General features: G+C 30.9%; 34 protein-coding genes, 6 tRNA genes and 2 pseudogenes. 5 read left to right on the top strand and 37 right to left on the bottom strand.

From position 1 onward, the window contains the following. Positions 1-1,030: 1,030 nt before the first annotated feature. The 6 genes from glyA to BMY79_RS09435 all read right to left on the bottom strand — a co-directional run bounded on the left by glyA (position 1,031) and on the right by BMY79_RS09435 (position 9,625). The gene (gene glyA / locus BMY79_RS09460; RefSeq protein ID WP_074730815.1) at positions 1,031-2,272 is read right to left on the bottom strand and encodes a serine hydroxymethyltransferase; all 1,242 of its coding nucleotides are present in this window, start codon (positions 2,270-2,272) and stop codon (positions 1,031-1,033) included. Positions 2,273-2,753: 481 nt separating this feature from the next. Further along, positions 2,754-5,123, bottom strand: coding sequence for a protein translocase subunit SecD (gene secD, locus BMY79_RS09455; RefSeq protein WP_083383536.1), 2,370 nt, complete (start codon positions 5,121-5,123; stop codon positions 2,754-2,756). Positions 5,124-5,260: 137 nt separating this feature from the next. Beyond that, complete coding sequence (scfB, locus tag BMY79_RS09450; protein WP_074730813.1) at positions 5,261-6,634, bottom strand: thioether cross-link-forming SCIFF peptide maturase; 1,374 nt, start codon at positions 6,632-6,634, stop codon at positions 5,261-5,263. 148 nt (positions 6,635-6,782) lie between these two features. Beyond that, complete coding sequence (gene scfA / locus BMY79_RS09445; RefSeq protein ID WP_022749491.1) at positions 6,783-6,926, bottom strand: six-cysteine ranthipeptide SCIFF; 144 nt, start codon at positions 6,924-6,926, stop codon at positions 6,783-6,785. A gap of 95 nt (positions 6,927-7,021) precedes the next feature. Further along, complete coding sequence (gene asnS / locus BMY79_RS09440; protein ID WP_022749492.1) at positions 7,022-8,413, bottom strand: asparagine--tRNA ligase; 1,392 nt, start codon at positions 8,411-8,413, stop codon at positions 7,022-7,024. Between the two features lie 57 nt (positions 8,414-8,470). Next, entirely contained in the window at positions 8,471-9,625 is a 1,155-nt protein-coding gene (locus BMY79_RS09435; RefSeq protein ID WP_022749493.1) for an FKBP-type peptidyl-prolyl cis-trans isomerase, read from the bottom strand. A 190-nt stretch (positions 9,626-9,815) separates the two neighbouring features. On the opposite strand from BMY79_RS09435, the gene BMY79_RS09430 reads away from it, so the two are divergent. Beyond that, a complete protein-coding gene (locus tag BMY79_RS09430) occupies positions 9,816-10,304 on the top strand; it encodes a hypothetical protein (protein ID WP_022749495.1) in 489 nt (162 codons plus the stop codon). A 44-nt stretch (positions 10,305-10,348) separates the two neighbouring features. Here the strand turns inward: BMY79_RS09430 and BMY79_RS09425 are convergent, their stop codons facing one another. From BMY79_RS09425 to ispE, 3 genes are all read right to left on the bottom strand, one after another. Next, a complete protein-coding gene (locus BMY79_RS09425) occupies positions 10,349-10,774 on the bottom strand; it encodes a YwiB family protein (protein WP_027421556.1) in 426 nt (141 codons plus the stop codon). Between the two features lie 10 nt (positions 10,775-10,784). After that, positions 10,785-11,468, bottom strand: coding sequence for a GntR family transcriptional regulator (locus BMY79_RS09420; RefSeq protein WP_022749497.1), 684 nt, complete (start codon positions 11,466-11,468; stop codon positions 10,785-10,787). 84 nt (positions 11,469-11,552) lie between these two features. Further along, a complete protein-coding gene (gene ispE / locus BMY79_RS09415) occupies positions 11,553-12,425 on the bottom strand; it encodes a 4-(cytidine 5'-diphospho)-2-C-methyl-D-erythritol kinase (protein WP_074730812.1) in 873 nt (290 codons plus the stop codon). A gap of 214 nt (positions 12,426-12,639) precedes the next feature. Between ispE and BMY79_RS09410 the strand changes: the two genes are divergently transcribed. After that, the gene (locus BMY79_RS09410) at positions 12,640-13,260 is read left to right on the top strand and encodes a hypothetical protein (protein ID WP_022749501.1); all 621 of its coding nucleotides are present in this window, start codon (positions 12,640-12,642) and stop codon (positions 13,258-13,260) included. A 167-nt stretch (positions 13,261-13,427) separates the two neighbouring features. On the opposite strand, the gene BMY79_RS09405 is transcribed toward BMY79_RS09410, so the two are convergent. The 9 genes and pseudogenes from BMY79_RS09405 to BMY79_RS09365 form a co-directional block, all read right to left on the bottom strand. Beyond that, complete coding sequence (locus BMY79_RS09405; RefSeq protein ID WP_022749502.1) at positions 13,428-14,234, bottom strand: metal ABC transporter permease; 807 nt, start codon at positions 14,232-14,234, stop codon at positions 13,428-13,430. A 6-nt stretch (positions 14,235-14,240) separates the two neighbouring features. Then, on the bottom strand, positions 14,241-15,062 hold the full coding sequence (locus BMY79_RS09400) for a metal ABC transporter ATP-binding protein (RefSeq protein ID WP_022749504.1): 822 nt from the start codon (positions 15,060-15,062) through the stop codon (positions 14,241-14,243). Positions 15,063-15,083: 21 nt separating this feature from the next. Further along, positions 15,084-15,995, bottom strand: a complete 912-nt coding sequence (locus BMY79_RS09395) for a metal ABC transporter substrate-binding protein (protein WP_022749505.1) — start codon at positions 15,993-15,995, stop codon at positions 15,084-15,086. Between the two features lie 268 nt (positions 15,996-16,263). Continuing rightward, positions 16,264-16,845, bottom strand: a pseudogene (gene yihA / locus BMY79_RS09390) (ribosome biogenesis GTP-binding protein YihA/YsxC); the annotation flags it as partial. Positions 16,846-16,940: 95 nt separating this feature from the next. Next, complete coding sequence (gene lon, locus BMY79_RS09385; RefSeq protein ID WP_022749508.1) at positions 16,941-19,283, bottom strand: endopeptidase La; 2,343 nt, start codon at positions 19,281-19,283, stop codon at positions 16,941-16,943. A 137-nt stretch (positions 19,284-19,420) separates the two neighbouring features. Next, entirely contained in the window at positions 19,421-20,683 is a 1,263-nt protein-coding gene (gene clpX / locus BMY79_RS09380; RefSeq protein WP_022749509.1) for an ATP-dependent Clp protease ATP-binding subunit ClpX, read from the bottom strand. 110 nt (positions 20,684-20,793) lie between these two features. Continuing rightward, entirely contained in the window at positions 20,794-21,378 is a 585-nt protein-coding gene (gene clpP / locus BMY79_RS09375) for an ATP-dependent Clp endopeptidase proteolytic subunit ClpP (RefSeq protein WP_022749510.1), read from the bottom strand. Positions 21,379-21,455: 77 nt separating this feature from the next. After that, positions 21,456-22,805, bottom strand: a complete 1,350-nt coding sequence (tig, locus tag BMY79_RS09370; protein WP_022749512.1) for a trigger factor — start codon at positions 22,803-22,805, stop codon at positions 21,456-21,458. Positions 22,806-22,999: 194 nt separating this feature from the next. Next, positions 23,000-23,554: a DJ-1 family glyoxalase III gene (locus tag BMY79_RS09365; RefSeq protein WP_022749513.1), complete on the bottom strand. Its 555-nt coding sequence runs from the start codon at positions 23,552-23,554 to the stop codon at positions 23,000-23,002. Positions 23,555-23,628: 74 nt separating this feature from the next. Between BMY79_RS09365 and BMY79_RS09360 the strand changes: the two genes are divergently transcribed. Continuing rightward, entirely contained in the window at positions 23,629-24,078 is a 450-nt protein-coding gene (locus BMY79_RS09360; protein WP_022749514.1) for a CYTH domain-containing protein, read from the top strand. 613 nt (positions 24,079-24,691) lie between these two features. On the opposite strand, the pseudogene BMY79_RS12645 reads toward BMY79_RS09360, so the two are convergent. Beyond that, a pseudogene (locus BMY79_RS12645) lies at positions 24,692-24,865 on the bottom strand (DUF1653 domain-containing protein); the annotation flags it as partial. 67 nt (positions 24,866-24,932) lie between these two features. Further along, positions 24,933-25,622: a hypothetical protein gene (locus BMY79_RS09350; RefSeq protein ID WP_074730811.1), complete on the bottom strand. Its 690-nt coding sequence runs from the start codon at positions 25,620-25,622 to the stop codon at positions 24,933-24,935. 119 nt (positions 25,623-25,741) lie between these two features. Between BMY79_RS09350 and BMY79_RS09345 the strand changes: the two genes are divergently transcribed. Next, positions 25,742-26,032 carry a hypothetical protein gene (locus BMY79_RS09345; RefSeq protein WP_022749519.1) on the top strand — a complete coding sequence of 97 codons (291 nt, stop codon included), beginning with the start codon at positions 25,742-25,744 and terminating at the stop codon, positions 26,030-26,032. A gap of 125 nt (positions 26,033-26,157) precedes the next feature. On the opposite strand, the gene BMY79_RS09340 is transcribed toward BMY79_RS09345, so the two are convergent. The 11 genes from BMY79_RS09340 to BMY79_RS09290 all read right to left on the bottom strand — a co-directional run bounded on the left by BMY79_RS09340 (position 26,158) and on the right by BMY79_RS09290 (position 37,943). Beyond that, complete coding sequence (locus BMY79_RS09340) at positions 26,158-27,012, bottom strand: PRD domain-containing protein (protein ID WP_022749520.1); 855 nt, start codon at positions 27,010-27,012, stop codon at positions 26,158-26,160. Between the two features lie 20 nt (positions 27,013-27,032). Next, the gene (locus BMY79_RS09335) at positions 27,033-29,174 is read right to left on the bottom strand and encodes a PTS sugar transporter subunit IIABC (protein WP_022749521.1); all 2,142 of its coding nucleotides are present in this window, start codon (positions 29,172-29,174) and stop codon (positions 27,033-27,035) included. 243 nt (positions 29,175-29,417) lie between these two features. Next, positions 29,418-29,693: a cell division topological specificity factor MinE gene (gene minE, locus BMY79_RS09330; protein WP_022749523.1), complete on the bottom strand. Its 276-nt coding sequence runs from the start codon at positions 29,691-29,693 to the stop codon at positions 29,418-29,420. Between the two features lie 16 nt (positions 29,694-29,709). Continuing rightward, positions 29,710-30,498, bottom strand: coding sequence for a septum site-determining protein MinD (minD, locus tag BMY79_RS09325; protein WP_022749524.1), 789 nt, complete (start codon positions 30,496-30,498; stop codon positions 29,710-29,712). 53 nt (positions 30,499-30,551) lie between these two features. Continuing rightward, positions 30,552-31,361 (bottom strand): septum site-determining protein MinC, encoded by an 810-nt coding sequence (gene minC, locus BMY79_RS09320; protein WP_022749525.1) that lies wholly within the window; start codon positions 31,359-31,361, stop codon positions 30,552-30,554. A 333-nt stretch (positions 31,362-31,694) separates the two neighbouring features. Beyond that, positions 31,695-31,774, bottom strand: a tRNA-Leu gene (locus BMY79_RS09315). 241 nt (positions 31,775-32,015) lie between these two features. Beyond that, positions 32,016-33,731 (bottom strand): peptide ABC transporter substrate-binding protein, encoded by a 1,716-nt coding sequence (locus tag BMY79_RS09310; protein WP_022749528.1) that lies wholly within the window; start codon positions 33,729-33,731, stop codon positions 32,016-32,018. 124 nt (positions 33,732-33,855) lie between these two features. Next, complete coding sequence (locus BMY79_RS09305) at positions 33,856-34,899, bottom strand: ABC transporter ATP-binding protein (protein ID WP_022749529.1); 1,044 nt, start codon at positions 34,897-34,899, stop codon at positions 33,856-33,858. Further along, positions 34,889-35,905, bottom strand: coding sequence for an ABC transporter ATP-binding protein (locus BMY79_RS09300; RefSeq protein WP_022749531.1), 1,017 nt, complete (start codon positions 35,903-35,905; stop codon positions 34,889-34,891). Before BMY79_RS09300 ends, BMY79_RS09305 begins: the two co-directional genes overlap by 11 nt. 14 nt (positions 35,906-35,919) lie before the next feature. Next, positions 35,920-36,999: an ABC transporter permease gene (locus BMY79_RS09295; protein WP_022749532.1), complete on the bottom strand. Its 1,080-nt coding sequence runs from the start codon at positions 36,997-36,999 to the stop codon at positions 35,920-35,922. A gap of 35 nt (positions 37,000-37,034) precedes the next feature. Next, positions 37,035-37,943 (bottom strand): ABC transporter permease, encoded by a 909-nt coding sequence (locus BMY79_RS09290; RefSeq protein ID WP_074730810.1) that lies wholly within the window; start codon positions 37,941-37,943, stop codon positions 37,035-37,037. Between the two features lie 678 nt (positions 37,944-38,621). Here BMY79_RS09290 and BMY79_RS12200 point away from each other — a divergent pair. Next, entirely contained in the window at positions 38,622-39,482 is an 861-nt protein-coding gene (locus BMY79_RS12200; protein WP_074730809.1) for a YARHG domain-containing protein, read from the top strand. A gap of 131 nt (positions 39,483-39,613) precedes the next feature. Here BMY79_RS12200 and BMY79_RS09280 read toward each other — a convergent pair whose 3' ends face one another. The 6 genes from BMY79_RS09280 to BMY79_RS09255 form a co-directional block, all read right to left on the bottom strand. Beyond that, complete coding sequence (locus BMY79_RS09280) at positions 39,614-40,555, bottom strand: N-acetyltransferase (protein WP_022749536.1); 942 nt, start codon at positions 40,553-40,555, stop codon at positions 39,614-39,616. A gap of 87 nt (positions 40,556-40,642) precedes the next feature. Next, a tRNA-Lys gene (locus BMY79_RS09275) sits at positions 40,643-40,715 on the bottom strand. Positions 40,716-40,721: 6 nt separating this feature from the next. Continuing rightward, positions 40,722-40,793, bottom strand: a tRNA-Gln gene (locus BMY79_RS09270). A gap of 26 nt (positions 40,794-40,819) precedes the next feature. Beyond that, positions 40,820-40,895: transfer RNA gene (locus BMY79_RS09265), tRNA-His, on the bottom strand. 19 nt (positions 40,896-40,914) lie between these two features. Beyond that, a tRNA-Arg gene (locus BMY79_RS09260) sits at positions 40,915-40,988 on the bottom strand. A gap of 24 nt (positions 40,989-41,012) precedes the next feature. Next, positions 41,013-41,083, bottom strand: a tRNA-Gly gene (locus BMY79_RS09255). Positions 41,084-41,120: the final 37 nt, after the last annotated feature.

Genomic DNA, 41,120 nt, shown 5'->3' with positions numbered 1-41,120 from the left:
TCTCTTTAGAATCTTTCAAGGTTTTTCACTATTTAGTTATCAAAGTTTTTGTTTCGCTTATCAGCGACAACTTCTATATCTTATCATCTTTCTTAGTGTTTGTCAACACTTTTTTGTTTTTATTTTTTCAATTCATTGCTACCAATCAAGGTGCTTTATATCGAATCGTTTCTAAATAAAAACTTGCCATCATCTGGCGAAAGATGTCTGATCGAGGTCTTTCTCACTTACTAGTTTCCTTTGCTTGTGAGCTCTTCGCTGTCAGCTAGATTATAATAGCACTTTTTCTTCCGCTCGTCAACTGCTTAAGCGGATTTTTTTATAAAAAGTTTATTTTTTGTTTTGGGTGGTTTTTTCTGAATTTTCTTTCATTATCAACAATGTAATTTAAATCTATCTCTGTTTTACACCAACGTTTTATAACATTTTTTATATTATATATTATTTTTTTATGTTTAATCACAGAACCATCGATATGCTTTTTATTTATTGGGATTTCAGGGAAATTTTTTTTTTCTTTTTCTGTATTTTATACTTATTTGTTTTTTCTTTTTCTGTATTTATACTTATTTGTTTTTTCTTATCCTGTTTTTACGCTTATTTTTTTCGTTTTTTATTATGTAGTAAATTCGATGCTTAATTTTTATACATATTTTAGAATCGAGATATTTTAGATAATATTTTATAATAAAACCTACACGATATCATAATTAAACAATTTGTCCAATATAAAATACCTTGTAGGTTCTATACTTCTGTATTCTTGTTATTTTATATATATTTTATTCTTAATATATATTTTTATTCTTAATATATATTTTTTTTCTTAATATATATTTTTATTCTTAATATATATTTTTTTTCTTAATATATATTTTTTTTCTTAATATATATTTTTTTTCTTAATATATATTTTTTAGCAGTTATCAATTTATCACTATACTACTGTCATATTATATATTTAACGTTTTATCTAGTTTTCTGTAGTAATGAAGGATTCCCTCCTTTAAATACTTTATTGTGACTTATATTAAAACTGTAATGGATATTTATCCGTTAATTTTTTTACAATTTCTTTTACTTTTGTAACTGCTTCTTCTCCATTATTGATCAATAATGCTATTGCTTCGGCAACTTGATCAAAATCATCTTCTTTTAATCCTCTACTTGTTGCGGCAGGTGTTCCTAATCTTACACCACTTGTAACAAATGGTGACTGTGGATCATTTGGAATTGTATTTTTATTTGCAGTGATGTTTGCACTATCTAATAATTTTTCTATTTCTTTTCCTGTTAAGCCTTTTTTAGTTAAGTCTATTAACATCAAATGATTATCTGTTCCTCCTGAAACAATATCGATTCCTCGTTTCTGTAAGCCTTTACACAAACTTTGCGCATTTTTTATCACTTGCTGCTGATATTCTTTAAATTCTGGCTGTAGTGCCTCTTTAAAACACACTGCTTTAGCCGCAATTACATGCATCAATGGTCCACCTTGAACACCTGGGAATACAGCTTTATTAAAATTATATTTGTCTGCTACTTCTTTTTTAGCCATTATCATTCCGCCACGTGGACCTCTTAATGTTTTGTGGGTTGTTGTAGTAACAATATCTGCATATGGTATTGGACTAGGATGTAACCCTGCTGCTACTAATCCCGCAATGTGTGCCATATCTACAAATAATACAGCCCCTACCTTATCAGCTATTTCTCTAAATCTTTTAAAATCAATTGTTCTTGCATATGCTGAAGCACCAGCTATTATCATTTTAGGTTTACATTCAAGTGCTATTTTTTCTACTTCATCGTAGTCGATAAAGCCTTCGCTATTTACTCCATAGGGAACAACATTAAAATATTTTCCTGAAAAATTGACAGGTGATCCATGTGTCAAATGGCCGCCATGATCTAGATTCATTCCCATTATTGTATCATTTAAATTTAACACTGCAAATTGAACTGCCATATTGGCTTGTGCTCCTGAATGTGGTTGTACATTTACATATTCGCAACCAAATAATTCTTTTGCTCTTTCTCGTGCCAATTCTTCTATTATGTCTACTTTTTCGCAACCGCCATAGTATCTTCTATTTGGATAACCTTCAGCATATTTATTTGTTAAAATTGATCCCATAGCAGACATTACTGCTGGGCTAACCCAGTTTTCAGATGCAATTAATTCGATATGTGAATTTTGACGTTCAAATTCCGCTTTTATTGTATCCGCAACTTCTGTATCTACTTTTTTAATATCATCTAATGAGTACATAACTTATCTCCTTTTTATTTTATTTCAACTCTAATTTAGAGTTTTTTACTGTGCTATTTTTTTTAATCTTCTAAAATGTAGGCATTTGAAACTACCTACACCTATGAGTTTTTACTGTGCTATTTTTTTAATCTTCTAAAATGTAGGCATTTGAAACTGCCTACACCTATGAATTTTTACGTACTATTTTTAATTTCCTAAAAGTGAATTTTATACTTCTAGTTTGTTAGTTCGTTTTTACTATTTTTATTTTATTGCTCCCTGTCAAAATAAAACATTTACTAAATTATATATTACATTTTTTTATTTTTCAACAAAAAAGAGAATCTCATTATTGTTCGGTTTTTCCAAACAACGTATTTCTTCTGTTAGTATATGATTCATATATAACAAATTAAATACTTTTTATAACGAGATTCTCTCTTATTTTATAATATTAAATTATAATTAGCATAATGTTTTATAAACACATTTTACTTTTCTAGTTATTAAATACCGCATTTTTATTCTTGCTGCTTTTTTTAGTCTTTTTTGAAGAATTTGTTTTATTTTTCTTTTCAGCATCTTTTGGCAATTTTCTTGATTTAAGTTCATACCAAATTTCAGTTGCAATGAAAATTGATGAATATGATCCTGCAATCAAACCAACCATCAATGGTAATGCAAAGTCTCTAATTGATTGTACTCCAAAAACATATAAAGAACATACCATTATAAACGTTGTAATTGATGTATTAATTGATCTTGCTAATGTTTGTGATAATGAAACATCTGCAACTTCTCTTAATTTTTCTTTTGATTTAACTTCTGTTGCTTTTAGGTTTTCACGAATTCTATCAAAAATAACAATAGTATCGTTTACTGAATAACCTACGATTGTCAACATTACTGCTATAAATGTTGTACCAGCTGTGATTCTTGATAATGCATATAATGTAATTACAACTAATACATCATGAACTAATGCTATAATAGCACTTGCTCCCATTCTTGAATCTTTAAATCTTATGCAGATATAAATCAACATACATATACATGATACAATTACTGCTTTAAGAGCATTTGCTCTCATTTCGCCACTAATTGTTGAACTGATACTCTGTGTTTGTATACTATTTTCTTTTATACCAAATTCTTTTGCATATGCACTTGCTAATGCTTTACGTTCATTTAATGATAATGTACGAGTTTTTACTACGACATTATTATTACCTTCTACTGCAGTAGCTTGAATATCTGTTTTCTTTATTGTTTTTCTTACAACTGGAACAATATCTTTTTCAATCTGCTCAATTGAATATTTTTTTCCAAAATCTGCTGTTGTTGATGTACCACCCATAAACTCTAAGCTGTAATTTAATGCTTTACCTGAGTTTGTTGAATAATAAATCATACCAAAAATACCAGCCACAATAACACATAACGATACTGCATAATATTTAACTCTATGCTCAACGAACTTGAACACTTTCTTTTCTTTTGCTCTACCGTAGAATTTTTCATCTCTTACGCCTAATGCATGAATTGCCTTAAGAATAAATTTCGAAACAACTACAGCAGTAAATACTGATGCTAAAATTGAAATTGCTAATGTATAAGCAAATCCTTTTACTGTACCGCTACCTAAGAACATCAAAATGATGGCTGCAATCATTGTAGTTACGTTACCATCCATAATTGCAGAAAAAGCTTTTTTATAACCTTCTGTAATAGCATTTCCAGAAGATTTTCCTGCAGCTATTTCCTCTTTTATACGTGCAAAGGTAATTACATTCGCATCTACAGCCATACCAATACCTAAAACAATACCTGCAATACCTGGTAATGTTAATGTTATCTCATACAACTGCACAATAGAAATTACTAATCCTGTATAAATAATCAACGCTAAACTAGCTGCACAACCTGGCACTTTATATCCAATTATCATAAAGATGATAACCAATACCAAACCAACAGCACCTGCAATTAAACTATTTTCAAGAGCTTTTCCACCAAGTGAAGCTCCAACAACATTTGATTCAATCTCCTTTAGTTTAAGATTAATTGCACCTGCACGAATGAATGTAGCAAGTTTTTTAGCTTCTTGGAAATTTTCATCTTTTGAACGTCCTGCTTTTGTAAAACCATTGATTTCACAACGTCCATCTTTAATTGTTGCTGATACAGTTGGTACACTTAAGAATTTACCATCATAAAAAATTGCAATTGACTGACCAGATGCATGAGCTTTAGCTGTTTCTTCAGCGAAAATCTTAGTTGCTTTAGATTTTAATTCAAGATTTACAACTGGAGCCTTACCTTCTACAGACTCTCCTCCTGAATAACCTGCTGCTACTTCTGCAACATCTGTACCTGTCATAATAATAGAGCCATCTTTTTTTAATTCGTCAATGCTCTTAGTTAATTTATAATCTTTTTCACTGTCGCCAGTTTGATTAATTCTAGTATAATTTTGTTTTCCATCAGTTCCAGTTTGTCTGATAAAATACAATGTACCCGGATTACCTAATTCTTCTAATATTTTATTAGCATCTTTAAGGCCAGGAATTTCAACTGCTATTCTGTCCGAACCGCTCTTATATACTGAATATTCAGTACTATAATTTTCGATTCTTCGTTCTAATTTAGCTATTGTGTCATCTACATCTTCTTTAGAAGGATTCTTATCTTGAATCTCATATGTGATTGACACACCACCAGCCAAATCAAGTCCTAACTTAATTGGATAATTACTACCCTTTTTATTCTTTGCCCCTGTATCCCTAATAACAACTCCAGAAAATGCTCCCAACGCAAGAATTGCTACAAAAACTAGAGCAAGAACAGTAACCGCTCTTTTCTTTTTCATCTTCTTTACCTTCCTATCTCCTTTTAATATGTTTTTAAACATGTAAAACCCTATACTTAATTAATCCATTACTTAAATAATAAAACTAATTAATTTCTAATGAACACATTATATCTTGTTTGGAATCAATATTCCAATTACACTTCTTCTGCTTCCATGTCTGCTTCTGCTGCCTTAATCATGATTGAACATTCAACACGTTTTCTTTGAAGTTCACATCCTAAATCATATGTATCATTAATTGTTCCTTTGCAATTGTATGAGTTAGCTGCGCAACCACCGCTACAATAGAATCTTGCAAAACAATCTCTACATTTTTCTCTAGAATATACATTACATTTCTTAAATTTATTTACAAGATCTGTTTTTTGAACACCTTTCCAAATATCACCAAGTAAGAAATCTTCATTACCTACAAACTGATGACATGGATACAAGTCTCCCCAAGGAGTTACTGCTAAATATTCTGTACCAGAACCACATCCTGATAATCTCTTAGCAACACATGGTCCTCCCTCTAAGTCTATCATAAAATGGAAAAAGTTAAAATCTTTTCCTTCTCTTTTTCTTTTAACCATTTCAGCTGCAAGCTTATCATATTGTTCAAATAATTTTGGTAAATCTTCTTCTGTTAAACAATATTCTTCTTTTGGATCAGTTACTACTGGTTCAACAGATACCTGTTTAAATCCAAGATCTGCTAAATGTAAAACATCCTCTGAAAAATCAGTGTTAAAATGAGTATATGTTCCTCTAACGTAATAGTTATTTTGATCTCTACTATCAGCTAATTTCTGGAATTTTGGTACAATCAAATCATAACTTCCTGCACCTTTTCTAAATGGTCTCATTCTGTCATGTACTTCTTTTCTACCATCAATACTTAATACAACATTGCTCATCTCTTTATTAGCAAATTCCATAACGTCATCATTTAGTAATACACCGTTTGTTGTAAGTGTAAATCTAAATTTCTTATTATGAATTTTTTCCTGTGAACGTCCATAAGCAACTAATTGTTTAACAACATCAAAATTCATAAGAGGCTCACCACCAAAGAAATCAACCTCTAGGTTTACTCTATTGCCTGAATTTGCAATAAGGAAATCTAATGCTTGCTTACCTGTCTCATATGACATTAAAGCTCTTCTTCCGTGATATTCTCCTTCTTCTGCAAAACAATATTTACATGCTAAATTACAATCATGTGCAATATGTAAGCATAATGCTTTAACAACTGTAGGTCTCTTATCTATTAAGTCTGTAATATATCCTTCATAATTATCTGGAGTAAATAATTCGCCATTATCTTTTAGCTCTTGAACTTCTTCAATTGCCTCTTTTAATTCTTCTTTTGAATATTTGTTTCCTAATTCTTCGATAATCTGTTCAGATGTTTTATCTTCAAATAACGCAATTACATCATAAGTCATATCATCGACAACATGGATTGCTCCACTATTAACATCTAAAACAATATCATAGCCATTGTTCTTAAATTGATGAACCACTATAATATTCCTCTCTTTCTTTTGTAACTTAATTTTTATATAAATCTATATGTTATTTATAGATTACTAACGTGTAGATTTCTATTCATAGAAAAAAACCGCACGTATACTATTTCGTGCGGTCTTTTCTGTCATCTAACAGTAGCAACTATTTGCTCTGTTCGCAAGTCTGGTTACCTACTGTACATGATGTTTTGCAAGCAGACTGGCATGATGTTTGGCACTCACCACAGCCACCTTTTTTAATTGTATTCTGTAATCTTCTTGTTTTAAGAGTTTTTACGTGTTTCATATTAATTATCTCCTTTTCTTTGTATTGACAAACAAAAGACAATTCGCCTATCTTCCATAATTATACCATAGGCTTATAAATATGAAAAGAACTTTTTATAGTTCACAGTTATTAACTGTACGTGGGAATGGTATTACGTCACGAATATTACCCATACCTGTTAAATACATTACGCAACGCTCAAATCCAAGTCCAAATCCTGCATGTCTTGCAGATCCATATTTACGTAAATCAAGATAGAATTTATATGTTTCTTCATTTAATCCTAACTCTTTCATTCTAGCCATTAATTTATCATAATCGTCTTCTCTTTGGCTTCCTCCGATGATTTCACCAATACCAGGAACTAAACAGTCAACCGCTGCAACTGTTTTATTATCATCATTTAATTTCATGTAGAATGCTTTAATTTCTTTTGGATAATCTGTTACAAAAACAGGACGTTTGTAGATTTGTTCTGTTAAAAATCTTTCGTGTTCTGTCTGTAAATCACAACCCCATTCTACTTTATATTCAAATTTATCGTTGTGTTTTTTAAGAATTTCTACTGCTTCTGTGTATGTAACTCTTGCAAAATCATTGCTTACTACGTTATTTAATCTCTCAAGTAATCCTTTATCAATAAATTTATTAAAGAATTGCATTTCTTCAGGTGCATTTTCTAATACATAATTAATAACATATTTTAACATGCTTTCTGCAAGAATCATATCATCCTCTAAATCTGCAAATGCAATTTCTGGCTCTATCATCCAGAACTCTGCTGCATGTCTTGTTGTATTTGAATCTTCAGCTCTAAATGTTGGTCCAAAAGTATAAATATTTTTAAATGCCATTGCATATGTCTCACCATTTAACTGACCTGATACTGTTAAGTTAGCTGGTTTACCGAAGAAATCTTTTGAAAAATCAACATTTCCTTCTTCAGTTTTTGGAACATTATTTAAATCAAAAGTTGTTACCTGGAACATTTCTCCTGCACCCTCAGCGTCACTACCTGTGATTAATGGAGTGTGCACATATACAAATCCTCTTTCTTGGAAAAATTTATGAATGGCATATGCACATAATGAACGTACTCTAAATACGGCTTCAAATGTATTTGTTCTAGGTCTTAAGTGAGAAATTGTTCTCAAATATTCCATTGTATGTCTTTTTTTCTGCAAAGGATAATCTGGAGTAGATGCACCTTCTATTTCAATTGTTTCAGCTTGTAATTCAAATGGCTGTTTAGCTTCTGGAGTTGGAACCAATACACCTGTAACTACAAGTGCTGCTCCTACGTTTACTTTTTCAACTTCTGAATAGTTTTCTATTCCATTACCATAAACAACTTGGATTGGTTCAAAAAATGTTCCATCATTTAATACAATGAATCCAAAATTTTTTAAATTACGGTTACTTCTAACCCAACCACCGATTGTAATTTTTTGGTTATAATATTCTTCCTTATTTCTGAAAATGTCTCTGATATTTGTTAAATTCATAATATCTCCCTTCTAAAAATATCTCTATTTGAATTTAGATATTTAATATGCCTTTTTCTATTTTTCTGTAACTTCAGCGTATGAAACCACTTTATCTGCTGCAACTTGAGCTCTAAGAAGCATATTTATATATTTTTTGCCTTCTTTAACATTGCCTGCACCAAAGTATTTATATAAATCGTTTTCTTTTTTGAAAAGACCATTTGAACCAGACATTAAATTTTGTATATATCTGCTACGTTCATCTGACTTAACTTTAATTTTTTCCTTATTAGCAATCTTTGTAAATGCTAATTCAAATGAAATCTGTTCCTTTTCAAATTTAACCCATTGTTTTTTTACATCTTTCAAAGATGTATTATTCTTTTTAAAGAATTTTTCTAATGTTGTTCCCTTACAATTTTCTTTTTTAAATGCCTCTTGGTATTCTCTAACCCTTGCATTTAAATAATCTTTAGGTATTTTTATATCACTATTTTTCACTACGTAATCTTTAACTGTATTCATTTTTTCTTGATACTTTGATTGCTTTATATTACTTTCAAGTTGATCTGAAATTGTTTTTTTCAATTCTGCAACTGAATTTACTCCATATGTAGATCCAAATTTTTCTTTTATCATTTCATCTGTTACTTGATCTTTATTTATAATGTTATATATACCTTTTACCTTAAACTTAAAAGTTGTCTCTTTTCCAGCTAACGTTTTTTGAGAATAATTTGCTGGGAAAGTAACTTTACTACTAACTGTTGAACCAACTTTAGCTCCTTTTAAACCATTTGTAAAACCTTCGATATAACCTGTTCCACTTGTTGCATCTGAATTTTTTGCAACATCGATTAATACGTCTGTAGCTTCCCCACCTTGGAATTTTTTATTATTTAAATAACCTGTATAATCAACTTTTACGATGTCATTATCTCTTACCACATCATGATCTTTTACTTCAACTTTATCTAAGCCTTGATTCTTTATAACTGTCTCAAATTGTTGATCAACATATCCTTCTGGCATTTGATATTTTGAATTGTCTATTGTTACAGGTATTTTTTTATATTTTGCAAGCTTCTTAACCTGCTTATTTGCATCTATTTCATACTGTCCACTTCTAAGCTGTGTACTTTCTGCACTTTTTGTTAAATTGACAGAACATGCTGTTGTTTGACTTGCAAGCATTGATGCTAATAATACTAAAATTATTTTCTTCTTCATCACTTTATCCCTTTCTTAATTCCTATTAGGAATTTCATTAACCTATTAAACATAACACATTTGTTGGAAAAAAAAAAGATTTTACGAAAAAAAGTCATAAATTGTTAACATCTAACTATATGTATCTGATTGATTTTTATTAAAATCAATGATAAAATTAACGTATTGAAATAAAGGAGGAATTTCCAAGGTGAACATTATTACAATTATCTTATGGGTTGTCGTAGCTGTTCTTCTAGCACTTTCAGTAGGTTTATTTTTTCTCGAAAAAAAATATCGTAAAGCTAAAGAGCAACAAGATGACATCCTTGCTAAAAACTCTCAATGGATGACATTATTAATCATTGACAAAAAAAGATGTAAAGCAGACGATTCTGGATTACCTAACAGCATTAAAGAGACACTTCCAAAAGCTTTCCGCCGAATGAAAAAATTGGCAATTGTTAAAGCTAAGGTTGGTCCAAAAATCATATCTTTTATCGCTGATGAGAGTATCTTTGACGATATTCCAGTAGGAAAAGAAATTAGTGCATTTGTTGGAGGTTTATATATTTCTGAAATTCGTGGTATTAGAGGCCCAATCGAAAGATCGACAACAAAAAAAGGCTTCCGTGCAAGAATGGCAGAAAAATACAATCAAGCTTCTAAAGAGCTTAAAGAACAGAAAAAAAAGAAATAATTACATATAAAAAACTGTGCAAAAACATTTGCACAGTTTTCTTTTTATAAAAATTTTATTTTAATATTTATCTTACTATCGTATGCGTAATTTTCAGCAAATTCTAAAACGTAATCTAAATCTAGCGTTACATGCTCTGTTGATTCATTTATATTAATATTCTTAGTTATAACACCTAGTTCTAATGTACCATACATAGTCGTATATTTTGTTACATTTTTTTTGCCTACTTCAAAGACCATATTTGAATTCAATGAGCCTTTTTTTACGACTTCTATTTTATTACCTGTAACTTTTATAAGATTATTAGTTACACTTTTATCTTCTTCTATTGTATTGTAACTTATAAAATAATTATCGTCTTTTGAATGAAATTTTCCTTGAGTTACAACTTCAGATGTATTAGTATCTTCTGGGTCTTTTCTATTAACTTGCTTTCCCTTAACAGCCACTAATATATCTCTTGCCATCGGTTCACCTCTAATCTTCTTGATTTCTAATAACTTCTTTAACAGCTAATGCTTGATTTTTGATATGCTTTTGCATTGCAGATGTAAGTACTGATTCATCTCTAGCTTCTAAACCTTGTACAATCGCATTATGCTCTTTGACAAGTGTTGGATAATTCTCTGGTTTTTTTATATATTCAACTCTATACCTATACATTTGCTCTCTTAAATTACTTAACAAAACAACTAATTTAGGATTTTCTGTTGCTTCATAAATTGTATCATGGAATTCTACATCTTTTTCTGCAATTGTTCTTATATCACTTGTTTCAAGACTGTTTTCAAATTCTTTTCCGATTGCTTTTAAATTGGATATTTGTTCTTCAGTCATCTTTTTACAAGCTATTTTCGCTGCTAATTCATCAAGTGCTTCTCTTATTTCTAAAACGTCTTCCATATCTTTTTCCGTCATTTTAGCAACTTCAGCACCTTTTCTAGGAATAGTTACTGCTAATCCTTCTTGTTCAAGCATTCTTATTGCTTCACGTATTGGAGTTCTACTTACACCTAATTTGGTAGCCAATTGTGCTTCCATTAATCTTTCCCCCGGGTGTAACTTACCTCTAAGAATTGCCTCTCTTAAAGTATTAAAAACAATATCTCTTAGTGGCAAATACTCATTAGTATTTAATTTTAAGTCTAATTCCTCTGTCATATTTTCACTTCTCCTATTCTAAACCATCCTATCAAAAGGACCCCACCATTACTTTGTCCTTTTATTTTCCTTGTAAAATTACCCTTATCTTTTAGAACTATATGTGCTAGTTTTAGCAACATATGGTGCTAATTTTGTTTCTTTTAATAATCCATATGCCCTTTCAAGAGTTTTTTCATCTTCGAAAATGCCAAAAACCGTAGGACCACTTCCACTCATTAGTGAATTTAATGCGCCATATTCTACCATTTTGTCCTTTATCTCTTGAATAACCGGATGCATTGGAATTGTAACTGTTTCTAATACATTTCCTAACTTAGATGCTATACCATGCAAGTCATTATTAGACATTGCTTCCATTATTCCATCTATATCTGGATGTAATGTGTTTTTATCTAATTTTAAATTTTGATAAATAACCTTGGTTGGAACAATAATTTTGGGTTTTGCAACTAATAAATTACATCTCATCAAAGGAGCTAATTCTGTTAACTCTTCACCTATTCCTTCTGCTAAAGCTGTTCCTCTTTGCACGCAAAATGGAACATCAGCCCCTAATTTAACAGATAATTCTTTTAATCTTTCATTAGATACATCACAATTAAATAATTTTTTCATACCAATTAACACTGCTGCTGCATCTGCACTTCCCCCTGCAAGACCAGCCGATACCGGTATTCTTTTTTCAATTTTAATTGATACACCTTCAGAAATGTTAAATTCATCTTTCATTAACTGCGCTGCTTTATATGCCAAATTATTTTCGTTAACCGGTAAAAAAGATAATGATGTCTGTAACTGTATAACATCTTCTGGTATTTTTTCCATACAAATTTTATCATAAATGTTAATATTCTGCATTATCATTCTAACATCATGATAACCGTTATCTCTTTTTCCGACAACATCTAAACCTAGATTTATTTTAGCTAACGCTTTCAATACTATTTTATCCATGTTTTTTCTCCTTATTGTATACAAAAAAATCTTAACATCATTTAAAAAAAAGGTCAACTCTTATGCTTTTTTATTTTATGTTACTTATATTTACCAACTTATTATCCGATATACAAGATAGAACTGTATGTTACCGCTTGCCAATTTGTTGCGTTTTCAAAGGAAATGAGTCGTGGCAAATGTAAATGGCTTTTTTACCAAGGAGGGTATCTTTATGAGTATAGGAGCGATTAATAATTCACTAGCCACCACAGTGGCGACTTCTACTGTTTCAAAAAAGAATACTGACTCTGTAGAAGACAAAAAAACTAACAAAACTGGATTTAATGAAGATGCAGTTGTATACGAAAAATCTGATGCTTCGAAAAATGATTCTGTAAAAAAAACAGATCATGCCGCTATCATCGAACAATTAAAACTTGACGCAGATGCTCGCAAGCAACAACTTATTAACATTGTACAACAGACTATTAGCAGACAAGGGAAAACTCTTGCTGCAACTGACGATATATGGAAATTCTTAGCTTCAGGCGATTTTACTGTTACACCTGAAGTAAAGGCACAAGCTCAAAAGGATATTGCTGACGATGGTTATTGGGGAGTTGAACAAACCTCTGATAGAATTCTTGATTTTGCAAAAGCTTTGGCAAATGACGATCCATCTGCTGCCCCTGAGCTTCTAGATGCTTTCAAAAAAGGTTTTGAAAAAGCTACTAATACGTGGGGCAAAGAATTACCAGAAATATCTAAGAAAACATATGATGCTGTATTGGAAAAATTTGATAAATGGGTAAATGAAGGTAAAACTTCTACCGATACAAAAACTGAAACTTAAGACACTGATTTTTGAAATTTTCTGTGAGGAAGCATAATTATCCCATGTCCTCTTATGTTCCCTCATATTTGTAAAGTCGATGGCATTCCCTCCTCTTCTAATGCCATCGACTTTTTATATGAACTCAAAAATTAAAAATTCTATATTTATACTATTGATGATTATATTTATTCTTTTCCTCCAAAAATATATGTTAAAAAATAAATTATAGAGGCTATTATTACTATCATAGGACCTGTAGCTACATTTGTATAATAAGATACCCAAAGTCCTAATGCCCCAGAAAACATAGCAATAATTACAGAAAACAAATGATATTCTCTTATGTTTTCTGCTATATTTCTACTTGATGCAGCCGGTAATATTATAAGTGCATTTATAATTATAATACCAACCCATTTTATTGAAACTGTAACAATTAGTGCAATAAACACTGCAAAAAGATTTTCTAATAATTCTACTTTTATATTTTTACTTTTTGCTAATGTCTTATGAATTGCAATTGCATTTAATTCGTTTGAAGCAAAGATCCAAAAAATAATAGTCGCCACAAAAATCACAGCAAGGTAAATTATCTCTTTTGAAGTTATACTAAGTACATCTCCAACTAACATACTTGAATATTCACTGAAATTACCACCTTTACTTAAAATTGCTAAACCTATAGCAACTGAACAAGATGAAAAAACAGATATTATTGTATCTTTTGAAGCTGTGCTATTCTTACTAATCTTATTCAATAACAACGCAAATATAACTGAAAAAATAATCATCGAAATAGTAACTTCTTTTATTCCGCATATTACTCCGACTGCAATTCCAGTCAACGCTGAATGTCCTAATGCATCAGAAAAAAAAGCCATTTTTTTATTTATTATCATTGTTCCAATAATACCAAATAAAGGAGTGATTATTAATATCGCCAATATGGCATTTCTCATAAATTGAAAATTTAACCAATTTGTAAAATCCATCTTTGTTTAATCCTCCTTTGAGCCAAATTTTTCTGCAATATCTTCTAGACTTTTCTCTTTCGAATCCTGATCTAAATCTACCCACGATTCATTTGCAGAATTTCTAAATATATTATCAAATTCTTCGCTTTCAAATACTTTTTTTGCATTTCCCTGGCACACAATAGTTTTATCTATCAAAGCCACATGATCTGCATATTTTTTTACATAGTCTAAATCATGTGATATCAAAATAATTGCCAAATCATAATGTGTCTTCAAGTAATACATTGTTTCAAAAAATAGCTTCATACCATTTTGATCAATTCCAGAGACCGGTTCATCTAATAAAAGCAAATTAGGACTATCCATAATAGCTAAAGAAAGTAATACCCTTTGAAGTTGACCTCCGGACAAATTACACACTTTCTTATCTATTAAATCATCTGCTTCAAATACTTTTAATGCTTTTTTTATTTTATTGTATGTTTTTTTTCTTTTAAATAAAAATATCGGTGACCTTGATTCAAAACTTGCCATCAAATCAAATACGGACACTGGTGTATTTTTTTCAATATTAATAGATTGTGGGACATAACCAATTTTTAATTTTTTTATATGACCATCTTTAGTGTCTCTAAATTCAATTTCTCCTGTATGTGGAATATCATCAAGTATTGCACGTATTAACGTTGATTTACCGGCACCATTTTGGCCAATAATTGCATTTAATGTTCCACAATGAACATGCAAATTAATATCTTTTAAAACTTCTTGCTCTCCAAATTGTACACCAAGATTTTTAATTTTTATGCAATGAAAACCACATGGTTTAATTATTTTTTGCATAATTTTTTCCTTTCACGATAACTAATTCTGCTTATTAGTAATTTCCTTTTCTATTTTATCTAGATTTTTTTTCATTCCATCTAAATAAGAATTTTTATCATATTTACCTCTATTTAGCGGATCAATATAAATAACTTTTACGTTGCTTTCACGTTCTATTGCATCACCTACGCTTTTTGCATATTGTTTTTCCGCCAAAATATATTCTATTTTATTTTTCTTTACCTGTGATAAAACATCTGCTATCTCGCCAGCACTAACTTGTCGTTCCTCATCTAAATCTAACACATATTTTACATCTAAATCTAGATCTTCTGCTAAATATGCAAATGCTTCATGAAAAATAATGATATTTTTTGATGTTAGCTTTGATGAAAGTTCCTTTTCTTGTTTCTGCAATTTCTTTAATTTTTCATCATACAATTTTGCATTTTTCATATATATTTTGGCATTATCCGGATCATCCTTAGAAAGCTGTTTTGCAATATTTTTTACTTGCTGTCTATAAGTTTTTGTTCCCATCCAAATATGTGAATTTTCTTCATCTTCTTCTTTTAATAAATTAATCCCTTTACTTGAATCAATTATACTAACGTTTTTATATTCTTTTACAATATCTTCTAAAAAAGACTCCATTCCTGCACCATTTGCCACAAAAATATCTGATGTAGATATTAATTTCATATCTTGTGTTGTTAATTGGAAATCATGTAAGCATCCTGTTTTAGGCTCACTTAAATTTTTTAATTCAACATCTGCACCATCTACAATATTAGAAGTTGCAACATACATTGGGTAAAAAGATGTTACTATTAGCTTACTTTTTTGTTTTTTTGATGATTTATCAAAAGAAACACTTACCACTGTACAAATCACAAACATAGCTAGTATTGCAAGCAAAATACATCCAAAAGTTTGATATCTTTTTTTCATCTTTTATAATTCCTTTCTCAATTTACTCTTATTTCTTTTTTATTTTGTTTTTATTTTTTCTAGCAACAGCTTTTTTTTGTTCTTTCTTCATAGCCTTTTTCTGACGCTGTGCTTTAGTTTCTTTTCCTGTCTTTTTCCATCTTTCCTTAGTCTTTGTTTCTTTTTCTTTACCTTGTTTAGATAGAATATACTCCTTTTCCTCGCGCGCAGTTAACACTTTTTTTTCGATTAATTGCTCTTTTGTCATAGGAGTTTGATCTGGATTTCTTAAAAGAAAATTATCGATCACGTCCATTAACTCATTTTTTCCTACTTTTGTCTCTGACGAAAATGGAATTAACAAATCTTCTCTCTTCATTCCTAGAACCTGTCTAATTCTTGAAACATGTGAATTAATCTGACTGCTCTTTAATTTATCAGCCTTAGTTGCTACAATAATTGGTTTAAATCCTTGCGAATTTATCCAATCATACATTAAACAGTCATTATCGGATGGCTCATGTCTAATATCAATTAATAAGAATACGGCCTGTAATTTTTGTGATTGATGTAAATAATTTTCAATCATTACACCCCATTGAGCTTTTATTTCTTCATTAGCTCTTGCATATCCGTATCCTGGTAAATCAACTAAATATCCAATATTATTAATATTATAAAAATTAATTGTTTGAGTTTTTCCTGGTTGTGACGAAATTCTTGCCATACCTTTTCTATTCAAAATAGTATTAATCATTGATGATTTTCCTACGTTTGATTTACCTGCAAAAGCAACCTCAAACAATGTATTTTCTGGAAGCACACTTGTAACTCCACAGACTGTTTCTAATTCTACGCTTTTAATTACCATATTTTTTCCTCTTTGTAATATGTATATATTTTAGATTTATACATATTCCACAGAGATTTTAAAAACTCTTAGAAATATGTATTTTATCTATTTTTTTATTTTACAAATGCCTTATCAAGTATTTCTTTAATATGCTTTGTAAAAATAATTTCTATTCCTTCTGTTATTTCACTAGATAATTCTGCTATATCTGCTTTATTTTTTTCTGGAACACATACTGTTTTAATTCTTGCATTTTTAGCTGCTAGAATTTTCTCTTTTAGTCCACCAATTGGTAAAACTCTACCTCTAATAGTAATTTCACCTGTCATAGCAATATCCGCTCTTACAGGTATATTTTTGATTGCAGATAACATAGCAGTGGTCATTGTTACACCAGCTGAAGGACCGTCTTTAGGAACAGCTCCTTCTGGAATATGTATATGTATATCATTTTTTTCAAAGAAATCATTTGGAATATCATATTCTTCACTCTTTGATCTAATATAACTTATTCCAGCTTGTGCAGATTCTTTCATCACATCACCTAATTGACCTGTTAATTTAAATTCACCTTTTCCAGGCATTGTGTTAACCTCAATTTCAAGAGTATCTCCACCAACTGCTGTCCATGCCAATCCACGAACAATACCTATTTCATCCTCATCATTTTTTGAATCAAACGAATAAATTTCTTTTCCTAAGAATTCAATAAGTTCTGCTTTTTTAACATCTACACAACAAGCGTTATCTCCATAAACTTTTCTTGCCACTTTACGACACACTTTGCCAATTTGTCTTTCAAGATTTCTTACTCCAGCTTCTCTTGTATAACTTCTAATTAAAATTAATAATGTTTCATCATCAATATTTATATTTTCAGTTTTTATACCATTAATTTTAATTTGTTTTGGCAATAAATGTTCTCTCGCAATATGTAGTTTTTCATTTTCTGTATACGAAGATACTTCTATAACTTCCATTCTATCTAATAATGGTCGCGAAATATCTTGTAACGAATTGGCTGTTGCAATGAATAAAATGTCAGACAAATCGACTGGCACTTCTACATAATGATCAACAAATTTAGAGTTTTGTTCTGGATCAAGAACCTCTAATAACGCTGCTGATGTATCGCCTCTGTAATCACTACTAACCTTATCAATTTCATCTAATAAAATCAAAGAATTTCTTGATTGTGTTGTATTAATTGCATTAAAAATTCTACCTGGCATAGATCCTAAATACGTTCTTCTATGACCACGAATTTCAGCCTCATCACGTACTCCACCTAAACTTATTCTAGCATATTTTTTTCCTAACGCTTCTGCAACTGATTTTGCAATACTTGTTTTACCTGTTCCTGGAGGTCCTACTAAACAAATTATCGGAGCTTCTCCTTTTTGTGTAAGATTTCTAACCGCGAGATAATCTAGAATTCTTTCTTTTACTTTTTCCATTCCATAATGTCTTGCATCTAGCACTTCTTGCGCGTGCTGTAAATCCTTATTATCCTTTGTTTTCTTTTTCCATGGAAATCCTAATACAGTTTCTATGTATGTACGTTGTAATGCAGAATCTGGCGCACCTTGCCCCATCATTTTTAATCGTGATATTTCCTTACTAATTTTATTTGTTATTTCTTTATTAAGCTTTAATTTTTTTAATTGATTTTCAAAATTTTCTATAATGTTCTCTGTTAAATCTTCACCTAATTCATTTCTAATAACAGAAAGTTGTTCTCTTAAAATATATTCTTTTTGATGTTTATCAACTTTTTCCTTAACTTTATCTTTATATTCGCTAAGAATTTCTATTTTGTTAATTTCATTTACAAATAACGCTATAATTTCTTCATAACGTAAATCTATTTCAACTGCCTCTAAAATAACCTGTTTTTTGGCTACTCTAAATGGCAATGAATATGCAAGATTATCAATCAATACGCCAACATTATCAAATACACTTACTAATTTTTTTATTTCGTCATTTTTTTTATTAATTGCAGATGCATATTTATAAAATACACTCAATACACCTTCAACTAATGCTTCATTTTTTTCTTTATCTTCTAGAGTTGGTTCTTGAATTTCTTCAACTGTTGCCTCTAAATAATCATCAAGTTCTCTTATTTCAGATGCTTTTGCTCTATATGACCCTGAAACAATAATGCGATCTATATCTTCATCTACCCTAACTCTTTGCTCTATTTTAGCAACTACACCGACTTCAAATAAACCATCAACCCCTGGCTTATCTAAATTATCATCTTTTTGAGCCACTAAAAAAACATTACTATTTGTTTCTAATGCCTTATTGACAGCGTTTCGTGATATATTTCTAACTAATTCAAAAGACTCCACTGTATTTGGGAAAGCAACCGCTCCACGTAAAGCAATAATTGGCATAGTTGCTTTACTTACAATTAATTCAGTTTCATTAAAATCTATTTTTTCCATTTTTTCTCCTTGATTTTAAAAAATCTATCTTTTATACATATATTAACACTTTACAATTTAAAAGTTGTTTAAGTGTTTAATGAAAGACAAAAAAGAGGATTCATTATTTGAACCCCCTCTTGTATTTCAATTCATTCTTAAGATGTCTTTTTTAATAAAAATTTTGGTTCTTCTTGGCTTGATTCCTTTAATTTCTTATCAACAATCTCTTTTGTAATATTATATTTTTTTATAGAATCATCTGATGGTATCTTATACATGATATCTAACATAATATTTTCCATAATCGCTCTCAAGCCACGTGCACCTGTTGCTCTTTTTATTGATGCTTCTGCAATTTCATCAATCGCATCCTTATCAAATGTCAATTCAACATCATCTAGTTCAAATAATTTCTGATATTGTTTTGTAAGTGAATTTTTTGGTTCTGTAATAATTTTTACTAAAGCATCTTTATCTAGTTCATCTAAAGCTACTGTTATAGGTACACGACCTATAAACTCTGGAATTAATCCGTATTTTACAAAATCTTGTGGTAAAACACTCTTAAATGATCTTGATAAATTAGTATTTGATTTTAAGTATCCGTTAAATCCTATTGTTGATTCATCTTTTCTTGTTTCAATAATCTTCTCTAATCCATCAAATGCTCCACCACAGATAAATAAAATATTAGTTGTATCAATTTGAATTAATTCCTGCTGTGGATGTTTTCTTCCACCTTGTGGAGGAACTGACGCAATTGTACCCTCTAAAATCTTAAGCAACGCTTGCTGAACGCCCTCTCCTGATACATCTCTTGTGATTGAACGATTTTCTGATTTTTTTGTAATTTTATCTATTTCATCGATATAAATAATACCGTATTGTGCTCTTTCAATATCATAATCAGCTGCCTGAATTAATTTAAGTAGAATATTCTCAACATCTTCTCCTACATAACCAGCTTCAGTTAATGAAGTTGCATCAGCAATTGCAAAAGGTACGTTAATAATTCTAGCTAAAGTCTGCGCTAATAATGTTTTACCAGAACCTGTTGGTCCAAGCATCAACACATTACTTTTTTGTAATTCAACATCTAATTTCTTACCATTCATGATTCTCTTATAATGGTTATATACAGCTACTGATAATACTTTTTTAGCTCTATCTTGTCCAATTACATAGTCATCTAAAAAGCTTTTAATTTCTTCTGGTTTTAATAAATTAATGTCCTCAGAAACTTCATTCATTCCAAGGTCATTAGAGCCATAACCCTCTTCATCTAATATTTCAGCACAAATATCAATACATTCATCGCAAATAAATGCACCATTTGGTCCTGAAATCAATCTATGAACTTGATCTTGAGTCTTTCCACAGAAAGAACATCTTATTTTATCATCCATCTTTCCTGCCATATTACCTCTCCATAATATATCTTCTTAAAATTTATCTAAAATGCAATAAACGTTTCGAGGGCATCCTAAATTCAAAATTAGGGTACCCTCTCAAAATTCAATATTGCTTATTATTTTCTAGTTGTAATTACCTCATCAACTAAGCCATATTCTAATGCTTCTTGTGCAGTCATATAATGATCTCTCTCTGTATCTGCTGCAACTTGCTCATATGGTTTTCCTGTATTTTCTGCAAGAATTTCGTTCAACTTTTTCTTAGTTTTAAGGATATTTTCTGCTGCAATTTCGATTTCTGTTGCTTGTCCCTTTGCTCCACCTGAAGGTTGGTGAATCATAATTTCAGCATTAGGAAGTGCAAATCTCTTTCCTTTTGCTCCACCAGCTAATAAAAATGCTCCCATACTAGCTGCTAATCCAATACATATTGTTGATACATCACATTTAATATATTGCATTGTATCATAAATTGCCATTCCACTAGTTACCATACCACCAGGAGAGTTGATATATAAGTGAATATCTTTTCCCGGATCCTCTGATTCAAGGAATAATAATTGAGCAACAACTAAACTTGCTGTAGTTTCATTTACCTCTTCACCCAAAAATATAATTCTATCCTTTAATAATCGAGAATAAATGTCGTAATTTCTCTCGCCTCTACTTGTTTGTTCAATGACATAAGGTACTAAACTCATAAAATATCCCTCCTTTTTTATAGTCCAATAGACCGGTTCATTAGAACCAGTCTATTGCTTAAGCTTATATTTAAAAATTATTTAGATTCTTTTTCTGCTGCTGCAGCTTCAGCTTCTTTTTCTTTTTTTGTTTTAGCTTTAGCTCTTTCTTTAATATTATCCATTACTAATTCAACAGCTTTCTGGATTTTAATCTGATTGCTCATAGAATTCTTGTCATCATCTGACATGTACTCTTTAAGTTTATCAGCTTCCATGTTGTACATTTTTGCTGTTTTCTCGATTTCAGCATTGATATCGTCATCTGATACTTCAATGTTTTCTTCTTTAGCAATTTGCTCTAATACTAAGCTTCCCTGGATTCTTGAAACAGCTTCTGGACGAACCTGCTCTTTTAATTTGTCTAATGTCATACCAGAGAACTGTAAGTACTGATCCATTGATAATCCACTCTGTTGAATTCTCTGAGCAAATTCTTCAACCATAGTTTCACACTGTGTATCAATCATTGCTTCTGGTAATTCCATTTTTGATTTATCAATGATTTTTTTGATAGCTTCGTCTTCTTTTGTTTTTCTAGCTTCGCTATCTTTTTTGTCTTTTAAGTTCTTTCTGATATCTTCTTTATATTCATCAAGTGTATCAAATTCAGATACATCCTGTGCAAACTCATCGTTTAATTCAGGAAGTTCTTTTGCTTTGATTTCTTTAACTTTTACTTTAAATAATGCTGGTTTACCTGCTAATTCTTCAGCCTGATATTTCTCTGGGAATGTAACGTTAACTTCAACGTCATCTCCAACATTTTTACCAACTAATTGATCTTCGAATGTATCGATGAAAGAATGAGATCCGATTACTAATTCGTAATCTGTTCCTTTTCCACCTTCGAAAGCTTCGCCATCAACAAATCCTTCGAAATCAATAACAGCTGTATCATTTTCAGCAATTGCACGATCTGTAACTGTTACAGTTCTTGCATTTTTGTTTCTCTGGTTCTCAAGTTCTTCTGCAACTTCTTCATCAGATACTGTTGTATCGATCTTAGTTACTGTAACTCCCATGTATTTTCCTAATGTAACTTCTGGTCTTACAGCTACTTCTGCAGTGAAAATGAAAGATTTACCTTGTTCCATCTGCTGAACATCTACAACTGGTCTAGAAACGATATCTAATCCGCTTTCTTTAACAGCTGCTGGATAATTATTCTGCATTAAGATGTTAGAAGCATCTCCAAAGAATACTTCTTTTCCATACATTCTTTCAATTACACTTCTAGGAGCTTTTCCTTTACGGAATCCTGGAATATTAATGCTATTCTTTTGTCTTTTATATACTGTATCTAATGCTTTCTCTAATTCTTCAGCTGAAACTTCAATAGTAAGTTTAGCCATATTCTTTTCTAAATTTTCGACCTGTACACTCATTATTACTATTGTCCTCCTTAAATATATCATAGATCGATGCGGCTAGCCGCTCTCAACGCTCATTTCCTTCTGATTAAACACAGAAGTATCTCTAAAGTGGTCACCTCAGTAAAATGGGCATACTGCGACCACTACAGTCATTTATGCATTATATCATAGGTATCTATAATTTGCAATTATGATTTTTTATTAAATTATACTGCTTGAAAAACAATACTTTCTGCAAGATTAATTTTAGTTTGTTCATCAGCAAAATACTTTGTTATTTCTAATGCAAATTCAATAGCTGTTCCTACACCTCTACTTGTTATAATGTTGCCATCAACAACAACATTTTCTTCTGAATAAAGTGCTCCTGGCATTTTCATATCAAATCCTGGATATGATGTTGCTTTTTTTCCTTTTAGAAGTTCTAATCCACCTAACACACTTGGTGCAGCACAAATTGCAGCTATTAATTTCTTTTCTTCATTAAATTTCTTTAATGTCTCTTGCACAAACTCATCTGCTTCTAAATTTTTAGTTCCTGGCATTCCACCTGGTAAAACCACACCATCAAAAGAATCAATATCAATTTCTGTTTTTAATTTATCCGCTTCAAATTTAATTCCATGTGACCCTTCTATGGTTTTAGAATCCCCTATAGCAATCATTTCAACATCTATAGAAGCTCTTCTTAATAAATCTACTACTGTTAAACCTTCTATTTCTTCGCATCCATTCGCCATAAAAATTCCTACTTTACTCATAATTTTACCCTCTTTCTTTAAAAAATAATATTTTTTTGCTAAAATCATATATATAAAGACTAAAGGAGCATATCATGGAAATCGAAAAAAAATATTTATTATCTGAAATTCCTTTTGATTTATCTTCTTTTGAAAAAAAAGAAATATCTCAAGGATATTTATGTACATCTCCTGTCGTTAGAATTCGTAAATCTAATGACAAATACACCTTAACCTACAAGGGTGAAGGATTAATGGCTAGGGAAGAATATAACCTTCCTCTTAATGCAGAAGCTTATAAGCAACTTTCTTCGAAAATTGACGGTATTCTTATAGAAAAAACAAGATACCTTATTCCTTTAGAAAACAATTTAGTTGCTGAACTTGATGTTTTCCATGGAAAACTTAATTCATTATTACTTGTCGAAGTTGAATTTGCTTCAGTTGAAGAAGCAAATAATTTCGTGCCTCCTACATGGTTTGGAGAAGATGTAACATTTTCTAATAAATACCATAACAGCACACTTAGTCAAAAAAACTTATAATTTTTCTGCAAACAAATACTCGCGAATACTGCTTTATCGTAGTATTCGCATTTTTTTATCTTCTTAATCTGTTCGCGAATTCATATTTTTGTCGTAATCTTAATGCACTTTTCAAGTCATCATAACGCTGCCATAATGGTCCTTCTGGTATTACAACATCTATTGAAACCGCAATATCATCAACTAACTTATCAGTTATTTCATCTCTTAATGACACAAGAATATTATATCTTTCTTCATATGAGTCTGAATCTAAAAACTCGATTAATTTTGGATTTACACCTTCTGGTACAACATATTCTTGTTCAACTTTTTCCTCTGTTTTTTTACTAAAATCAAATACTGAAGATTTTCTTCTTGGTACGACTTTTTCTTCTTTATATTTTTCATCTAGATTTTCTTCAACAAAATTAGTAGACACTTCTATTTTTGGTTTTTCTACTTGTTCTTCATTTTCTAATAAAGTGTTACTATTTGTTTTTATAGTATTATCAATAACCCTTTTATATTCAGGCTCTTTAGCTATTTTAATTACATGGTCTTGTTCGTTTGTACTTGTTTTATTTGCAAAATCTTCTTCTACAAATATTTTATTACCAAACTCATCAACATTTACTCTTGTAAATCTATATTTTTGTTTTACATCTGGGTATTTCAAAGAATCTACTTCACTCAAGAACATATCTAATGGTCTCGCATATGTTTTAAAATTACCATATAATGCTTGATAAATAACTAATTCCTCGCGTGTCTCAGAATGAGTTGCTACTCCTATTACTTGATACATTTTTCCCTTAAAGTGATAGTATAATTCCCCATTATTTGGTCTTTGTCTACTCATATTACCCCCTCCTTTACTGTGTAACTAGTTCTATAAATTCTAGTGCTTTAGCTTCTGCACCTTCTTCGTTATTTGTCTCATACATCTTAATAATTTCACCTTTAATTGGTCCTATGAATTCAACTCTATACACTCTTGATACCAATTCTTGTTTCTCTTTTACAGAAAGACCCTCTAAGTCTTCTATTTTTTTATTACTTAAAAAATATGAAACTTCAAAATCTGACAAATCTTCATCTGTTAAATTTTCATCTGTCAAATTAAGCAAATTCTCTACCTCGCTCTTCAGCATAACACTATCATCTTTTCGTCTTCTATTATGCAAAAAATCGTTATATTTACATGCTAATTCTATCATACTATGATATCTTGTATTATAATTTGCATCATTTTCATCTATCAATAGTTTATGATAATACTCATTTTCTAATCCTTTAAGCATTGTTATCAAATTAACATATTGATTATCTTTAACCGGACTCCATTCTTTTCTATCTGATAAAACCTGATCTAGCTGTCTTAAACCTTCAGCAATTTTTCTAAGGTTTATTTTGGCTTGGCTATAAGAAATAATTAGTTTGTCCTTGTTTTTTAGTGTTTTCTCGTAAGATTTAATCCATGATTTAATTATTGATTTATCACATTTGCTGCTGTACATGGCTTTTTTCATTTTTTTAATTTCTTTATCGTACTGTGTTCTCATTGCCCTCACCTTTTTCGTCATACTATGGTCATTTTATCACATATTAGATATATGTGTCACGTTTTTTGGCAAAATATGATATAATAGTTTAATAAATTTGTATATTAGGAGGTTTAAATATGCTCTCTTATGATGATGCACTCAATTTAAATTATTACAAAAAAACAACATTCACTGGTTGGATGCAAAATATGCGATTTAAGATTGCTAAAGAAAAAAACGAACAAGATGAAGACATTTTTCATGCGTGGGTTTGGCAAGGTCCTTATATTTTTTCGCTTGCTCCAAAAGAAAGTTTTATTGAACATATTGAACCTTTTGATGAAGCCGGAAGAAAAGCCATAGTAGATTGGATTAATTCCGAATTTGAAAAACATCCAAATTTCAAAGAAAAAAAAATATGCAGATAAGATTTTTACTCAACTGCATACTTTTATAAACTTTGGAATATATAAGTTTTATTCCTATCAGATTATTATATTAATTATTCAAAAAATCGCATTTTTAAAGCTTTTATTGTGTATCTGTGGAAATATTAAGCCATTTCGCTTTCTTGCTTTATATCGCATTTCACGCGCTCTAAATGCATGGCCAAATAGCCTATCTCAACTTCATTTAATTTTTTTCCCAAGCTATTTCCTAATTTTTCACAGATTACTGTTGCCATAGCAAATGAATCTGGATATGTGTTTGCTATATAGTCATTCATATTTAATTTAACTGGTTCATTATTAAGAACCCTAGCCACCATATAGCGTATATGATTCATCATTCTGTTATATGATAATGACTCAATTTTTATAGTAGTATGTGTTTCTTTTTCAATTAATGAAACGCATTGTCTTACTGCACTAGCAATCTGCATAGATTGTGATACATCCTCACCTTGAATAGCCGAATGAACATGTAATGCAATATAGCCCACTTCATCATCATCTATCATTACATCTAATCGTTCTTTAAGAAGCGTTCTTGCGACTTCGGCAATTTTGTATTCTAAATAAAATAACACTCTAATATCGTCGGTCAGCGGATTGCTAATCTGCTCACTATTTTTCATTCTTTTTACAGCATATTCTATGTGATCAGCCATCGGAAAAACTATATTGTTATCAACATGTTGGAATTTTTTTTCGGCTTCTTTTAACACTTCTCCGGCTATTTCGAGATAGATTGGTGATATCGCCTTAACCATTTCCTTTGCTCTACCTCTTTTTGATGTTTTTTCAAGCGAATAAATCCTATCTGTAGAATTTATGTCAAATTGTTGTGCTACTTTTTTACCAAAACCAATTCCTTTTCCTAATACAAGGTATTCTTTTATTTTTTCATCTTCTTTGGTAACTGCAATTACTGCATTGTGGTTTAAAACTTTTTCTATCCTAAACATAGCAATACTCCATTTTCCTATTATCCGTAATAATAAATATCAAACAACGGCTCTAAAACTTTAACATGTCCTGATGCAACTTTTTTAACTTCCATATTTTCCGATACATCGGTACAAATTATAGGTGACGAAATAGTTTTTGCATTAATTTTTAAATAATCTAAATCTAATTTCATTATTGGTTCACCTTTTGTAACCTTTTGCCCTATATCAACAAGTATTTCAATTCCTTTTCCATCTAATTTTATTGTATCTATTCCTATATGAATTAGCAAACTAATTCCTTGATTGGTCAAAAAACCTATCGCATGATTTGTATCAAATACAAATCCAACAACTCCGTCGTCTGGCGCATAAACATATTCCTTTTCCGGCGTCACAATTGCGCCCTCTCCCATCATGCCTTGCGCAAATGCTTCATCTAAACAATTTGATAAATCTGCTGCTTCACCTTCAAACGGACTTAAAATAGTTACAATCTTTGATGGTTTTTTATTTATATTCTTTTGCTTTTTCTCTTGTATTTCATCATTAATATCAGTCGTATCAACTTCTATATTCTGACAATTTTCTAGATATTCCTCAATATCTGTCTTTATTGTAGCAACCCTAGGTCCATATATAATTTGAACACTTTTTCCTTTTAAAACAACACCTGTGGCGCCAGTTTGTTTTAATAAACTCTTATTTAATAACTTTGTTTTTACAATATTAACGCGTAATCTTGTTGCACAACAATCCAAATTTACTATATTTTTCTTGCCACCAAGTGCAGCTACAATTTCTTTTGTTTGAGTAATTTCAAAAACTCTTACCTCATCAGAAAAATCCTGACTATACTTATATCTATCTTTCATCTCTTGATCTTCTCGGCCCATTGTTTTTATATCAAACTTTAATATAACAAATTTAAAAATTTGATTGTACAAAACAAAATAAACCATTCCAACTGGTATAACTAGTATCCAGTTTGTTCTTGAATTACCTGGTAATATTCCAAATAAAACAAAATCAATTAATCCCGCTGAAAATGTAAAACTTATCGTTATATGTAAAAGTTGTGCAACTACATAAGCACTTCCCGCAAGCACAACATGAATACCAAACAAAACTGGAGCAACAAATAAAAATGCAAATTCTATTGGTTCTGTAATTCCGGTAACAATAGAAGCAACTGCTGCTGAAATCATAATTCCAGCAACTTTTTCTTTATTTTCCTTCTTAGCACATTGGTATATAGCCAACGCTGCTCCTGGCAAACCAAACATCATAAAAATGTATTCACCACTAAAAAATCTTGTCGCATCAACACTAAATTTACTTACATGATTCAAATCTAATAATTGTGCAAAAAAGATATTCTGTGCGCCTGATACCCATTTTCCGCCAACTTTAACTGTTCCTCCAAGTGCCGTTTGCCAAAACGGAATATAAAAAATATGATGCAATCCTAACGGTATCAACAATCTTTTAATCACACCAAATAACAACGTTCCAAAATAACTGCTTTTTGTTATAATTTGACCAATTTTTACAATTACCAATTGTACAATAGGCCAAGTAAAAAACAAGAAAACACCTACAAAAAAATACGTTATTGTCGATATTATAGGAATAAAACGGGTTCCTCCAAAAAATGATATAGCATTCGGTAATTTAATCTTATAAAATCGATTATGTAATGCTGCAACTCCTAGCCCTACAATCACACCACCAAACACGCCTGTTTGTAAAGTCGTAACACCGCAAACTGTATCTATTGCACCCTTTAACACCAAATCTGATTGTATGCCATTTTTATCAACATAATTATACAATATAAGCAACGAACTAATCGTACTATTCATAACAAAATATGAAATCATTGCCGAGAATGCTGCAACTTCTTTTTGTTTTTTAGCCATTCCACTTGCTACACCTACTGCAAATATCATAGGAATGTTATCAAATATAATTTTAGAAACATTTTTTATCGTAAAAAATACGCTATATAAAAAATGTCCCTTTCCTAGTATGCCTTGCAAATGATACAATTCAATCGTTGACTGATTTGTAAAAGAACTTCCAATTCCTAACAAACATCCAACTATTGGTAAAATGGCAATCGGTATCATAAAACTATGACCGATTCTTTGAAATATTTCAAATATCTTATCCTTCATTTTCCTTTAATTCCAACTCTTAATTATAGTATAAAAATAGCATCCGCTGATATTAGTCCCCTCTAATCAAACAACAAATGCTTCTTCACGTTCTTCTATCATTCAAACTAACGCCTATTATATCATCATTTTTTTAGACGGTCAATCACGTTATATTCGCATTTTTCAATAACTAATACATTATTTTACACAAAAGACCATCCTTGCAATGTTCATAAAACATATGCAAAAATGGTCTTTAAATTATCTACTAGAATGTCTCATATCTCTTATTGGAATATTAGCATATAATGCTGGTACTCTACCATTTCGATTTTCTGATTCAGTCTCAGTAATTTGAATATCTAACCCTTCTGGATCGATTTCCATATATTTTGATATCACCTTTATAATGTCATCGCGAAGAAGTTTCATAGTATCTGGTGAACAATTGGCACGATCCGAAACCAATACAAATTTCAAACGATCTTTTGCTACATTTCCTGAGCTCTTTTTTCTAAAAAGATCTGCTAAAGCCATAATAGCCACCTCCTAATTATTTATGAAATAAACCTTTTAATTTACCAAACACTCCTTTTGATTCTGATAAATCAAGGAATGGTACTTCTTCCCCTAAAATTCTCTTACAAATATTTGAATAAGCCTGTCCAGCCAAGCAATCAGATCCAACTAATGGTTCTCCTTGGTTAGTAGAAATTACAATATTCTCATCATCTGGAACAGCTCCAATTAATGGAATTGCTAAAATCTCACAAACATCATCAACGGACATCATATCTCCCCTAGAAACCATATCCATTCTTACTCTATTTACAACTAAATGAGATTGTTTGATTTCATTAGCTTCTAATAAGCCAATAATTCTATCTGCATCTCTGATGGCAGATACTTCAGGTGTGGTAACTACTAAAGCTCTATCTGCACCTGCAATTGCATTCATAAATCCTTGTTCTATACCTGCTGGACAATCTAATAATACATAATCGAATTCTTCTTTTAATTCATCTGTAAGTTTTCTCATTTGCTCTGGAGCAACTGAAGTTTTATCTCTTGTCTGAGCTGATGGTAATAAAAATAAATTTGGATGCTTTTTATCTTTAATTAAAGCTTGTTTTACTTTACAATTTCCTTCTACTACATCAACCAAGTTATATACTATTCTGTTTTCTAGTCCCATAACTACATCCAAGTTACGTAATCCTATATCTGTATCTATTAAAACAACTTTTTTATTAAGTTGTGCTAATCCTGTTCCTACATTTGCTGTAGTTGTTGTTTTACCTACTCCACCCTTTCCTGAAGTAATAACGATAACCTCGCCCATGCGAATTCCCTCCTAAATCGTGTTGTTATTATTAATAATATAACTTTTAAACATCAATCACTTAATAGTGATTTAATAACATCCCTTGAAATTGATTCAATGTAGATGTTTCCATTTTTTGCAAAAGCAATCTGTGGATCATATGGTACTTCTTTTGGTTTTTTCCTAGGTCGTCCTCTTCTACGTGGTTTCTGTTCATCTGGACTCTTAGCTAAAATGTTACTTATTTGTACCTGCAATGGTTTCATGTCCAATGCGACAATTACACATTCATCATCACCGCCTGCACCAGCAAATGCTACACCCTTAAGAGCACCTAATATTACAATATTTCCATATGAAATAACTTTTGCCCCTGGATTTACATCACCAATTATAACAACTCCGCTTTGACTCTCTAGAACTTGTCCTGAGCGTAATGTCCCTCTGTAAAAGCCTTCTGCCCTTTCTATTTGATTTAACTCACCTTCTGATTCACTTTGTGAAACTTTTGAAATAACCCCTTTATCAGCCTGTAATTTAGTTGCAGAATGTCTAGGTTGACTTTGATTAATAGACATTCTAGCTTGTCCTATTGCCTCTTCTACGTGCTGTCTATACAGAGCTTCTTTAGATTCATCTCTATCAACAACGCATACTATGTTAATAGCAGATGTCTTTTCTATTACAGCTAAAATTTGATTTTCTTCATCCTTAGAAAGTTTTCTTCCTTCAAATTCAAGTGCCATACTCGCATTTTGAAAAAATTTGGCTGCCTCTTCAAATTTTATCTGCACATCTTTTAAAAGCTCCTCAAAAGCCACATGTTCATCTAATACAAGGTTGATACCATATCTGTTACTCTTAATTTTTACCGTCTGCAATCTAGTATCCTCCATGTCATTTTTTTGTCTGCGTTATAAACATACATATTCTAAAACATGCTTTGAGACATTTAAAACATATATATTTATATTATCATATATTATGAAAAAATCAAAATTTTTTATAAAAAATATTAATTTTTTCATAAGTACTGCCGACAAACTTTTTTTATATATTCTTATTTTTCTTTCTTTTTTTTCTTTCTTTTTTTACTTGTTTCTAGCTTATATTTTCCTAGCATTTTAATTAGATATTGCAATCAATTATAAAACTCTCTATAAAACAAAAAAACACAAAACTGAGATGTCTCAATTCTGTGTTTCTCTTAACTATGCGGGTGACAGGACTTGAACCTGCACGGTCTCCCACCAGAACCTAAATCTGGCGCGTCTGCCAATTCCGCCACACCCGCGCATATTTACTTCATCGCCAAGCGACTACTAAAGTATACTATATACTTTTTATAAATGCAAGTGTTTTTTTATATTTTTTTATATTTTTTTATTTTTTTACTTTTTTTATTTTATATCTTATCTGATAAAAATACATAGGACCATGTATAGATCTAATATTTCATACATGGTCCTTTGAATAGAAAATATTTATATTAAACTTCGAACTTTTTGATTACTTCTTCCAATGAGCTTTCCTCATTATTTAGCTGACTTTGTTGCATACATAAAGTATTTCATACCAAATACTGTTGAATAAATACCTGATACATTTGTTTTTTGCATGTAAACGTCATTATAGAAATAAAGTGGAATAACTGCATTTGTATCCATTAACATTTTTTCTGCTTTGTGTAATAATTTTGCACGTTTTGCAAAGTCTTTTTCTCTAAGAACTTTTTCAATTAACTCATCATATTCTTTCCAATCAGGAGCAGATTTTGCATCTGTTTTACCTAACTGTGCATCGTTGTTACCTGATTTAGAGCTAAATAATTCTAACATATTAATTGGGTCATTGAAATCTGCAATCCAACCTTCTCTTGCAAATGTAAATTTACCGTCTTTACGATCCTGTAAGAATACATTCCAATCTTCTGATTTGATTGTCATTTCAATACCAAGTCTAGCTAAATCCTGTTGCATACATTCAGCAATCTGTTTGTGTCCGCCACCTTCATTTACAAGGTATGGAAGTGAGATTGCTGGAGAAACTTTGTAATTTCCGTCTGATTTCTTTGTGAATTTATATCCACATTCTTCTAATAATTTTTTAGCCTTTTCAACACCCTGTTGACCAGTTTTATCAAGGTCATAGTATGAATCTTTGCTTGTTTTAAATGTTTTACCATTACCATCTGACATACCATATGGTACGAATGAATCAGCAGGTTTTTGTCCTGTTTGTCCAACTGAATCAACGATATACTGTCTATCAATTAAAATCGAAATAGCTTTTCTAAATTTAGCTGCTTTAGCTGGGCTCATATCTTTGAATAAATCAGCACCTACATTAAAGCAAGCATAATATGTACCTAATTGATCTACACAATGGAATTCTTTGCTGTTTTTAACTGTTTTAATTTCAGCTGTAGGTACATCATCGATAAAATCAACGTTACCACTATTATAAGCTGTATAAGATGCTGTTGGATCAGCACTTAACATGAAGCTTAATTTAGATACTTTTACATTTTTTGCATCATAGAAATTATCGTTTTTAACGTATTCCATGCTTTCGTTGTGTTTCCATTTTTCAAGTTTATATGCACCATTACATACGAATCCTGGATTCTGTGCCCACTTACCTGGTTCTGTTCCACCAGCAGCTTCTACACCTTTTTGATATACAGGTAAGTATGTAGGGAAAGCTAATAAATCATTAAAATATGGACATGGACTTGCTAATTTAATTGTAAGTTCATAATCGTTATCTGCTGTAACATCTAATGTTCCATCTGCTTTTTTAGCAATAACATCGAATAAATAAGCGTAATCTGCTCCTGTATCCTTATTAATAACTCTGTTCCAGCTATATACGAAATCATTAGCTGTTAATGGTTCACCATTACTCCATTTTGTTTTGTTTAACTTAATTTTATAAGTTAATTGATCCTTAGATACTTTTGGCATTCCTGTTGCGATTGCAGGAACTAATTTTTTGTTTTTGTCATATGTGTAAAGTCCTACGAATGAGTTAACTGCTAAGCATCCTCCGTCAACAGAACTATTTAAAGCTGGATCTAAATAAGCAGGTTCTGAAGCAAGATTAACAAATAAAGTGTCTGTTTCTGTGTTCACTTTTGTTGCTTTAGCTGAGCTTGAAGACTTTCCTCCATTTGAAGATCTAGATCCACATGCGCATAAGCCAAACGCCATTGACGCAACGAGTAGTAATGATACTAGTCTCTTTTTCATAATAAAATCCTCCTATTTTTTTTATTTTAACCCTTTTGTTGGGGGGTTACCTAATTAAAAAACTCTTCCACCGTCTAATTATAAAATTAGCTTTTAGCAAAACATTTTAATATTTTGCAATTAATTATTTATTCCAACATGCAACCATGTGGCCATTTCCTCTATCTGTTAGAATTGGTCTTTCCTGTGCACATTTTTCTGTCGCATATCTACATCTTGTTCTGAATGGACAACCTGTAGGCATTCTTAATGGGCTAGGAACATCTCCCTCTAAAACAATTCTCTGGCTCTTTCTTGCTGTCTCAGGATCAGGAATTGGAACTGCTGACAACAAGCTTAATGTATATGGATGAATTGGATTTTCATTTAATTCATCTGCATCAGCAATTTCCATTATTTTTCCTAAATACATAACTGCAATTCTATCTGAAATATGGCGAACTACTAATAAATCATGTGCAATAAATAAATATGCTACACCTAATTTTTTCTGTAATTCTTCAAACATATTAATTACCTGGGCCTGAATTGAAACATCAAGAGCAGATACTGCCTCATCACATACAATAAATTTCGGATTAACTGCTAAAGCTCTTGCAATACCGATTCTTTGTCTTTGTCCACCTGAAAATTCATGTGCATAACGCATTGCATGTTCAGCATTAAGACCTACAAGTTCCATAAGTTCAAGAATTTTTTCTCTTCTTTCTTCTTTTGTGTTGTATAATCCATGAACATCAAGAGGTTCTCCAATAATGTCTTCTACTGTCATTCTTGGATTTAATGAAGAATATGGATCCTGGAAAACCATCTGCATTTCTTTTCTGTATGGTAACATTTTCTTATCGATTTTCTTACCCAAAACAGGTTTTCCTGATGCATCAACAATAACCTTACCATTTTCATCATACTGCTCTCCAGTATCAAAAATAACTTCACCATTAAATGTAATCTTACCTGCTGTTGGCTCATAAAGTCTTAATAATGTACGACCAACTGTTGTTTTACCACAACCAGATTCTCCTACTAAACCTAATGTCTCACCTGGTTTAATAGCAAAAGAAACATCATCAACAGCCTTAAGCTGCATTTTCTTTAAACCTTTTTTCACAGGGAAGTATTGTTTTAGATGCTCGACCTTTAAGATATATTCGTCATTATTGCTCATTTTTTGCTTCCTCCTGTGCTTCATACATTTTCTTTACATTCATCCAACAACTTGCGAAATGACCTTCGCCAATTTCGATTTCATCAGGTTTTTCTTTTAAACATACCTTCATTGCTTCTTCACATCTTGGGCAAAAAGCACATCCTTCTGGCATATTTAATAAGTTGATCGGTGTACCACCGATTGGTACTAATTTTTCATTCATATTTTCAACTCTAGGAATAGAGCGTAATAATCCTTTAGTATATTCATGGCTTGGATTGTAGAAAATATCATCTGCTGTTCCTCGCTCACATACTCTACCACCATACATTACCATGATTTCATCACACATTGATGCAATAACACCTAAGTCATGAGTAACCATAATAATAGCCATTCCTAATTCGTCTTGAAGTTTTTTCATAAGTTCAAGAATCTGAGCTTGAATAGTAACATCAAGTGCTGTTGTAGGCTCATCCGCAATCAAGATATCTGGTTCACAACAAAGTGCCATTGCAATCATAACACGCTGTCTCATACCACCTGATAACTCGTGTGGATACTGTTTCATTCTAGATGCTGGTTCATTAACACCAACTAATGTAAGCATTTCAATTGCTCTTTTTGTAGCCTCATCTTTTGTTTTATCTGTATGTAATAAAATTGCTTCCTCTAACTGATATCCAATTGTAAAAACAGGATTTAAACTTGTCATAGGATCTTGGAAAATTATAGAGATTTTTTCACCTCTAAACTTCTGCATTTTATCTTCAGGCCATTTTGTAATATCTTCGCCTTTATATAACACTTCCCCGCTAGTAATTTTACCAGCATCAGCTAAAATTCTAAGTATTGAGTAAGATGTAACTGACTTACCTGAACCAGACTCACCTACAATACCAATTGTTTTGCCCGGCTCTAAATTAAATGAAACACCATTTACAGCACACACCTCACCTGCATCTGTAAAAAAACTAGTGTGAAGATCTTTTACTTCTAATAAATTTTTATTTTCCATACTCATTCTTCCTAATCTCCTTAATTCAATTTTGAATCAAATGCATCACGTAATCCATCACCAATTAAGTTAAGTGCTAATACTATTAAACAAATAACAATCGCTGGAACTACTAATCTCTCTGGATAAGACAATAATGACGATCTTGCATCATTTGCTAAACTTCCTAGCGATGGCAATGGTGCAGAAATACCTAAACCTAAGAAACTTAAATAGCTCTCTGTAAAAATTGCACTTGGAACCTGTAATGCTGTTGTAATAATAATAACTGATAAGCAGTTAGGTAAAATGTGTTTTCTTAAAATTCTTGAATTTTTTGTACCAATACATCTAGCCGCTAAAACATATTCATTGTTCTTAATTGCCAAAATCTGACCTCTAATTAATCGAGCCATACCTACCCAGTATAATAGAGCAAATACTAAGAACATAGAAATCATATTAGTTCCTAATTTTGCAAAAACTGTTCCAACTAATAATGGCTCTAATCTCTGAGTCAATACTACTGATAAAAGAATAATAATAAGCATATCTGGTAAAGAATAGATAATATCAACTATTCTCATCATAATCAAATCAACTGTTCCACCAAAATATCCTGCAATTGCACCGTATAAAAGTCCAATAATTAATACCATGAATGCTGATACAAATCCAACTGCAAGTGATACTCTAGTACCATAAATAACTCTGATAAAATAATCTCTACCTAAGTTATCTGTTCCACAAATATGTGGGAATAAACTCTTGCCAGTTTTATCCATATATTCCTGCTCTCTCATTGAATACTCAAAAGGAGCTAAATTTGTAGCTGTACCATCTCTTCGACCATCAATTTGTGTAAATGCAGAATATGAATAAGGACAAATTAATGGTGCAACAAAAATAATTACTACTAATAAAAGTAAAACAATAACACTACCCATTGCAAGAGGGTTCTTTTTTAATCTCTTCATACCATCTTTAAAGAAGGTAGTAGACTCACCCATTACATCTTGCTGTTTTTTTTCATCATCTGTTGCTTTTTTAAAACTATCCGCATTAAATTTACTTAAATCTATTTGTGAAGATAAGAACTGTCTTTTCTTAAACTGTTCCATAATAATTCGTACCTAACCTTTCTAAACTTGGTATTTTAATTAAACTCAATTCTTGGATCTACTAATTTGTAAATAATATCTGTAATCATATTTGCTACAACCATTAATACTGCTAAGAAAATAGTCAATGCCATAATCATAGTATAATCCTGGTTAACAATTGCAGATACAAAAGAAGATCCTAAACCACCAATTGTAAAAATATTTTCTACAACCATTGAACCTGTTAAAATATATGCTACCATTGGTCCTACATATGTAATAACTGGAATCAATGCATTTTTCAAGGCATGTACATATATTATCTTATTTTTTCTAACGCCTTTTGCTTTTGCAGTTCTAATATAATCCTGTCCTAAAACATCTAACATACTTGTTTTTGTCAAACGTGTAATGTATGCCATTGGATAAACACATAAAGCAATTACTGGTAATACATAATTAGGTGAATCTTTTGACCACGCTGGTACAAGATTTAATTCCTGACAGAAGAACCATAATAACAATGTCGCCAACACAAACGACGGCATCGCCGTACCTAACGTTGTAAAGAATACTATCAATCTGTCTGGTAATTTATTTCTATTTAATGCTGCTATACTTCCTAAAATGATTCCAGCGATAATTGCGATTACAGCCGCTATTGAACCAAGTGTTGCAGACACTTTAAATTTCGATGCAAGATCAGGAGCAATCTCTCTTCCTGTTTTTAATGAAACTCCTAAATCTCCTTGGCAAAACTTAACCATATAATTTGCATACTGTACTGGTATTGGTTGATCAAGACCATATTTTGCCTCTAATTTTTTTAATGTCGCAGGATCTGTTGCCTTTTCCTTATTAAACGGACCACCTGGAACCATTTCCATTGCAAAAAAAGTAATCGTACTAACAATAACAATGGAAACTATTGCAAGTAATACTCTTTTCAAAGTATAAATCATTAATATATTCACTCCTATTCCTAATATATATTGAAATGTTTATCGATGCTTTAAGATAATAATTAATTGATTACAAATATATAAAAAATGCACAGGTTCACATCATGTCACCCTGTGTACGCCTTTGTACCAATTTTATTAATTAAAACTATCTTTCTCTGAGTGTAATTATACTATGATTATTCAATTTGTCAACATTTTAAAGCATTAAATATTAGTCTGACAATACGCAAAAACCCTTGAAAAGATTGCGTAATTTCATTTTGTTTCCCTTATTGTATCTAAGCATTATTGCATACAGGTTTAAAAAAGGTGTATTTTCAGTAAATTTTAGTCATATTCCGTTTTTATTAAAAGCAACAAACAATATAAAGTTTAATTTAGTTTCCTAAAAAAAATTTTTATATTTTTTTATTTTGTGGGCGTACAAATGTCTTTCACTAGTGAACAGTTTTTTGTATATATAAGTTTTCTTAATATATCCTGTAGTTATATTAGCATCATTTATTTTTTTTATTTAGTGGAAACTAAAAATTGCATATAATTTTCTTCAGCTCTTTATCCGATAAATACCATAGTAGTTATGCTCTTAAATAGTATAGTGTGTAACTCTATAATCAGTCGTAACATATATAACCTGTTATTTCTCTAAGTTTATTTTATAGAGTTTTTATCTATATGGAGGTGATTTTTATAAATATCAAAAAACATTTATTAATCTTTAGTTCATTAGTCTTATGCTCAATCACTGTTCTTGGATGTGGATCAACCAATAATAATACTTCTAATAATACTACTCAAAAAGATGATGTTTCACTCAAAGAATCAAATAATAGCAATGATTCAAGCAATAATAATTCAAGTAACAGTGAATCAAATAATGACTCAAATAAGAATGATATTCAAAATAATGATAACTCAAATAATAACAACAATAATAATAACAACAACAATAAGAACAATAGTAATAACAACAATAAGAACAATAGTAATAACAACAATAAGAATAACGATAATTCATCAAACAAAGACTCTAAAAAAGAGACCGTAAAAAAAGAAAACCAGACAAATTCACAACAGAAATCCAAATTCACTATACCTTTCAACAAGCTAAAGAAAATAACTCAATCAGATGGCGAATTCGATAATAATGAATTTATCGAGCAAACAGCAATCCGTAAAGCTCTTGCTACAGAAGATTCTTATTATAAACTTATGAATAGATACTGTGAAGATGTTCTAGAAATAAGAGACATCGGATCTGTTACTGATCCAATTAATGGTGATATAGATAAACGATTATATACTAATAAAGATTTTGAGGGTGCTTCAAAGACCGTTTTAAAAATATTACGAAATGAAATATATGCTCGCCATGGCTATATTTTTAATGACCAAAAATTATTTAATTATTTTATAACTCTTACATGGTATATTCCAACAACATATAGTCAAGATTTTGATGAAAGTGTTTTAAACGATTATGAAAGAAAAAATATAAAATTTATACTTGAATTAGAAAAAAATGCAAAAGATTAGGTTTTGTAAAATAATTAGATGTTAAAAATAAATGTAAAATTTTAAAAAGCCCTCCTTACTGGTCTTTCCAGTAAAGAGGGTACCTTTTAAAACTTTATCTAATATTTAATAATGCTTTTATTCTTATTATTTTATCTTCCGATAAATCTTCTAATAATACACATAATCAAACCTATAACAGATATTTTTGTTATGTTATCAGAATTCACACCATAACATTTTATAAATAAAACAATTCCATCTTTTATACTCTTTACATCCATATTAGCCGACTGATCTAACAATACACTTTTATCAACAATAAATGATGATGCAAATGCCATTATAATGAATAAAACAAATACGAATACTCCACGTCCTACATCTAATCTAACTACTCTACCATTATTTGCAAATCTTGGTCTTGATAAAATCCAATTAAATTCAATCAAACAGAAAATCAAGAATAACCCACATGCTCCTAAAAATGCAATTGCACTCTTATTATTAGGATCTAAAGGATCTCCAAAATATGTAACTTTACCAACCGCTACATAACTAAACATAATGCAAACAGCTACAAGTGCAACAGCTGATAAAATCTGAAGAACTCTACAAATTAACTTCAATCCTAAATTTGCAGTTTTTCCCGCATTTTCTTCAAAAGATTTCATTCCTGTCCCCCTGTTGCTATAATTATCATCGTTAGAATTATCTCTTTGCTTTTTATTTTTTGTTACATACTTAGTTTTTTTCTTCGTCTTAGTAGTTGTATTTTTCTTTGTTTTTTGCTTATTCGAACTATCACCATTTAATGCTTGTGCAGCTAAAACATCTTGCATTTCAGGATGCGATTCAAACCATCTTTTTGCGTAATTGTTATCTAATAAGACTTCTATTTTCTGCGATCTAAAATGTCTTACTGCTTTTCTCATTAATGTGTCTATATAATCTTTACCATTTTTTTCTTTTGCACTATAAACCTTGTTTATTTTACAAACATTACTTTTTACTCTTGGGAATTCAATTCCAGCTATTACCTGGCCATCTTCATCTTGTAAAACAATTTTACTATTATAAATTGTACAATCCATTATTATTCACCTTGCTTTTGCCTTTCATAATCTGTCATTTGTTTTTAAGTAAAAAAAAAGTCACACCCTACAGCGTGACTTAAAAAATGAGACATCGGGGATTCGAACCCCGGACAACTTGATTAAAAGTCAAGTGCTCTACCAACTGAGCTAATATCCCATATAACAGGGCTAGCTGGATTCGAACCAGCGAATGCAGGAATCAAAATCCTGTGCCTTACCGCTTGGCGATAGCCCTATGTTTGTAGTTACATTCGTAACTTAAGGTGGGAAGTGGGGTTCGAACCCACGACCTTCGGAACCACAATCCGACGCGCTAACCAGCTGTGCTATACCCACCATGATAACTTAGTATCAAATGTGCTCGAAGGGATTCGAACCCCCGACCCACGGCTTAGAAGGCCGTTGCTCTATCCAGCTGAGCTACGAACACATACCTAACTATTTCTCATAGTTAAGCGGGTGATGGGAATCGAACCCACGTATCCAGCTTGGAAGGCTGGTGTTCTACCATTGAACTACACCCGCAGAGTCGGGGTGACAGGATTCGAACCTGCGACCTCCT

This window comes from Lachnobacterium bovis, assembly GCF_900111325.1.
Taxonomy (GTDB): Bacteria; Bacillota; Clostridia; order Lachnospirales; family Lachnospiraceae; genus Roseburia; species Roseburia bovis_A.
Note: the sequence above shows the minus strand (reverse complement) of the source record. Positions and strands in the feature narration are given on the sequence as shown.

Coding starts and splice junctions, on each gene's coding strand:
- glyA (WP_074730815.1), bottom strand. CDS start 2,272: ATGTACTCATTAGATGATATTAAAAAAGTAGATACAGAAGTTGCGGAT.
- secD (WP_083383536.1), bottom strand. CDS start 5,123: ATGAAAAAGAAAAGAGCGGTTACTGTTCTTGCTCTAGTTTTTGTAGCA.
- scfA (WP_022749491.1), bottom strand. CDS start 6,926: ATGAAACACGTAAAAACTCTTAAAACAAGAAGATTACAGAATACAATT.
- asnS (WP_022749492.1), bottom strand. CDS start 8,413: ATGAATTTAACAAATATCAGAGACATTTTCAGAAATAAGGAAGAATAT.
- BMY79_RS09435 (WP_022749493.1), bottom strand. CDS start 9,625: ATGAAGAAGAAAATAATTTTAGTATTATTAGCATCAATGCTTGCAAGT.
- BMY79_RS09425 (WP_027421556.1), bottom strand. CDS start 10,774: ATGGCAAGAGATATATTAGTGGCTGTTAAGGGAAAGCAAGTTAATAGA.
- BMY79_RS09420 (WP_022749497.1), bottom strand. CDS start 11,468: ATGACAGAGGAATTAGACTTAAAATTAAATACTAATGAGTATTTGCCA.
- ispE (WP_074730812.1), bottom strand. CDS start 12,425: ATGGATAAAATAGTATTGAAAGCGTTAGCTAAAATAAATCTAGGTTTA.
- BMY79_RS09410 (WP_022749501.1), top strand. CDS start 12,640: ATGAGTATAGGAGCGATTAATAATTCACTAGCCACCACAGTGGCGACT.
- BMY79_RS09405 (WP_022749502.1), bottom strand. CDS start 14,234: ATGGATTTTACAAATTGGTTAAATTTTCAATTTATGAGAAATGCCATA.
- BMY79_RS09400 (WP_022749504.1), bottom strand. CDS start 15,062: ATGCAAAAAATAATTAAACCATGTGGTTTTCATTGCATAAAAATTAAA.
- BMY79_RS09395 (WP_022749505.1), bottom strand. CDS start 15,995: ATGAAAAAAAGATATCAAACTTTTGGATGTATTTTGCTTGCAATACTA.
- lon (WP_022749508.1), bottom strand. CDS start 19,283: ATGGAAAAAATAGATTTTAATGAAACTGAATTAATTGTAAGTAAAGCA.
- clpX (WP_022749509.1), bottom strand. CDS start 20,683: ATGGCAGGAAAGATGGATGATAAAATAAGATGTTCTTTCTGTGGAAAG.
- clpP (WP_022749510.1), bottom strand. CDS start 21,378: ATGAGTTTAGTACCTTATGTCATTGAACAAACAAGTAGAGGCGAGAGA.
- tig (WP_022749512.1), bottom strand. CDS start 22,805: ATGAGTGTACAGGTCGAAAATTTAGAAAAGAATATGGCTAAACTTACT.
- BMY79_RS09365 (WP_022749513.1), bottom strand. CDS start 23,554: ATGAGTAAAGTAGGAATTTTTATGGCGAATGGATGCGAAGAAATAGAA.
- BMY79_RS09360 (WP_022749514.1), top strand. CDS start 23,629: ATGGAAATCGAAAAAAAATATTTATTATCTGAAATTCCTTTTGATTTA.
- BMY79_RS09350 (WP_074730811.1), bottom strand. CDS start 25,622: ATGAGAACACAGTACGATAAAGAAATTAAAAAAATGAAAAAAGCCATG.
- BMY79_RS09345 (WP_022749519.1), top strand. CDS start 25,742: ATGCTCTCTTATGATGATGCACTCAATTTAAATTATTACAAAAAAACA.
- BMY79_RS09340 (WP_022749520.1), bottom strand. CDS start 27,012: ATGTTTAGGATAGAAAAAGTTTTAAACCACAATGCAGTAATTGCAGTT.
- BMY79_RS09335 (WP_022749521.1), bottom strand. CDS start 29,174: ATGAAGGATAAGATATTTGAAATATTTCAAAGAATCGGTCATAGTTTT.
- minE (WP_022749523.1), bottom strand. CDS start 29,693: ATGGCTTTAGCAGATCTTTTTAGAAAAAAGAGCTCAGGAAATGTAGCA.
- minD (WP_022749524.1), bottom strand. CDS start 30,498: ATGGGCGAGGTTATCGTTATTACTTCAGGAAAGGGTGGAGTAGGTAAA.
- BMY79_RS09310 (WP_022749528.1), bottom strand. CDS start 33,731: ATGAAAAAGAGACTAGTATCATTACTACTCGTTGCGTCAATGGCGTTT.
- BMY79_RS09305 (WP_022749529.1), bottom strand. CDS start 34,899: ATGAGCAATAATGACGAATATATCTTAAAGGTCGAGCATCTAAAACAA.
- BMY79_RS09300 (WP_022749531.1), bottom strand. CDS start 35,905: ATGAGTATGGAAAATAAAAATTTATTAGAAGTAAAAGATCTTCACACT.
- BMY79_RS09295 (WP_022749532.1), bottom strand. CDS start 36,999: ATGGAACAGTTTAAGAAAAGACAGTTCTTATCTTCACAAATAGATTTA.
- BMY79_RS09290 (WP_074730810.1), bottom strand. CDS start 37,943: ATGATTTATACTTTGAAAAGAGTATTACTTGCAATAGTTTCCATTGTT.
- BMY79_RS12200 (WP_074730809.1), top strand. CDS start 38,622: ATGGAGGTGATTTTTATAAATATCAAAAAACATTTATTAATCTTTAGT.
- BMY79_RS09280 (WP_022749536.1), bottom strand. CDS start 40,555: ATGGATTGTACAATTTATAATAGTAAAATTGTTTTACAAGATGAAGAT.